Here is a 56,676-nt window from a genome sequence, read left to right on the forward strand (position 1 = left end):
GTCTGGTTGATGATATTCGCGCCGGTTCCGGACGCCTCGACCGGGTCGAGATCCTGGAACTTGCCAAAATAGAGCTGGTTCACAATGTAAGTCGGCATTCCTGATCCGGGCTGAGACACTCTCTGCACAGGACCACATCCGTCTTAATTCCCGGTAAAACCGGGGCCGAAAATGAAAAACGCGCCCCGGAGGGCGCGTTTTGTCGTTCGTATCGAAACGAATCAGCGCTTCGAGAACTGGAACGAACGGCGAGCTTTGGCTTTGCCGTATTTCTTCCGCTCGACGACGCGGCTGTCGCGGGTCAGGAAGCCAGCGGCTTTCAGAGCGGCGCGCAGGGTCGGCTCGTGCAGTTGCAGAGCTTTTGAGATGCCGTGCTTGACCGCACCGGCTTGACCCGAAAGACCGCCGCCGGTCACGGTGGCGTAAACGTCATACTGGCCGACAACGCCTGCAACCTCGAAGGGCTGACGCAGGATCATCTGCAGCACCGGACGCGCGAAATACGCGTCGATGTCTTTGCCGTTGACGACAACTTTGCCGCTGCCCGGTTTCACCCAAACGCGAGCAACAGCGTCTTTACGCTTGCCGGTGGCGTAGGAGCGGCCAAGCGAATCGCGCTGTGCTTCACGCGGAGCCGCGGAAACGGCAGCCGGAGCTGCAGCAACGGCCGATTTCAGTTCGTCGAGAGACTTGAGTTCTTCGGCCATTCTTACGCGCTCCGAGTATTCTTGGCGTTCAGGACTTTGACGTCCAGCACTTCGGGCTGCTGCGCTTCGTGCGGATGCTCGGTGCCAGCGTAAACGCGCAGATGGGTCATCTGCAGCTTGCCCAGCTTGTTGCGCGAGATCATGCGCTCAACAGCTTTGGTCACGACGCGCTCGGGGTGAGCGCCTTCAAGAACCTGACGCGCGGTGCGGAATTTGATCCCGCCCGGGTGGCCGGTGTGCCAGTAGTATTTCTTCTGGTCACGCTTGTCGCCGGTCATCTGCACCTTGTCGGCGTTGATGATGATGACATTGTCGCCCATATCCATGTGCGGCGTGAAGGTCGGCTTGTGCTTGCCGCGCAGGCGGCTGGCGACGATCGTAGCAAGGCGGCCCAGAACAACGCCCTCGGCGTCGATCAGGATCCACTTCTTCTCGATCTCCGCCGGTTTTGCGGTATAGGTTTTCATAAGACTGCCCTTTGGGGGTGTGTGAATTCGAGATGGGGGTATATCGGATATGTCCCCGCTTCGGTCAAGAGCGCAAACCCTCAATTACTCAATCAAAATCATAAGCTTACAAAATAGGTATTTAAATACCTCAGTCTAAGGCACGGTTTTACCCTGGAATCGCGCCAGAACGGCTCTCGCGATGAGGCGGAATCGCATAGGTCATCGAACAGCGCGCCACCGGATCGGGCCTGCCCTCGCTGCGGATCAGCGCATCGCCCACGGCAAGCTGCTTTCCCAGCTTAAGGAGGCGGCACGAGGCCAGCAGATCGCGGCCCGCTTCGGGCTTTCGCATGAAGTCGATCGAGGCATTCGTCGTCACGGCAAGTGCGACCGGTCCGATCCGCGACAGAATGGTCAGATAGATCGCGACATCGGCCAGCCCGAACATCGTCGGCCCCGACACCGTGCCGCCCGGGCGCAAATGCATCTCCTTGACGCGAAGCCGCAGCACCAACTCGGAGTCAGAGACGCTGTCCACATAAAGATCGGGCGCAACCTGCGGAAACTCGGCGGCCAGAAACGTATTCAGCGCCGCTTGATCCATCACGATCTGTATGTGACCTGCCATGACTTGCCCCCCGTTCTCTTTGCGCCAGACTGGGCGAGGAACGGGGCAAAGAGCAAGGCGGCACTTCCGATCTGACGCCACGACAGCTGGCCGCGTCACGCGTAGCCGATCTGATCCCGGCTCAACCGAGCGTGGCAAGCGCGGGGAAGTTTTCCAGCAGCCAATAGGCGAAGGCCGTGAAGGCCCCGGTCAAGAGCGCCAGACCGACCGCGATCAGAAGCACGCCCATGACGCGCTCGATCAGCTTCAGATGCGGCTTGATCCGGTTCATCAGCCCCATGGCGCGGTTGATGAAGATCGCCGACAGCAGGAAAGGAATCCCCAGACCCAAGGCATAGATCGCGAGCAAGGCCACACCGCGCTGCGCCTCGGCACCCGAAGCGGCAAGGGAGAGGATCATGCCAAGCTGCGGGCCGATGCAGGGCGTCCAGCCAAAGGCGAAAGCGAGCCCGAGCACATAGGCGCCAAAGGCCCCGCCCCCCTTGGCATCGACATCGAGACGCGCCTCGCTATCGAGGAACGGAATGCGGATGACATGCAGGAAATGCAGGCCAAGGATGATCACCACCAGGCCCGAGCCGCGCGAAAGCAGGTCCTGATATTGCAGCAAAGCCCGCCCGAAGGCCGAGGCCGCGATGCCCATCAGGATGAAGACCGTCGAGAGGCCCAACACGAAGAACAGCGCCGGCACCACCGCGCTGCGCTCGCCAGTCTTGAGACCGTTCACCCCGATGCCGGTCATATAGGCCAGATAGGGCGGCACGATCGGCAGCACACAAGGCGAGAGGAAAGACAAAAGCCCGGCCAGCAAAGCCACGAAGGCGGCGGGCAGGAAGGCGGCGTCGATAAGTTCAATTCCAAACATGATCAGCACCATAGCCATGAAAAAGGCGCGGGGAAGACCCGCGCCTCTCACTCTTGCGTGGGGTGATCAGTTCGCTGACCACCAACCGCGACGTTTGGGCTGCGCGGGCGTCTCTGCCGCGACAGGCTCGGGCTTGGGTGCCTCGGTTTCGACCGCAGGGGCCGGGGCCGGAGTGACCGCGACCGGAGCAGCAGGCGCGGCGGGTGCCGGAGCCTCTTCGGATGCGCTCGGCGCCGGTTCTTCGGCAGCGACAGCCGCTTCGACCTCTTGCGCGACCGGGGCCGGAGCAAGCTCAGCGGCAGCAGCCGCTGCTGCGGCGCCATCCTCTTGCGCGACCGACTCGGCCTCGCCCGCCGCAATCGCGGCATCGGCGTTCACATTGGCTGAGTCCCCTGCCTCAGCTTCCGCGGAAGCCTCTGCGGCCTCGACCGGCTCGGCCCCTTTGCGGCGGCGCGGGGCGCGGCGGCGCTTGGGTTTTTCCTCGGCAACGGGTTCGGCGGCAGGACCAGCCTCGGCCTCTGCAGTCGGCGCATCGGCAGACGTATCCGAAGCCTCACCCGCATCGGAAGCCTCATCAGCCCCGTCATCCGAGCCCTCTTCCGCGCCTTCGCCTTCATGGGCTTCGGCATGCTCGCCATTGCGGCCATTGCGGCGGCGGCGACGACGGCGGCGTTTGGACTTGCTGCCCGCCTCGCCTTCCCCGTCGCTCTCCTCGGTGCCAGCCACGGCCTGCTCGACCTCGGCTTCGACCTCAACCTCGACATCGGCCTCAAGCTCGTCAGCGGCTTCGGCCTCTTCATCGTCGATCTGCGCCATCAGGCGCGCATCGACCGAGACCACAGCCGAGGTGACTTCCGGCACGAAACGGGTCGCGGTCTTGAATTTCTCCAGCGCGAAATCGGGCGAGATCAGTGTCGGATCGGCCTCGACCCGAACCGACATGCCATAGCGGCTTTCGATCCCGGCGATATGTTCGCGCTTGGCGTTCATCAGGAAGTTCGCAACCGCGATCGGCGCTTTCACCAGAACCTCGCGGCTCCGCTTGCGCGTGCCCTCCTCCTCGATCGCGCGCAGGATGGTCAGCGCGAGGCTGTCATCCGAGCGGATCAGGCCGGTGCCGTGGCAATGCGCGCAAGGCTGGGTCGTGGATTCGAGCATCCCCGGACGCAGGCGCTGGCGCGACATTTCCAACAGGCCAAAGCCCGAAATGCGGCCAACCTGAATGCGGGCGCGGTCGGTCTTGAGACGATCCTTGAAGCGCTTCTCGACCGAGGCATTGTTCTTGCGCTCTTCCATGTCGATGAAGTCGACGACGATCAGACCGGCCAAGTCGCGCAGACGCAGCTGGCGCGCGATCTCGTCAGCGGCCTCGCAGTTGGTCTTGTAAGCGGTGTCCTCGATCGAGCCCTCTTTGGTCGCGCGACCCGAGTTCACGTCGATGGCGACCAGAGCTTCGGTCACGCCGATGACGATGTAACCGCCCGATTTCAGCTGAACCACCGGGTTGAACATGCCCGAGAGATAGCTCTCGACCTGGAAGCGCGAGAACAGCGGCATCGCATCGCCGTAATGTTTCACGTTCTTGGCGTGGGACGGCATGATCATTTTCATGAAGTCCTTGGCGGTGCGGTAGCCGCGCTCGCCCTCGACCAGAACCTCGTCGATCTCTTTCGAGTAGATGTCGCGGATCGTGCGCTTGATCAGATCGCCTTCTTCATAGACCGGCGCGGGCGCGACCGATTTGAAGGTCAGTTCGCGGATCTGTTCCCACAGGCGCATGAGATATTCATAATCGCGCTTGATCTCGGTGCGGGTGCGCTGGCTGCCTGCGGTGCGGATGATCAGACCCGCGCCCTGCGGCACTTCCAGTTCCGAGGCGATTTCTTTGAGCTTCTTGCGATCGACCGCATTGGTGATCTTGCGGCTGATACCGCCGCCGCGTGCCGTGTTCGGCATGAGCACGCAATAGCGACCCGCGAGCGAGAGATAGGTGGTCAGCGCCGCACCCTTGTTGCCGCGCTCTTCCTTGACGACCTGGACCAGCATGATCTGCCGGACCTTGATCACTTCCTGGATCTTGTAGCGGCGCTGGCGCGGCTTTTTGTGGTGATGGTGGATCTCTTCCGAGACATCTTCCTCGGCGATGGATTCGATGCCGTCCTCGGCCTCACCCGTATCCGCATCGCCATCCTCAGCCGAATCGGCCTCGTCGCTTTCCGCGCCGGTTTCGCCTGCCCCGATTTCGGTAATGGTGCCGACGGATTCGATCACTTCAACAAGGTGACCCTCGTCATCGGCGGCGGAATCCGCAACCTCCATGCCCGGGATCTCGTCCGAATGAACGGTTTCATCGGCCGCGACGCGCTCGGGCTTGGGACCACGGCGACGACGCGAGCGACGCTCGCCCTGTTCTTCGGCTTCGGCGGCGGCGGCGGCAGCGCGCTCTTCCTCGATCAGCGCCTGACGGTCGGCGACCGGGATCTGGTAATAATCGGGGTGGATTTCCGCGAAGGCGAGGAAACCATGGCGGTTTCCGCCGTAATCCACGAAAGCCGCCTGCAGCGAGGGTTCGACCCGCGTGACCTTGGCGAGATAGATATTCCCGGCAAGTTGGCGTTTGTTTACGGTCTCGAAGTCAAATTCTTCAACCCGGGTTCCGTCGACCACGACAACCCGAGTTTCCTCGGGATGCGTGGCATCGATCAGCATTTTCTTTGACATGTATCCGATTTCCGCGCAGCCGACCGGCCCCACGCCTTGGCGGGGACGGGCAGAGACTGCGGCATAGCTGGAACGCGTCCGGAGCGCAGCAAACGACAAAAGCGGCGGCCGCGTCATCGCGCGTCCTCCGGCTTGATGCTCGTTTCAATGCGCGATCCATCGCGTCTGTTTACCTTTATGGGCCCGTTCCGAAAGGCGGTCGGGGCAGCGAGAACGTGTCCAGAGGCCCCGCAGGGCATGGGCTCTGATTTTCCGCGCATGGCGCCGCCTGTCCTTTGTGGTCACAGGCCAGCGCGCGCGCTGCGAAACTGATCTGGGGTCGGCTCTCCGTTCGAGAGAGCCCCCGCAGTTTTTTAGAATAAAGGGGAATGGGCGGCTGTTACAATGGGATATTTGCAAAGCCTTGTTCGCAAGCCGCCCGAAGATGGCAATCTTTTCGCCACAGCCCCCGCAAAAGCAAGGCGGGCACGGCACTTCTGCCCTGCCCGCCCAAACCACGCTGACATCTGCGCTCAGAGATAATCTGACCGGCTCAGCCCGTATTTTGCCATTTTCTCGTTCAAGGTGCGGCGCGGCAGGCAAAGTTCGTCCATCACCGCCGCGATCGAGCCCTTGTGGCGCCGCATGGTATTGTCGATCAGCATTTTCTCGAAACTTTCGACATATTCCTTGAGCGGCTTGCCCTCGGTCGTCGTCGCCTCCTGGCTTTCATCACCATCCGCGAGCAGCAGCGAGGTGATTGAGCCGGTGCCACGGCGGTTTTGCAAAACCGCGCGCTCGGCGACGTTGATCAGCTGACGGACGTTGCCGGGCCAGGGCGCTTGCAGAAGCTGGGCGGCTTCCTGAGCGGTCACCTGAGGCGGTTCGCAACCATATTCATCAGCGAATTGCTCGGTCATGCGGGTAAAGAGCGCAAGGATATCCTCGCCGCGCGACCGCAGGGGCGGCAGCGTGATCTTCAGCGCCGAGAGGCGGTAGAACAGGTCCGGACGCAGCGAATCCTCGGCCTTACGGCCCTCGGCGCGCGCATTCGAGATTGCGATGATCCGGGTTTCTGCCGGGATACCCTGCTCGGCGATAAAGGCCAGCAGGCGCGCCTGAAGCTGTTCGGACAGCATTTCGATATCTTCAAGGCACAGCGTACCGCCGCGCGCTTCCTCGACCGCAGGCAGACCGCTTTCGACCGGCCCGAAAAGCTTCGCGGTCAGGTTCTCGTCCGTATAGGCGGCGCAGGAAATCGGCACGAATTTCTTGGTCGCGCGCGGGCCCACGGCATGAAGCGCATGGGCAACCAGCGTCTTGCCGGTGCCGGTTTCGCCGTCGATCAGAACGTGGCCATCGGCTTGGCCGAGATCAAGGATATCCTCGCGCAGCCGCTCCATCACCGGGCTTGCACCGACTAGCTTCGACATCACCTGCTGACCTTCGGACAGGTCGCGGCGCAAAGCGCGGTTGTCGAGCGTCATGCGCCGCGCCTGAGTCGCACGCTTGGCCAGCTCGGTCAGCCGGTCGGGGTTGAAGGGCTTTTCCATGAAATCCATGGCGCCCAGCCGCATTGCCTCGACCGCCATCGGCACGTCGCCATGCCCGGTAATCATAATCACCGGCAGGCCGGAATCGACGCCCATCAGCTTTTTCAGGAATTGCATCCCGTCCATACCCGGCATCCGGATATCTGAAATCACCACGCCCGGCCAATCGGCACCGATCACCTTCAGCGCCTCTTCGGCGCTGGGGTAAGCTTCAGTTTCAAAGCCCGAAAGCACCAGCCATTGACTGATCGATTCGCGCATATCCGGTTCATCATCAACGACCGCAATCTTCATCGTGCGCCTCATCGCTCTGTCACCTTTCACAATCATGACTCACTCGGCGGCCACAGGCTTACGAGCTTCGCTTCCGGGTTGGTGCAAGGGCAGCTCCATTTCGAAGACCGCGCCCGAGCCACCATCCCCCGACAGGTTATGGGCAGTCAGCCTGCCCCCAAAATCCGACACGATGCCAGAAGAAATCGCGAGCCCGAGCCCTGTGCCCTCGCCCGGTTTCTTCGTCGTGAAGAAAGGTTCAAACAGTTTCTCAAGATCGGATACACCCGGACCGTTGTCGCGAACGGACAAATAGGCGTGAGCGCCCGAGTTGACTTCGATCTCGATCATCGGCTCTTTCACCGATTTGATAGCGTCGATCGCATTGCGCAAGAGGTTGATGATCACCTGCTCAAGCCGAATGCGGTCGCAATAGACCATCACCGGATAGCGCGGCAGATTGCGCGACAGCCGAATGGTGCGCGAGCGCAGTTGCGGCTCCATCATCGCGAGCGCGCTGGACAAGGCGGCGCGCAGATCGACGGGTTCGAAAGCCTCGCCGCCCTTGCGGGCATAGGATTTGAGCTGGCGCGTGATCGATCCCATGCGCTCGATCAGATCGTCGATGCGCTGGAAACTCGACATCGCCTCTTCGCTGCGCCCGCGTTGCAGCAGGACGCGCGCGCCGGCGAGATAGGTCTTCATCGCGGCCAGAGGTTGGTTCAGCTCATGGCTGACGCCCGCCGACATTTCGCCAAGTGCCGCGAGTTTCGAGCTTTGCTGGACGGTTTGCTCGGCGACGCGCAGCTCTTTTTGCATCCTCTCGCGCTCGGCGATCTCCAGCGTCAGGCGCTGGTTCAGCGCGCGCAGGTCGGCCGATTCGCGCATATAGGCGCGGCTTTCGACGCGCGCGCGGCGCGACATCAGGAAGAAAAGCCCCGCGAGCAGGATGGCAAAGCCCATGATTTCCAGCGCCAGAACCGCATTCACGCGCTCGCGCACCGAATCGTAGGTGGTGAAGGAAATCATCTTCCAGCCGCGGAAGGGAATGCGGGTTTCCGACTGCATCACCGCCTTGCCCGCGACATAAGCATCGGGCGGCACGGCGGTCCAATCGGCGGTCACCTGAAAGGCCCGAGCAATCGCCGAGGGCGCCGAGCGGACCTCTAAAGCCTCGGGCAGCGTCAGGCCGCGCCAGCGCGGCTCGGTCGCCAGAATGATCGTGCCATTGCTGTCGGTGACCGCGACCGCATCCGAAATCCCGGCCCAGCTGCGCACGATCCGCGACAGATCCGCGCCAACCACGATCACGCCGACGGTGCGCCCTTCCGCGACCATGGCGCGCGAATAGGCGAATTCAAAACCGCCGCGTTTCGAGGGAGATACCGTGAAAACCGTATCGCGTGAGCGCAAGGGCTCGACATAAAACGGCTCTTGGACGTAATTCGCGCCAAGCAGATTGCGGTCGGTCGCCCCGACCGTGCGCCCCGAGGCATCGAGCAGCGTGATCGAAGCCGCGCCGATTTCCTTTTGCGCCGTAATCAGCCGCGCCGAGGTGGTCGAGAAGTCGCCGCTGCGCAGCGCGGAAATCAGCGCAGGATCGCGGGCCAGAAGCAGCGGCACCACGGCGGTGCGCTGCAATTCCGACAGAAGGTTGCCGCTGTAAAGCGCCGAGCGCAGCTCGGTCCGCACCTTGGTGTTTTCCGAAAAACGGGCGGTCAGCCAGGCATTGGTGAACCAGATCGTGACCGCGCCGACGATGAGCAGCAAAAGCACGGCGCCGCGAAAGCTCCACCGGCTGATCGTGGCCATTTTCTCGGATCGAGAAACCTGCTCCGGTCCGTTTGCTCCCGAGGGCCGGGGCGCCCGTTCGGTGCCCCTCCCGGGTCTGGACGTCGCGCTTTGTCCCGCCTCAGGCAGCGACAAGCCCTCCAACCAGTGCCGCGAAGAGCCGCGCGCCATCCGTATTGCCATGCTCGGCTTCCGCCGCGCGCTCGGGGTGGGGCATCATGCCCAGAACCCGGCGGTTCTCTGACAGAACCCCGGCAATATCGGCGACCGAACCGTTGATGGCCGGCGCATAGGTGAAGGCGATGCGGTCCTGGTCCTTCAGCTGGGCCAGACCCTCGGCGTCAATCTGGAAATTGCCGTCGTGATGGGCGACCGGCAGGCGGATCTCCTGCCCCTTGGCATAGCCCGAGGTGAAATCGCTGGCCGAGGTCTCGACGCGCAGCCCAACCTCGCGGCAGATAAACTTGAGCCCGGCATTGCGCATCAGCGCGCCCGGCAGAAGGTTCAGCTCGGTCAGAACCTGAAAGCCGTTACAGATGCCGATGACATAGCCGCCCCGCGCGGCGTGTTCGCGCACTGCTTTGGCGATCGGCGAATGGGCGGCAATCGCGCCGCAGCGCAGATAATCGCCGAAGCTGAAGCCACCCGGCACAGCGACCAGATCGGTCCCGGCGGGCAGGCTGTCGTCCTTGTGCCAGACCTTCGTGACCTCGGCCCCGGCGCGGGTCAGCGCCACGGCAAGGTCGCGGTCGCAGTTCGAGCCGGGAAAGGTGATGACGGCAGCTTTCATTTCGGGACTCCGCTGAATTTCACCTCCCTTTAGCGCCGTTTGCTGCTTTCTGCAAAGGTGAAAGGCGGTCACGACAGCGTCACAGCCGTTCCACAACCCGCAAGCGAGCCTGCCGGAATGCAAAATGGCCGGGACATCTCCCGGCCATTTCAGATCAAATCGCAATGCGCGGCGGATCAGCCCTGCAGAGCTTTGTTGAGATATTGGTCGACCTTTTCGAGATAGCCCATCGTGGTCAGCCATTTCTGATCCGGCCCGACCAGAAGCGCGAGGTCTTTGGTCATATGGCCGTCTTCCACCGCCTGCACGGTCACACGCTCCAGCGTCTTGGCGAAGTTCAGAAGCGCGGTGTTGTTGTCGAGTTTCGCGCGATGCTTGAGGCCGCCGGTCCAGGCAAAGATCGAGGCGATCGAGTTCGTTGAGGTCTGCTTGCCCTTCTGATGCTCGCGGTAGTGGCGCGTCACCGTGCCGTGGGCGGCCTCGGATTCGACGACCTTTCCATCGGGGGTCATCAGGACCGAGGTCATCAGGCCAAGCGAGCCGAAGCCCTGCGCCACGATATCGGACTGAACGTCGCCGTCGTAGTTCTTGCAGGCCCAGACATAGCCGCCCGACCATTTCAGCGCCGAGGCGACCATATCGTCGATCAGGCGGTGCTCGTAGAAGATACCGGCCTTCTTGAACTCTTCTTCGAATTCAGCGGCATAGATCTCGGCGAAGATGTCCTTGAAGCGGCCGTCATAGGCTTTCAGGATGGTGTTCTTGGTCGAGAGATAGACCGGATAGCCGCGCTGCAGACCATAGTTCAGCGAAGCGCGCGCAAAGTCGCGGATCGATTCGTCGAGGTTGTACATCGCCATGGCGACGCCCGAACCCGGCGCCTGATAGACTTCGTGCTCGATGGTCTCGCCGTCATCGCCGACGAATTTGATCGAGAGCGTGCCTTTGCCCGGGAAGCGGAAATCGGTGGCTTTGTATTGGTCGCCGAAGGCATGGCGGCCGACGACGATCGGCTTCGTCCAATGCGGCACCAGACGCGGCACGTTCGAGCAGATGATCGGCTCGCGGAAGATCACGCCGCCCAGAATGTTGCGGATCGTGCCGTTGGGCGATTTCCACATTTTCTTGAGGCCGAATTCCTCGACGCGGGCTTCATCCGGGGTGATGGTCGCGCATTTAACGCCAACGCCATATTGCTTGATCGCATTGGCCGCATCGACCGTGACTTGGTCATTGGTCGCGTCGCGGTGCTCGATGCCCAGATCGTAATATTTCAGATCGACGTCGAGATAGGGCAGGATCAGCTTTTGCTTGATGAAATCCCAGATGATCCGGGTCATTTCGTCGCCGTCGAGTTCGACGACAGGATTGGCTACCTTGATCTTCGACATGGTGCTCCCTCGGGAATGGAATGCGGTTGTTGGCCCTATAGCGAGAATTCGCGGGAATGGAAAGGGATGTATGCGATTGCATACCGTCTTTTAGCCTAGCCCCGGCGCTCCGCGATCTCTGCCAGGATCGGCACGGCCTTTTCGCGCAGAAAGGCCCAAAGCGCGGGCGCGCCGCGTTCGATCTTGACCGCGACCCGCTGGTAAAGCTGGTCATAGGTCACATCATATTCGACCCAGGTGCCGCCGCCGCAGGCGATGTTCAGCGCGACCGGCTGGGCGCGGTCGAGCGCCTTGCCAAAGATCGCATCCGGCGTCTCGGCCGCCTCGAACTCGTCCCAAAGCGCGCGGAATTCGGCCCCCTGCGCATCGGGCAAAAGCCCATAGATGCGATCTGCGGCGCGGCGCTCTTTGCCGACCTGCTCGTCCGAGGCATGTGCGGTCCCGCCCTGCGAATGAAGCGGCACATCGCCGGTGTCGATCTCGATGATGTCATGGAGGATCAACATTTTGATGACACGCGCGACCGACACGCCCGGGCCCGCAAGACCGCCGAGGATCAGCGCGTAAAGCGCTAAGTGCCAGCTGTGCTCAGCGGTGTTCTCGCGCCGCGAGCCGTCACAGAGGATCCCCGCGCGCAGCACGGTCTTCAGCCGGTCGGCATTGGCGAGAAAGGCCAGTCGGCGGGCGAAATCGCCCTCTGGCATGGGCTGGCCGTCCAGAAGCGCGCGGAAATGGACGGCGGCCTCGGGCCATTCCGTCGCAAACCGCGCCACGCGGCCCGTCGCCAGATTGTCGCGCACGATCTTGACATGGTCCGGGCGCGGCTCGGGCGATTGCAGCACTTGAAAGAGCGGCTGGATGTGGTCCATGCGCTTGGCAAAGCGCGCCTCGGGGGTCTCGGCCGCCTCGAATTCGCGCCAGAGCGCCAGATAATCCGCGCCATCGGGCAAAAGCCCGAAAAGCCGGACGGCTGCGGCATCCTCGGCGCAGGCCACCGCTTCAAGGTCATGGGGAAGGTGGATCGGATGATCGCCGCAATCGATCTCGACCAGATCATGGAGCAAGATCATCGCCAGCACCCGGTCGAGATCCAGACCCGGCTCGGCAAAGACCATCGCATAAAGCGCGACATGCCAGCTGTGCTCGGCCGAATTTTCGAGCCGGGAATTGTCCATCAGCACATTCGCCCGCTCGACCCCCTTGAGCCGGTCGGCTTCGGTCAGAAAGGCGAAAAGCGGGCTGATGTCGGTCATAGGTCTCGGTTTCTCGCGGCCTGACGGGAGGTGTTCAGGCGGAAGGTCAGCATGGTCGCCAGAGCGGCGGGCCAGATATAAAGCCAGAGCGGCTCAAGCCGTTGCGGCTCGACGGGGCAGCTTTGCGGGATCTGGAGGCCCAGATGGATGAGCACCGCCGCCATCCAGACAATCGCCGCCGCGACCGCGAGCCAAACCCGGCGCGCGGGCACAAACAGCGCAATCGCCATCACCGGCAGAAAGATCAGAGAGGCGAGAATATGATCGCCCGCCGACAGGCCGGGAAGCAGATGGCGCCATTCATTCAGCGTCGCGGGCAGCTCGCCGCCGCCCGATCCGCTGCAAAAATAAAGCCTGAGCCGCGCCATCTGGTAAAGCACCAGCGCGGCGAAGCCGGGAACGAGCGCGCTGGCCAGCCAGAGCGCTCGAACGGCATTCAGGATCACCGGCTCGACTCGGTCAGACGGCGACGGACGTAGCTTTGGACATTGTCGATCATCGGCTTCATATGGGCCTCGTCGTCGCGGAAGAAGTGATCTGCGCCTTCGATTTCCTCATGGGTGATCGTGATGCCCTTTTGCTCGCGCAGCTTGCTGACGAGCGAATTCGTGTCCTTGGGCGGCGCCACGCGGTCGGCGGTGCCATTGATGATCAGCCCCGAGGCCGGGCACGGCGCGAGGAAGCTGAAGTCATACATATTCGCCGGCGGCGCAACCGAGACGAAGCCCGTGATCTCGGGGCGGCGCATCAGAAGCTGCATCCCGATCCAGGCGCCGAAGGAAAAGCCCGCGACCCAGCAATGCTTGGAATTCGGGTTCATCGCTTGCAGGTAATCGAGCGCCGAGGCGGCATCCGACAGCTCGCCAATGCCCTGATCGAACTCGCCCTGGCTGCGGCCAACGCCACGGAAGTTGAAACGCAGGACGGTGAAGCCCATTTTGTGGAACGCGTAATGCAGGTTGTAGACGACACGATTGTTCATCGTGCCCCCGAACTGCGGATGGGGGTGCAGAACGATCGCGATCGGGGCATCGCGCTGGACTTGGGGGTGGTAACGCCCCTCGAGACGACCTTCGGGACCGGGGAAAATGAGTTCGGGCATGGTCTTCCTTCAAGTTTCGGGTTTCTTGACGCTCTGGCGGGCGGGCTTTAGACCAGTATGTGGAAAGCCCGCGCAGGAATGACAAGAATTAGCAAGGTCGCTTCGGCGGATTAGCCCGAAGGGGCTTGCCGCGTCAATGCGCTCAGCCATTCAGCCCAATGAGGATATGAGATGAAACTGTCAACGAAAGGGCGCTACGCAATCATCGCGCTCGTGGATCTCGCAATCGCGAAGTCGGATGATCTGACCTCGCTGGCCGAGATTTCCCAACGGCAAGACATCTCGCTGCCCTATCTCGAACAGCTTTTCGTGCGCCTGCGCCGCGCCGGTCTGGTCGAATCGGTGCGCGGTCCGGGCGGCGGCTACCGTCTGGCGAAGGCACCCGAGACGATCCGCGTGGCCGAGATCCTCGAAGCGGTCGATGAAACCGTCAGCGCCATGCATGTCGGTGCAGGCGCGACGGGCGGCGTGTCGGGCTCGCGCGCACAGACCTTGTCGAACCGGCTGTGGGAAAGCCTTTCGGCGCATGTCTATGTCTTCCTGCACAATGCCACTTTGGCCGATGTCGCGAAGAACACGCTGCTGCCCTGCCCGGCCTTGCCGAAGCTCTTCCAGGTCGTGGACGAGTAATCAGCCCATTTCCAGCGCCAGCCGCAGCGCGCCGTCCAGAGGATTGCCGCGCGCGGGGCGCTGGTCCCAACGCCCGAAAAGCCGGTCGGCAAAGATCGGGCCAAGCCCGCCGGTGAAGGTCACGGGCAGTCCCTTTTCCGTCTGAAGCCGGTCAATCGCCGCCACGACATGGGTGGTCGCGGCCTCGAGCACGGCCTCGGCAGCGGGGTCGGCGGCATGTTCGAGAAGCTGGCGCGCCTCGCGGGCGAAATCGGCGCCGGTCGCGGTGCGGGCAAAGGCCACGATGGCTTGCGCGCCGCCGAACCGCTCGAGCGTCAGATCGTTCAGCGCGGTTTTCGGCGCCAGCCCATCGACCGAGCGCAAGACCTCGGCCAGAAAGAGCTTGCCGATCCAGGCCCCGCTGGCCTCGTCGCCCAAAATCGGGCCCCAGCCGCCGATCGAGGTGACCTCGCCGCCGATCTGGCGCGAGAAGACCGAGCCCGTGCCGATCGCCACGACGATACCATCCGCCGCGCCCAAAGCGCCCGCAACCGCCGTCACCGCATCATGGACAACCCGCACCCGGCCAAAGGGCAGCATCGGCCCCAGCCAGTTGCGCGCGCCCGAGATATTCGCGCCCGCAAGCCCAAGACAGGCCGTGACCTCGGCCGGATCGCGCCCGGCCAAAGCCTGCTCCGCCGTGGCCATGATCGCGGCCAGCGCACCCTCGCGGTCGGACATGATATTGGCAGGCCCGCCCTCGCCACGGCCCAGAACCCGGCCCTCGGCATCGGCCAGCACCGCGCGACATCCCGTGCCGCCTCCGTCCAGTCCCAGAAAGAAAGCCATCTATATCACTCCCTTGCTCAGCCCGCCCTTGACGAGATCATAGGCCGACTGCAATCCTTTTCATCAGCTAACAGCGCGCCAGAAAGGCCGCAACAGGGAGAAGAGAAGATGAAGGTCCGCAGACTGACGGCCTGCCTTCTGGCAGCCAGCGCATTGACGGCCCCCGCATTCGCGGAGGATGTCACCCTCAGCATCGAATCCTGGCGCAATGACGATCTGCCGATCTGGCAGGAAAAGATCATCCCGGCTTTCGAGGCCGCGCATCCCGGCATCAAGCTGACCTTCAACCCCTCGGCTCCGGCGGAATATAACGCGGTGCTGAACTCGAAACTCGACGGCGGCTCGGCGGGCGATCTCATCACCTGCCGCCCCTTCGACGCCTCGCTGCAACTGTTCCAGAAAGGCCAGCTCGCCGATCTGTCCGAGCTCAAGGGCATGGCGAATTTCTCGGATGTGGCGAAATCGGGCTGGTCCACCGATGACGGCAAGCAGACCTTCTGCGTGCCGATGGCGTCGGTGATCCATGGCTTCATTTACAACAAACAAGCCTTCGAGGAGCTCGGGCTGACGCCGCCGAAAACCGTCGATGAGTTCTTCGCGGTTCTCGATAAGGTCAAGGAAAGCGGCAAATATATCCCGATGGCGATGGGCACCTCGGACCAGTGGGAAGCCGCGACGATGGGCTATCAGAACATCGGCCCGAACTATTGGCATGGCGAGGACGGCCGCAAGGCGCTGATTGCGGGCAAGGCGAAGCTGACCGATCCGGAATTCGTCGCGCCGCTTGAACAGCTCGCGAAATGGAAGCCCTATCTCGGCGACGGCTTCGAGGCCCAGACCTATCCCGACAGCCAGAACCTCTTCACCCTTGGCCGCGCCGCGATCTATCCGGCGGGCTCGTGGGAGATCGGCCCCTTCACGCCCCAGATCGGCGGCGCGTTCGAAATGGGAGCCTTCCCGCCGCCGGTCCCGAAAGAGGGCGACAAATGCTATATCTCGGATCACACCGATATCGGCATCGGCTTGAATGCCGCGAGCAAACATGCCGAGCAGGCCAAGGTCTTCCTCGATTGGGTCGCCTCGCCTGAATTCGCCGAGCTTTACGCCAATGCGCTGCCGGGCTTCTTCCCGCTGTCGAATGGCGAGGTGAAGCTTGAAAACCCGCTGGCGCAGGACTTCATCGGCTGGCGCAAGAACTGTGAATCGACGATCCGGTCGTCCTATCAGATCCTGTCGCGCGGCACGCCGAACCTTGAAAACGACATGTGGGCGGTTTCGGCAGGGGTGATCAACGGCACGATCACACCGGCAGATGGGGCCAAGAAGCTGCAAGACGGCCTCGACAGCTGGTATAAGCCCGCGAATTAAGGACAAGGCCCCCGGTTCACGCCGGGGGCCGTTTCAGATGTTCAAGCGCCCCCATATCCTCGTCTTTCTGGCACCGGCGGTCATCGTCTATACTTTGGTGATGATCCTGCCCCTGTTCGGCACGCTGCAACTCTCGCTTTTCCGCGGCGAGGCTTTTGCGGGGCTGGATAACTTCCGCACGCTGTTCGGCGATCCCCGCTGGAGCGCGTCCTTCTGGAACGCGCTTGGCAACAACCTGTGGTTCTTCGTGGTCCATATGATCGTGCAGAACCCGATCGGCATTGCTCTGGCCGCGCTTTTGTCCTCGAACCGGCTGCGCGGCGCGGCCTTTTACCGGACCGCGATCTTCGTGCCGACGGTGCTGTCTTTCGTCATCGTGGGCTTTGTCTGGAAGCTGATCCTCTCGCCGATCTGGGGGATTGCGCCGGGAATGCTCGATGCGGTCGGGCTGAAATCGCTCTTCCAGCCCTGGCTCGGCAAAGAGGCCTATGCGCTGACCACGCTGGCGCTGATCTCGGTCTGGCAATTCGTCGGCATCCCGATGATGCTGATCTATGCCGCGATGATCTCGATCCCCGAGGAGGTCATAGAGGCCGCCGAGATGGACGGCGTCACCGGCTGGTCGCAGTTCTGGAAGGTGAAACTGCCGCTGATCCTGCCCGCGATCGGGATTATCTCGATCCTGACATTCGTCGGCAATTTCAATGCCTTTGACCTGATCTACGTCAGTCAAGGCGCGCTGGCCGGACCGAATTCCGCGACCGATATTCTGGGCACCTTCATGTTCCGCACCTTCTTCGGCTTCCAGCTGCAACTGGGCGATCCGAATATGGGCGCGACGATTGCCAGCGTGATGTTTGCGATCATTCTGGTGGGCGTGAGCCTTTATCTCTTCCTCGTCCACCGCCGGTTGCGGAGGTATCAGTTCTGATGCGCGCGAGAACCTTTGGCGCGCATGTCGCGCTGATCATCTACACGCTGATTGCCCTCTTCCCGGTCTGGGTCATCGTCATCAACAGCTTCAAGAACCGGCAGGCGATCTTTCGCGAGCCGCTCGCTTTGCCCGACAAGGAGAGCTTCAGCCTGATCGGTTATCAGACGGTGATGCAGCAGGGCGATTTCCTGCTCTATTTCCAGAACTCGCTGATCGTGACCGTGGCCTCGCTGACCTGCGTGCTGCTGTTCGGGGCCATGGCGGCCTTCGCGCTCTCGGAATACCGCTTTCGCGGCAATACGCTGATGGGGCTTTATCTGGCGCTTGGGATCATGATCCCAATCCGGCTCGGCACAGTCGCGATCTTGCAAGGCATGGTCGCGGCGGGGCTGAACAATACGCTGCTGGCGCTGATCCTTGTCTATACCGCGCAGGGCCTGCCGCTCGCGATCTTCATCCTGTCGGAATTCATGTCCGGGATTTCGAGCGACCTGAAATCGGCGGGACGAATGGACGGGCTCTCGGAATATTCGATCTTCTTCCGGCTGGTCCTGCCGCTGATCCGCCCGGCTTTGGCCACCGTCGCCGTCTTTACCATGATTCCGATCTGGAACGATCTGTGGTTCCCGCTGATCTTGTCGCCGGCGGAATCGGTCAAGACGATCACCCTTGGCACGCAGGTTTTCCTCGGCCAATTCGTCACCAACTGGAATGCGGTTCTGGCGGCGCTGACCCTCGCGATCCTGCCGGTTCTGGTGCTTTACCTCATCTTCTCGCGGCAATTGATCCGCGGCATCACCTCGGGAGCAGTGAAATGAAGGTTCTGGTCGCAGGCCTTGGCAATATGGGCAAAAGCCATGCCCTCGCCTGGCTGAAAATCCCCGGCGCCGAGATCGTCGGGCTGGTGAACCGCTCGGAGGTCGATCTGCCCGCAGAGCTGCGCGGCATTCCCCTGTTCGCCGATTTCCACGAGGCCTTGGAGGTGACCGCCCCCGATGTCGCGGTCATCGCCACCTATTCCGACAGCCATGCGGAATATGCGATTGCCGCTTTGCAATCGGGCGCCGATGTCTTTGTCGAAAAGCCCCTGGCAACCACGGTCGCGGATGCCGAGCGTGTGGTGCGCGTGGCCGAGGAAACCGGGCGCAAGCTGGTTGTGGGCTATATCCTGCGCCACCATCCAAGCTGGCAGCGCCTGATCGCGGAATCGCGTGCGCTTGGCGGGCCCTATGTCTTCCGGCTGAACCTCAACCAGCAGTCGAAAGGCCCGACCTGGGAGGTCCATAAGCAGTTGATGAAAACGACGCCGCCAATCGTCGATTGCGGCGTCCATTACGTCGATGTCATGTGCCAGATCACCGATGCCGCCCCGGTCGAGGTGCGCGGCATGGGCGTGCGGCTTTCCGATGAAATCGCGCCTGAGATGTATAATTACGGCCATTTTCAGGTGCTGTTCGAGGACGGCTCGGTCGGCTGGTATGAGGCGGGCTGGGGGCCGATGATGTCGGATACCGCCTTTTTCGTCAAAGACGTGGTCAGCCCGAAAGGCGCGGTCTCGATCCGCATGTCGGAAGAGGCGCGCTCGGACGATATCGACACCCATACCCAGACCTCAAAGATCCGGCTTCATCGCGTTGGCGAGGCGGATCAGGATCTCTCCATGCAAGGCGAGCCCGGCCATCAGGAGCTGTGCGATGCCGAGGCCGCTTTCATGGCCGAGGCCATCGCCACCGACCGCGATCTCAGCCGCCATGCCGCGGATGCGGTCGCCTCGCTGGCGGTCTGCCTTGCCGCGGATCACTCCATTCGCACGGGCCAGCCGGTCCGACTGAAAGGCCAAGATGCACACGCTTGAACTGAGAAATCTGCGCAAGACCTTCGGCTCGGTCGAGGTCATCCCCGGCGCCTCGCTCTCGGTGGAGCCGGGCGAATTCTGCGTCTTTGTCGGCCCCTCGGGCTGCGGGAAATCGACGCTTCTGCGGATGATTGCGGGGCTGGAGCCTTCGGATTCGGGCGATATCCTGATCGGCGGGGCGCGGGTCAACGATCTCGAGCCCTCGAAGCGCGAGATCGCCATGGTTTTCCAAAGCTACGCGCTCTACCCGCATCTGAGCGTCGCCGGGAATATGGGGCTCGCGCTGAAACAGGCCGGGAAATCCAAGGCCGAGGTGACGGCGGCGGTAAACCGCGCGGCCGAGATGCTGGCGCTGGGGCCTTTGCTTGAGCGTCGTCCGGCAGAGCTTTCGGGCGGGCAGCGTCAGCGCGTCGCCATTGGCCGCGCGATCGTGCGCACGCCGAAGCTCTTTCTCTTTGACGAGCCGCTCTCGAACCTCGATGCGGCGCTCCGCGGCCAGACCCGGCTTGAACTGGCGAAACTGCACCGCGAGCTTGGCGCGACCATGGTTTACGTCACCCATGATCAGGTCGAGGCCATGACTTTGGCCGACCGCATCGTTGTCTTGAACGCGGGCCGGATCGAGCAGGTCGGCGCGCCGATGGAGCTTTATAACCGCCCCGCAAATCGCTTCGTCGCGGGCTTCATCGGCTCGCCCAAGATGAACTTCCTGCCAGTCGCGACGCTTGGCGGTTCAGCCCCCGCAACCGCCAGCGAGCTGGGCATCCGCCCCGAACATCTGGCGATTACCGAAAGCGGCATCCCGGCGCGCGTCACCCATGTCGAGCGGCTGGGTCACGAAACCATCGTCTATGCCGAGACCTCGGGCGGGCTGGTTTCTGTTCGGCTGATCGGCGAGCATGACCTGCCGGTCGAACAAGGGATCCATCTGACGCCCGATCCGGCGCACAGCCATTGGTTCGATTCTGCGGGCAAACGCCTGTAGTCGGCGTCGCGACGTGGATATTTATCCATGAAAGACAGCGAAAGCGCGGGCGCGGCGTCATAGCCGCGTCACAGTTTCTTGCGATTTCCCCCTTTGGGCCCTATATGCGGCTTTTCCGTTCAGTTTCCAAAGGGTTCGCCAATGACCGATCTGCAGACGCCCTATTATCTCATTGATCTGGCCAAGCTGCGCCGGAACATGGAGAAGATTGCGCATCTGCGGGAGGCCTCGGGGGCGAAATGCCTGCTGGCGCTAAAATGCTTTGCGACCTGGTCGGCCTTTGACTTCATGCGCCCTTTCATGGACGGCACGACCTCGTCGAGCCTTTACGAGCTGCGGCTCGGGCGCGAGGAATTCGGCAAGGAAACCCATGCCTATTCCGTGGGTTGGGCCGATCACGAGATCGACGAAGCGATTTCCTATGCCGACAAGATCATCTTCAACTCGCTGGGTCAGCTTGATCGGTTTGGCGAGAAAGCGGCGGGGATTGCGACCGGCCTGCGGCTGAACCCGCGCTTTTCGACCAGCGGTTTCGATCTCGCCGATCCGGCGCGGCCCTTCTCGCGTCTGGGCGAATGGGATCTGGCGCGGCTGAATTCGGCGCTCGACCGGATTTCCGGCGTGATGATCCATTACAACTGCGAGAACCGCGATTTCGCGCTTTTCGATGAGCAACTGAGCCGGATCGAGACGGAATTCGGAAGCTTCCTGGAAAAGCTCGACTGGGTCTCGCTTGGCGGTGGCATCCATTTCACCGGTGACGACTATCCGATCGAGGCTTTGGCCAAGCGGTTGCGCGCCTTCCAGGACCGGTTCGGGGTCCAGCTTTTCCTCGAACCGGGCGAGGCCAGCATCACCCAATCGACCTCGCTGGAGGTTTCGGTTTTGGATGTCATCCACAACGGCAAGGATGTCGCCATCGTCGACAGCTCGATCGAGGCGCATATGCTTGATCTGCTGATCTATCGCGAGACGGCGAAACTGCCGCAAGCTGGCGATCATCCCTATCAGATCGCGGGCAAGACCTGCCTTGCAGGCGATATTTTCGGCGAGGGCCGTTTTCCCAAGCCGCTCGAGATCGGCGACCGCATCAGCATTGCCGATGCCGCCGGTTACACGATGGTGAAGAAGAACTGGTTCAATGGCGTTGCCATGCCGTCGATCGCCATCAAGGAAGAGGACGGATCGGTCCGCCTCGTCCGCGCGTTCACCTATGCCGACTATAAGTCGAGCCTCTCCTGACCTCTCCTTGAAAGGAAACTGAATTGGCCAAAAACGTTCTCATCATCGGCGCCGGTGGCGTCGCACAGGTGACAGCGCATAAACTCGCTCAGAACGCCTCCGAATTCGGAGCCCTGCATATCGCCAGCCGGACTCAGTCCAAGGCGGACGACATCATCGCCAGCGTGAAGGCGAAAGGCCATCAGGTCGAATTTACCTCTCATTCGGTCGATGCCATGGACAGCGCCGCCGTGGCCGACCTTATCCGCAAGATTGATGCGCAGATCGTCATCAACGTCGGCTCGGCCTTCGTGAACATGACCGTGCTGCAGGGCTGCATCGACAGCGGTGCCGCCTATCTGGACACCGCGATCCATGAAGATCCGGCCAAGGTCTGCGAAACCCCGCCGTGGTACGGCAATTACGAATGGAAGCGCCGCGAGGATGTCGCGAAAGCCGGGATCACCGCGATCCTTGGCGTCGGCTTCGATCCGGGCGTGGTCAATGCCTATGCGCGTTTGGCTGAGGATGAGTATTTCGACAAAATCGAGTCGATCGATATCGTCGATATCAATGCGGGCTCGCATGGTCGCTGGTTCGCCACGAACTTCGACCCCGAGATCAATTTCCGCGAATTCACCGGCACGGTTTACGCCTGGCAGGGTGGCAAATGGACCGAGAACAAGATGTTCGAGGTTGGTCGCGAATGGGATCTCCCGGTTGTCGGCAAGCGCACGGCCTATCTCTCGGGCCATGACGAGGTTCACAGCCTGTCGGCGCGTTACCCGGACTCGGATGTCCGCTTCTGGATGGGCTTTGGCGAGCATTACATCAATGTGTTCACCGTCTTGCAGAACCTTGGCCTCTTGAGCGAACAGCCGGTCAAAACCGCCGAAGGGCTGGAGGTCGTGCCGCTGAAACTGGTCAAGGCCGTGCTGCCCGATCCGTCGAGCCTTGCGCCCGATTATGAGGGCAAGACCTGTATTGGCGATCTGGTCAAGGGCACCAAAGACGGCAAGCCGGGCGAGGTCTTTATCTATAACGTCGCCGATCACAAGGAAGCCTATGAGGAAGTGGGCAGCCAAGGGATCAGCTATACCGCTGGTGTGCCGCCGGTTGCAGCCGCGATTCTGGTCGCGCGTGGCACTTGGGACGTGAAGAAGATGGCCAATGTCGAAGAGCTGCCCGCGCGGCCCTTCCTCGAGCTTCTGGGCGAGCTCGGTCTGCCGACCCGCGTCATCGACGCAAACGGCGATCACGCGCTCTAAGCAAAGGCTCCGGGTCGGGGAACCTCGACCCGGAACCTCGCGTTGGCTCACCAGATTGCGAGCGTGAGGCCGGCGCATGGATCCCTCCCCCAATGAGCGTGACGAGATCGCGCGCGCTGTGGCCCACCCGGTCAAGGCCACCCGTCCGGTCTCGGGCTGGGCGGCGGTCGGGATCTTCCTGATCTTGCTGTTCTTCTTTATCGAGCAGGCGCGCAGCATCCTGATGCCGATCACGCTCGCGCTTCTTTTGTTCTTTGTTTTCGTGCCCTTGCGTCGGTTTCTGGCGCGGTTCGGTATCGGGGCCAGCCTGTCGGCTGCCTTGATCTCGCTGGGACTTGTGGTGGTGATCGGGTTGATTGGCGCGCTGATCTCTGGCCCGATCCAAGAGATGATCCGCAATGCGCCCGAGGTTTCGGGTAAGCTGGAACAGCGCTTTACCCAGCTCAAAACCCAGTTCTCGGGGATCGAGAAATTCGCGGCCAAGATCGAGGAAATCTCGCATGGCGGCGCGGCGAGCCCATCAGGCACGGGGCCCTCTTCGGCACCTGCGAATGCCGCCGCGCCGGGCGCGGATCAGGGCCCCGGAAGCGCCTTGCAGCCGGGAGCAACGGGCAGCACATCGACCGGCGGCGCAGTGGTGCAAACGGGCCGGGCGGATGGCGCGATCAAGGTCGAGGTCACCCAGCCAAGCGCGATCTCCTGGACGACTCTGGCCGGGCTTTTGTCGCTCGGCCCCGAGATCGTCGGGCAGGTCGCCTTCACGCTTCTCATGCTGTTCTTCCTGCTGTCCTCGGGCGAGATGCTATATCTCAAGATCGTGCAAAGCTTTGATACAACGGCGGAAAAGCGGGACGCCTACAGAACCTTGCGCGAAATCGAGGACAGTCTCGGCACCTATCTCGGCACGATCACTTTGATCAATGCCTGCCTTGGCGTCGTCGTCGGCACGGTGATGTGGCTTTGGGGAATGCCGAGCCCGATCCTCTTCGGCGTCGGCGTTTTCGTCCTGAATTACATCCCCTATCTCGGACCGATCACCGGCGTCATCATCACCTTCATCGTCGCCATTTTCGGCCATGACGACCTGTGGACGCCGTTCCTGATCGCGCTGTCGCATGGGGCGATCTGCGCCATCGAGGGCCAGATCGTCACGCCGATGTTCGTGTCGCGCAAGCTTGAGCTGAACACCGTCGTCGTCTTTACCGCGGTCGCGCTTTGGGGCTGGCTCTGGTCGGTTCTTGGCATGATCGTGGCGGTGCCGATCCTCGTCGTGATCCATGTTCTGGCCAGCCATATCCCGGGGCTGCAAACCTTCGGCAATTTCCTCGCCGGCGCGGATGGGCCGAAAATCGACGAGCTGCGCGAAGGTCCCGAGCCCGCCGCTACACCGGCGCCGCGATGAGGATCGACCGCGCTCAGGCAGGGACTGGCGCCTTTGCCAGAACATGCCATGATTGCGTCACTTGACACATATGATTCGCGACATGAACCAGATCACTGCCCCCCGCCTGCGCATCGGCTTTCTGCTTGCGCCCCGGTTCACGCTCTCGGCCTTTTCGACCTTTGTCGATGTGCTGCGGCTCTCGGCGGATGACGGAGACGGCTCGCGCCCGATCCGCTGCCAGTGGACGGTGCTGTCCAATGACCTGTCGCCGATCCAATCCTCCTCGGGCACCAAGATCCAAGCCGAAGAGCGGTTCGGCGACCCGTCGCGCTTTGACTATATCGTGGTCGTCGGCGGGCTGATTGATCCGGGCACGACGCTCGGCCCCGAGGCCGCGGCCTTTCTCAAACAGGCAGCGGCGGCGAAAGTCGCGCTGGCGGGGCTGTGCACCGGGGTCTTTGCTCTGGCGCGCTGCGGGCTGATGGATGGCTACCGCTGCTGCGTCAGCTGGTTTCACCATCAGGATTTCCTTGCGGAATTCGAAAAGATGCGTCCGGTCTCGGATCAGATCTTCGTCGTTGACCGCGACCGGCTGTCTTGCTCGGGCGGGGTCAGCGCGGCTCATCTTGCGGCCTTTCTGGTCGACCGCCATCTTGGCCGCGCCGCCGCGCGCAAGGCGCTGTCGATCCTGATGATCGACGAGGCCCTGACCGGAGACCGCCCCCAGCCCGGCCTGCCGCTTGAACTGACCGCGCGCGATCCTTTGGTCCGCCGCGCGCTGCTGGCGATGCAGCAAAACCTGAATGCGCCGCTGTCGATTGCGCGGATCGCGCGCGATCTCGGCGTCGGGCGGCGCAAGCTCGAGCGGCATTTCAGCGCAGATCTGGGCATCCCGCCCGCCGATGCCTCGATCCGGATCAGGCTGTCGCAGACGCGGATGCTGCTGCGACAAACCAATCACACCATCACCCGCATCGCCGAAGAGACCGGCTTTTGCGATGCCTCGCATCTGATCCGGGTCTTCCGCGAGGCCGAGGGCCTGACGCCCGATCAATGGCGCCAGATGGATATCGCCCGACGCGAGGAGGCCTGACCCCGCTCGCCTTGCCGGTTTACAGCCTCTTATCAAAAGCGCAGACTTCGCCTCTTAGTGGAGATCATCAATGACAGACGACACCGCGACCCTTCTGACCCAGAACCGGGATCGAGCTTTCCCGGGCATTGCCGACCTGACGATCGACATCACTCAGGACAAGAATGGCGTGTTCCAATCCGCTGAAAGCGGCCAGACGGTCAGCTATACCAAGGCCGATATTCCGCGCAGCTTCGGCTGCCTGAACCCGAAATGTCAGGATGGCGGACTTGATCTGCAACGCGTGGTGATTGCGGCGCTGTCGCCCGAAAACGCCGACCGCGATTTGCCCTGCCCGGGCCATGAAGGTCTGACCGACGACGAGGCACCCTGCCCCAACCTGTTTCACGTGAAGGTCACGATTGTGGCCGAAGACGCCGAAGGCTGACAACGTCCGCGCAGCCGATCCGGGAATGGCAAAGCGGCGGGAAAGACCCGCCGCTCTCATCTTCCAAACTCTGTCCCCGCGGGTCTTCAGGCCCGTCTCAGTAGTAGCAGCGTTTCGCCTTCGGGTTGCTTCTCAGATCGGGATCAACCTCGTCATAGGGTCCGAAGCGCTTCGCTTGTGCGCGACGGTAGGCAAGGCGTTCGGCTGGGCTGCTCATCGCAGCGCCGGGAGCTCTTGTGCCCCCCGGGCCAAATGACGCCCTCTTAGCCTTGCCCACGGGCTTCATGGAATCGGTGGTCATCGCACGTCTCCTCAGCTCGCTCGGGACAGTCCAAGCCCGAACAGGATAGCGCGAATCGCGGTCAGAAAGCACGACAAAACTAGTTGATTTTTGGCAACCGCCCGCCGAGGCTGATGTGGCGCTTAGCCCGCGGGACGCACGCGGTAGCTGCATCGCCTTGCCCCGGACAGCAAATGCTCCTCGCGCTCGACCGAGCAATCCGCGCCCAAAACCGCGCGAAACACCCGCAGTTCGGCGGAACAAAAGCCCTGACATTCGGCCGCTGCGACGCAAATCGGGCAATGGTTTTCGCTGAGCACATAGCCGTCACCATCGGGTGCCTCGGCCCATTCGGCCATATAGCCCTCGCGCGTGCGTTGTGCCGCCAAGCGCCCCAGCCGCTCGGCCAAATCTCCGGCGCCCGCCAGCGCCGCGCGGTAGCCCGCTTCGGTTTCATCGCTGCGCGCCGCGATCAGACGGTCGAGCGCCTCTTGCCCAAAGACGCTGCGCAGGCTGGAAATCAGGCTGCGGGTCAGCTCGGGATGCGTGTCGGGAAAGCGCGCCTGTGCGGCTTCGGTCAGATGCCAGATCTGGCGCGGTCGCCCCCGCCCCTGCGACACCGATTGCGCCTGCACCAGCGCCTCGTCGCTCAGCTTTTGAAGCAATTGCCGCACGTTTTCCGAGCTGGTTCCCATCTGCACGGCAAGCTCTGCCGCGCTTTGTGGCCCCTGCATCTTGAGGGCCAGCAGCAGGCGGTCGCTGGTGCGGTCAGGCGACTTTTCCAAGCTCGGGCTTGACATACTTTCGGGGCCTTAATATTGCAAGAAATATCTTGTTTTAATAAAGGCACCGCGCAGGAGAAGTCAAGTCCGGCGCGGTGGCAGGAGAGAATCATGTCAGATCAGCAAATCGGCTGGGGCGCGCTGCTGTCGGGCGGCAATGCCGTGCGCTCGGTCGCGCTGGCGGGCGGGGTCGCGCTGCATGCGATCAACGTCTATGTCGCCACCACGATCCTGCCCTCGGTCGTGCGCGACATCGGCGGGTTGGATTATTACGCTTGGAACACGACGCTTTTCGTAATCGCCTCGATCATCGGCGCGGCTTTGGCGACGCGGCTGCTGATCTCGGCGGGGCCTCGGTTGGCCTATGTCGTCGCGGCGCTGATCTTTGCCCTCGGCACCCTGCTTTGCGCCATTGCCCCGTCGATGCCTTTCATGCTTGCGGGCCGGATCGTGCAGGGCGGCGGCGGCGGTGTGCTGCTGGCTTTGTCTTATGCCATGATCCGGCTGGTCTTTCCCGAGCATCTCTGGCCGCGCGCGATGGCGCTGGTTTCGGGGATGTGGGGGATCGCGACGCTGGTTGGCCCGGCCATCGGCGGCATTTTCGCCGAGCTCGACGCCTGGCGCGCCGCCTTCTGGTCGGTCGTGCCCGCGGCACTGCTCTTTGCCGCCATGGCTTGGCAGGCCCTGCCCGCTCAAAGTCCCGAGACCAGCCAGCCGACCCGCCTGCCTTTGGCCCAGCTTGGGCTTTTGACGCTGGCCGTACTCATCATCTCTTTCGCCAGCACGCAGACCACGCTTGTGTGGAACCTCGGGGGCGTTGCCGTCGCATTCGTGCTGATCGCGGTCATCGGCGATATCGACGGCAGCGCCAAGACGCGGCTGCTGCCACGCGGCGGCATGTCGCTGGCCTCGCCCTTGGGTCAGGTCTTTGCCGCGATGTCGGCCTTGGCGATCACCGTCACCTCGAGCGAGATCTTCGTGCCGCTGTTCCTGCAGGTCCTGCATGGCCAGCAACCGCTGATCGCGGGCTATCTTGCGGCAGCGATGGCGGCGGGTTGGACGGCAGGCTCGATCACCGGTTCGGGCGTGGCTTTGTCGCGAGTGCCTCGGCTGATCACGTTGGCTCCGGTGCTGGCACTGGCCGGGATGATCGCGCTGACCCTGCTGATCCCGCCCGGCAGTGGCGGCGAGATCGTCCTGCTTGGTCCGATCACCGTGGCGCTTTTCCTCGTCGGTTTCGGCGTCGGTCTGGGCTGGCCGCATCTTCTGACCCGCGTGCTGCAACTCGCGCCAAAGGATGAGGAGGACCTGGCCTCGGCCTCGATCACCACGGTCCAGCTCTCGGCCGCTGCGATCGGCGCGGCGCTGGCGGGCGTGGTCGTGAACCTTGCCGGCCTGACCGAGCCCGGCGGCGTCGAGGGCACCGCGCGCGCCGCGCTCTGGCTCTTTGGCATCTTCGCGGCGGTGCCGGTGCTGGGCCTCGTCCTCGCGCAGCGCGTCGCCCAGAATATGCGCAGATGACGCGGCTTAATCGGCGGGGGCGTCCAGACGCAGATAGACGCTGTCGCTCCAGCTCTCGCCGATCTGCCAGGTCTTTTCGGCCCGCCCGGTTTCGTGAAAGCCAAGGCGGGTCAGCAGACCGAGGCAGGCGGCATTCCTTGGGTCGACATCGGCGATGATGTGATCCTGACCCAAGGGCCCAAAGGCGCGCGCGATCAGAGCGCCAAGCGCCTCGCGTGCATAGCCCTGCCCCCAGACATCGGGGGCGAAGATGAAGCCGATCTCGGGGAAGCGATAGAGCCCGGCTTTGCCGATCACCCGGCCATGCAGCTCGACCACATAATCCTCGCCCTGATCGGCGGGGATATGCAGCATCCCCTCCAGCCAATCGCGTGACTGATCGAGGCTTTCATGCGGCAGCGTCGACCAATAGGCCATGGCGCGCGGGTCCGACAGTATCGCATGGATCGCCGCCAGATCGCCTTTGCGCGCCGGTCGCAGGACCAGACGGTCCGTCCGAATCTCAGTATCGATCTCAAGCATGGCGCTCTCCTTTTGTCTTGGACGTTGTGTCGTCCGGTGACCCCAGCCCGCCCGGCGCGCAGGCTTGCCGCGCAGCCCTTAGGGCTCGTCGACCTCCAGCACGAAGGCACCGGGCTGGACGGTATTGGTGACCAAAGCCGCGATCTCGGCGGGGATGGATTTCGAATCAGGCACGAAGAGCCCGGTCCCCGCCAAAGCTTTGCGCAAATCAATGTCGCGGCCCAGAAAATCCAGCGCAACTTTTGATGCGCCGGGCTTGCGCCCCCGCCGCGTCGGGCCGCCGGTCTGGATGCCCATCAGGCGAAACAGCCGGTGCTGATGGCTGGGATAGAGCGTCATCTGGGTGATCGAGGTGAAATCCAGCGTCTCATATTCGACGATATGGATGCGGTCCGCGAGATAGAGCAGCGTGCCCGCATATTTGCTCATCCCCAGCGTCTTGCCGGTTTCAGGATGGCGCAGGATCTCGATATTCTTCCAGTAATACTGATCGCCCTGCCGATAGATCGCGGCCAGAGATTTAGTGATCAGCCCCTTGTTTCCAAACGAGTAAAAGTAGCGGTAGTAATAGCCCAGATACTTTTCCAGCGACTGGCTGCGACGATAGAGCGCCTCGACATGCAATAGCGGGCGACGCATCTGCGGCAGCGGGTCGGGCTTGCGGCGCAAGGCCACGATCTGCTCAAGCTGCGCCGGTTCCATCAGCATCTCGGCCTCGGTCACGCCGAAGAAATCGCACATCCGGCGCATATTGCGCCGCGAGGGCCGACTTTGCCCGCTGAGATATTTGTTGAATTGCTGGCGATTGATCCCCAGCCGCCGACATGCATCGGCGATTGACGCGTGGTAACTGCACAAAAGTGCAAGATTGCGCTGAAAGTCCTCATCCATGGCACATCGCAACCCGAAGTGTCTTTCGCGTCAAGTCGCGAATGATAAGATTGTAGCGAAAAATGAATCTATGTGCTCAATTTTCACAAAACGAACACCAATAGGGATGACCGATATGACACAGCCCACCCTGTCGCGCCGCGGCTTTCTGGCCTCGGGCACCGCGCTGACCGTTTTGGCGCTTGGGGGGATTCGCCCGGATGCCGCCTTCGCTCAGGCAGAGAAGGTTCTGCGCCTGCGCCTTGATGGCGACATCAAGATCCTCGACCCCGGCTATATGGTCGGCGGTATCGAGATCGAGGCCCAGAAGGCCTGCCTGCCCTTCCTTGCGCAATACAAGCGCGACGGCGACACGATCAGCTGGGAGCCGACCTATTACGTCACCAAGCTCGAACAGCGCGACCCGACCCATATCGACTTCGAGCTGGCCGATGGGCTGAACTGGTCGGGCGGTCACGGCCCGCTGCGCGCCTCGGATGTGAAATTCTCCTATGAGCGCATGAAGGACAGCGACTGGGGCGGCTATTTCGAGGTGCTCGACCATGTCGAAGTCACCGGCGATCTGACCGGCACGATTGTGCTGAGCAAGCCCTTCGCGCCCTTCTTCCTCGTCACGCTCTGCCACGGCCCGGGCGCGATTGTCAGCGAGAAGGCGGTTACGGCTGCGGGCGGGCGCTTCACCACGCAATTCCCCGCCGTCTGCGGCCCCTATACCTATTCGAACGTGCCGGGCCAGACCGCGACCTTCAAGCTCAACCCGGAATGGACCGGGCCGAAGCCGGAATACACCCGCGTCGACGCCAAGATCATCAGCCAGGTCAAGGCGACCGAACTCGCCTATGAGGCGGGCGAGCTCGATTGCACCCAGATCGATTCCGATGCGGTGGCGCGCTACCGTCAGGGTATGCCCGCAGGCAGCGAGATGACCAAGGCGGGCGAGCTGAACTTCATGTGGCTCGGCATGAACACCCAGCATCCGAAGCTGCAGGATGTGCGCATCCGCCGCGCGCTTCAACATGCTGTCGATGTCGATTCGATCATCGCCGCCGCCTATGCCAATGTCGCGACCAAATCGAACGGCATCGTCTGCCCCGGCCTGATCGGCCACCGCACCGAGACGAAGTTCTACAGCTACGATCCCGCCAAGGCGCGCGAACTGCTGGCCGAGGCCGGTGCGACCGGGCTGAAGCTCAGCTTGCGCACGCTCAACACCCAGCAGCCGATGCTGACCGCGCAGATCATTCAGGCAAACTTTGCCGCGATCGGCGTGACGCTCGACGTGATCCCGATGGATGTCGGTCCCTATTGGGAAATGGGCATGGAATCGGCCGGTGACGCGTGGAAGGATCTGGAACTCTGGACCATGCGCTTTGGCAGCGTCCCCGATCCCTATGAAGCCTCGCAGTGGTTCGTCTCGTCGCAGGTCGGCAACTGGAACTGGGAGCGCTGGACCAACCCGGAATATGACGCGCTGGTCGAGCAAGGCATTGCCGAAAGCGATCCCGAAAAGCGCAACGAGATCTATCTGCGCCTGCAAGACATCATGGAAGAGACCGGCGCTTACGTCTGGCTTTGCCACGAGCCGCGCTATTACGTCCATCGCTCGGATGTCGCGATCAATGTCTCGCCTTCGGGTCAGCAGGACTATCGCCTGTTCACCTCGATCTGATTATCCCCGCCTGCCCCGCCGTTTTGCTGACGCAGCGGCGGGGCTTTTTTACCTACCGACTGGATTCGCATGTCGAGCTATATTCTGAAGCGGTTGGGGCTGTCTGCTGCCGTCATCCTGACCGTGCTCATCGTCCTCTTTTCGCTGTTGCGGCTGATCCCGGGGAACCCCGTGACCATCGCCCTTGGCCCGCAGGCCACGCCCGAGGCGATTGCCCGCTACACCGATAAGATGAACCTCGATCAGCCCGTGCTGACGCAATTCGCCACCTATGCCGGCAATGTCGTGACCGGCGATCTCGGCGAGGATATTTTCACCGGCCGCAAGGTCTCGACCATCGTGGGCGAGCAGATCGGCTACAGCCTGACCCTGATGATCGCGGCCATGGGCTGGGCGATGATCTTGGGTATTCCGCTTGGCTGTCTGGCGGCCGTGCGCCCCAACACCTGGCTTGACCGCATCACCGGCGTTCTTTCGGTCGGAACGATTGCGATCCCGTCCTTCCTGATGGCGATCTGGGCCTTGCTGATCTTTTCCGTGCAGCTCCGGCTTTTGCCGGCGATGGGCGCGGGCGAGACCGGCAACCGCGCCGATCAGGCGCTGCATCTCATCCTGCCCGCCTTTGCCGTCGGTCTGGGCTGGGTCGGCTATCTTGCGCGGATGGTGCGCGCCTCGATGCTGGAAGTCCTCGGCGAGCCCTTCGTGCGCTCGGCCCGCGCCTTTGGCCTGTCGCCGCGCCGCGTCGTCTTTGGCTATGCGCTTCCCGTCGCCATCCTGCCCACGATCACGCTGATCGGCATGGGCTTTGGCGGGCTGATTTCATCGGCGGTCTTTGCCGAGGTGATCTTTGCCCGTCCCGGCGTCGGCAAGCTGATTTTCGATTCCGTGCAAGCGCGGAACTTCCCGATTGTGCAGGGGGCCGTCGTCGTCACCACCGCACTTTATATTCTGGTCGTGCTGATGTCCGACCTTCTGGTTAGCTGGATTGATCCCCGTGTCCGCAGCACCCTCTGAAACCGCCCAGCCCATCCGATCGACGGCGCGCAGCGAACGCCACGCCCAGATCCGGAGCTTCCTGTCGAATTGGCAGGCGATGCTAGGTTTGGTTCTCGTGATCCTGTTTTTCGCAAGCGCGATCTTTGCGCCGCAGCTTGCGCCCTATGACCCCAATGCGATGGATATTCCGGCGCGGCTTTCGGGTCCGACCTGGACCCATCTGGCCGGAACCGACCAGCTTGGCCGCGATACGCTGTCGCGCATCCTTTACGGCGGCCGCATCGCGCTGCTGATTGCCGCCGTGGGCGTCTCGATCTCGCTGGTGGTCGGGCTGATGCTCGGGATGATGGCCGCTTTCGGGCCGCGCTGGCTCGATTCGCTTTTGCTGCTGATCTTCGATTCGGTGCGCTCTTTCCCGACGATCATCCTTGGCCTTGCCACGGTCGCGCTGACCGGGCCGAGCCTTGGCCTTGTCATGGTCATCGTCGTCATCACCTCGATCCCGCAATATGCCCGTGTCACCCGCACGGCGGCACTGGTCTTGCGCAATACCGATTTCGTGCTGGCCGAACGCTCGCTTGGCGCCTCGACCTTGCGCATCCTGTGGCACCACATCCTGCCGAACGTCGTCGGCCCGCTCTTGATCCTCGCGGCGATGGACGTGCCCGTCGTCGTCTCGCTCGAGGCCGGTCTGAGCTTCCTTGGCCTTGGCGTCACGCCGCCCACCGCAAGCTGGGGCACGCTGTTGAACGAGGGCTATCTCGTCATCCGCAACTCGCCGTGGATGGTGATCATGTCCGGCCTGCCGCTGGTTCTGACCACGATCGGCTTCACCTTTCTGGCCGAGGGTCTGCGCGACACCTTCGATCCGCGCATGAACCGGGGGCGCTGAGCATGGAACATCTTCTCGACATCAAAGACCTCTCGGTCGATTTCCGCACCTCACATGGCCGGATGAAGGCCCTGAGAAACGTCTCTTTCGGCATCAAAAAGGGTCGCATCCTTGGCATCGTCGGCGAAAGCGGCTCTGGCAAGAGCACGGTTTTGTGGTCGATCATGGGGCTTTTGGCGCAAAACGCCGAAGTGCGCGGCGGCCGCATCGACTTTCAGGGCAAGGACATCCTGAAGCTTTCCGAAAGCGGCAAACGCGCGATCCGGGGCGAGGAAATCTCGGTCGTCTTCCAAGACCCGATGACCTCGCAGGCACCGCTTCTCAGCTATGGCCGCCAGATGGGCGACATCCTCTATCGCCGCAAGGACTCGAAATCCGAGAAACGCGCGGCGGCGGTCAAGATGCTGGGCAAGGTTGGCATTCCCGATCCGCAGTTCCGCGTCGATCAGCACCCGCATGAGTTCTCGGGGGGCATGCGTCAGCGCGCGGGCATCGCCATGGCGCTGCTGACCGGGCCGAACCTTCTGCTGGCCGACGAGCCGACCACCGCGCTCGACGTGACGATGGAGGCCCAGATCATCCACCTTTTGCAGGAAATGCAGAAGGAGACCGGGGCGACGGTCGCGGTCGTCTCGCATAACCTCGGGCTGATTGCCGAGCTCTGCGACGATGTCGTGGTCATGTATGCGGGCGAGGTCGTCGAGACCGGCACCGTCCACGAGATTTTCCACAATCCGCGCCATCCCTATACGCAGGCGCTGATGGATTGCGACCCGGCCCGGATTGCCGAGCGCTCGCCGCGTCTGCCGGTGATCGCGGGCGATCTGCCCGATCTGACCGTCCCGCGTCAGGGCTGCATCTTTGCCGAGCGCTGCCTTCATGCCGCTGCGATCTGCCGCAGTGAGGCACCGCCCGCCGTGGCCAGCGCCTCGGGGGGCGTGGCGCATTGCCACATCCTGACCGGCAAGGTCAAAAGCCATGGCCGCAGCATTATGGCACCGTCTTTGCCCAAGGTTGCAGCGCGTCCGGCGGGCGAGGCGCCGCTTTTGGAAACCCGCGATCTCAATGTGCGTTTCGCGACCGAGGGCAAGCTGATCCCCAAGCTGACCGGTCGCGCACGACGCGGGCTCGATGCGGTTCTGGACGTCAGCCTGACCTTGCGCCCCGGCGAGACCCTGGGTCTGGTCGGCGAAAGCGGCTCGGGCAAATCGACGCTTGGCCGCGCGATCTTGAACCTCGCGCCGGTGTCCGGCGGCAAGGTTCTGTTCGAGGGCGCCGAGGTTCAGGATTACTCGGAAGGCCAGTTCAAGCCGTTGCGCCGCAATATGGCGATGATGTTCCAAGACCCGAACGGCTCGCTCTCGCCGCGCAAGACGGTGCGCGCGCTGATCACCGAGCCCTTGCAGATCCACGGCATCACCGGGCGCGATCTCGATCACGAGGCCGAGCGTCTCGCCGATATGGTCCGCCTGCCCCGCCCGCTTCTGTCGCGCTTCCCCCAGCAGCTCTCGGGCGGTCAGGCGCGGCGCGTTGGCGTGGCGCGGGCCTTGGCGCTGAGCCCCAAGCTCATCATCGCCGATGAGCCGACGGCGGGGCTTGATGTCTCGGTGCAGGGCGAGATCTTGAACCTGATGGCCGATCTTCAGGCCGAACATGGTCTGGGCTATCTCATCATCACCCATAACCTGCCGGTGATCCGCCATATCAGTGACCGCATCGCGATCATGTATCTGGGCCGGATCGTCGAGGAAGGCCCGGCGGAAGAGATCTTCCAGCGCCAGCGCCATCCCTACACCGCCTCGCTGGTGCAAGGCGTGCCGCAGCCCGATCCCGACCGCAAACGCACCCATGTCGGGCTGAAGGGTGAGGTGCCAAGCCTGCTCAACCGTCCGAAAGGCTGCGATTTCGTCTCGCGCTGCCCGGTCGCCCAGCCTCTGTGCCATCAGGTCAAACCTGCGCATCAGCACGATGCAGGCGCGCGCGTTTTCGCCTGCCACTACCCGTTGCCGTAAGCGGTCGCCCCAGTTTCATAAGGAATATCTCTTGAGTTACGGAATTTATATCGGCCGCGCACATACGGCAGACGGCCTGCCCTATCTCGCAGGCTATGGCGACGAGCCTTCGAGCCATTGGCTGGAGATCGCGCCGCGCCAAAGCCATGCGGCGGATGCGACGATCACCGTGGGCGTGACGCCCGCCGCCGAAATGCCGGGGGTTTTGTCGCAGATCCCGCAGGTCGCCGAAACCGCGCGCCATCTGCGCGTCAGCTACACCCATTACCTCGGCGTGCCCGCGCCGCTGACGAATGGCGGGCTGAACGAGCATGGCGTTGCCGTGCGCGACATCTGGTCGACCTCCTCGGCGGCGCTGATCGAGGCGACTTCGACCGAGCAGACCGGGCCGAATTACTCGGATCTGGCGCGCATCGTTTTGGAACGCGCCCGCACCGCCCGCGAAGGCGTCGAGATCGTCGCCGATCTGATCGCGCGTTACGGCTATTCGACCTATGGCGGAAATTCGCATATCTTCGCCGATGCCAATGAGGCCTGGGTGGTGATCGAATTCGCCGGCGGCAAGGGGCTCTGGTGCGCCGAGCGTCTGGGCGAGACCTCAATCCGCGCCTCGCGGCCGGGCTATATCGGCGTCATCCCGGCCGAGCCCGACGAGACCTTCCTCTTCCCGCCCCATTTCATTTCGACCGCCGTCGATCTCGGTTGGTATGACCCGGCCACCGGCCCCTTTGACGTCAATGCCATCTATGGCGACGGCAAGGGCCGCTGGGAGGGCGTGCAGTGGATCGAAGCGGAAATGACCCGCCGCGCCGCGCGTCCCGAAAAAATCGGGATCGAGGATATCGTCTGGTCGATCGCCACCGAAAAGCTGACCGGCGATACGGCGGGTTACGGCCAGATCGTGCCCTTGGTCGAGCCCGCCCATCCCGATCTGCGCGTGATGTGGCATGCGGCGATTGGCGCGGTCACCTCGCCGCTCACCCCGGTTTTCATGGGGATGGAGGCGATCCCGGATGCCTATGGCCAGCACCGCTATCTCTCGGAAGAGGAAAGCGCGCGCTTCCTTGATCGCCGCAAAGAGCTGAAAAACCCGCAGGTCGTCTGCCGCATTCCGCAGGGGATCGAATCGGGCGAAGGTGCGGTCTACAGCTTCAAGCAGCTGATGCATCTGGCGTTTCAGGGGCAGTCCTCGATCCTGCCCGAGGTCTATGACCACTGGCGTCTGGTCGAGGGCCAGATCCGCGCCGAATTGCCCGATGTTCTGCGCAGCGCCGAGATCCTGCTCGCGGCGGGCGAGGTCGAATTGGCCCGCAAAGCCTATACCGCCTTCAGCCATCGCTGCATGTCCGACAGCCTCGCCGATTGCGCCGCGCTGGCGGCGGCGGCCTATGTGCGGCTGCGCGCGAAGGGCGAGCTCAATATGACAAGCGTGCCGGTCTCGCCTTTGCAGATCTGGTAAACCGCCCCGAAAATGGCTCACCGCGTCGCGCGCGGTGAGCCTTCGCGCCTCAGGCGGCGAGGATCTTGGTGTCGGTCTGCTTGTAGCGGAACTGCACATCGGTCAGATCCGCCGCATCCGACAGCTCTGCCGCGAGAAGCTGGGCCGCGAAAATATCCAAAATCCCGCGCAGGATCAGGTTCTCGGCCTCGGGCACATGGATCACCGTGCGCTTGCCCGCATCCCCGATGTCCTGACGGCTGGTGACCAGCAAAACCGGCACGCCGATCTCTTCCAGATTATGGGCAAGCTCGATCTCACGTGTATCGCCGAAGAGCACGACGCCCGTGGTCTCATCCATCGATTCCATCGGCCCATGCAGGTAATGGCGCGTCTCATAGCCCGAGGCCGGAATGCGCGCGGCCTCGCGGATCAGCAGCGAGGCGCCATCCGCCGTCCCGATCGAGGCCCCCGCCCCCACGCAATCAATCGCGCGACGGTCAGCGAAAAGCTGGGCCAGACGCGGCATCTTCTCGGCGGCCCCGGCCAGAAGGGCCGCCGCTTGCGCGGGCAGGCCCGCCCAATCCGCGCCGCTTGCGCCTTGGATCCCGTCCACCGCCAGACCCGCGACCAGAAGCGTCGCGGTATAGCCGGTGCTCGAGGGCGTCGCATCGCCGCCATTGGCCAACCGGACATGGAAGCTTGCCGCCTCAGCGAGCGGGCTTTCGCTGTCATTGGTGATCGCAAGGCTTTTCGCGCGCGGCAGTTTGCGCAAGGCCTCGACCGTCTCGACGCTGCGGCCGCGATGGGACAGCGCCAGCACGATATCGGCCAGATCATGGCCCGCCATCATCTCGCCCGAGCGGACCGCAAAAGCGCGACGGCCCCGGCGCTGCAATTCAGCGGCCACCACGACGGCGGCGGCAGAGCTCGCCCCGACCCCGGTGACAGCGACAAGCCCCGTGCCGAGGGGGGCGAGATCCAGCCCGGCAAGCTCGGCTTGCGCGGCGGCAAGACTGTCGGCCAAAGCCTCGGGCTGGCGGGAAACGGTAGAGCGATAGCTCATGGAAGTGACCTTTCTGATCTCGATTAACGGGAAGACTGTGCGGCCAGCCGGTCGGCCAGCACGATGGCCCCGGCAACGGGCGGGCCGCGGTGAAGATGAAGGGCAAGGCCGGGCGCGAGCCGGGCGATGTTGTCGGAAAACGCCTGCCAGAGACGCGGTTGCGACGCGATGACGCTGCCCCCCGCGACGACCGCATCGGCCCGTGCACCGCGCATTTGCAGGCGCTGGACCAGAGCCGCCAAAGCCGCGCCGCCCTCGGCGATAACCTGACGCGCGAGGGCGGAGCCTTCATCCGCCGCGTCAAAAACCAGCGCCGCGTGGCGCCCGACCCCCATCGCATTGCCCTGCGCGACCAGCCGCGAGCCGATCCGCGCGGGGCTCGGAATCCCCAAAGCCGCGAAAAGCTGCCGCGCCAAGGGCTCGGTCGGATCGCCACCGCAATCGAGATGCAGCGCGACGGTGCGGGCGGCCTCGCGCACAAGGCTCGGGGCGCTGCCCTCATCGCCGATGACCCAGCCCCAGCCGCCTGCAACCAGCATCGCGCCCGCGCTGTCGCGACATACCGCGATCGAGCCGGTTCCGGCCACGACCCCAATCTGACCGTCCAGCCCGAAGGCCGCGGGCATCAGCTCGGCATCATTGACGACACGGACCGGGCCAGCGCCGGCAGCGCGAAAGGCATCCTCGAAAGCCTGACATTCGGATTGATCGTCGCAGCCATTCGCGCCGACCGCCAAGGCATCAACCGCCTGCCCGCCGACGAAGTCGTGCGCCATCGCCAGCAATTTGCTCGCATCCGCCTGCCACTCGCGCCGCCGCCAATCCGCGGTCGGCACGATCAGATCGCGCTCGTGCGCGCCGTGCCGCAGGCGCAGATGGGTCTTGGTCCCGCCGATATCGACGCCGAGGATCAGCGCCTCGGGCGCAAGCGGCGCCCGCCCGTCCGTGCCGGTCATCACGCGCCGCCGCCAAGCGAACGCAGCCGTTGTCCGCCCGCATCGAAGAGCAAAACCTTGGCCGGATCGGGGGTCACGAAGGCGTGGCGCGCACCGTCGTGGCGCGAGCCCGCACCACGCGCGACCAGCGCCTCGCCGCTTGGCAACCGGCCATGAAGATAGGTGACATCGCCCAATTCCTCGGCCAATGCGACCTCAAGCGCCAGATCGCCCGGCGCACCGGGGCGCAGATGCTCGGGACGGATGCCAAGCGTGACCTCCTTGTGGCGCGCATCAAAGCCGCGAAACGGCAGGCGCAAGGCAAGCTCCGCGCCGCCGATCTGACCGAGCCGGATGTGATCCGCGCCGACCTCGGTCACCGCGGCCGAGAGGAAGTTCATCTTGGGCGAGCCGATGAAGCCCGCGACGAAGCGGTTGTCGGGATCGTCGTAAAGATCAAGCGGGCGCCCGAATTGCTGGACCGCGCCGCCGCTCATCACCACGATCCGGTCGGCCAAAGTCATCGCCTCGACCTGATCATGGGTGACATAGATCATCGTCGCGCCAAGGCGGCGGTGCAGCTCGATCAGCTCGGCGCGCATCTGGACGCGCAGCTCGGCATCAAGGTTCGAGAGCGGCTCGTCGAAGAGAAAGACCTTGGGCTCGCGCACGATTGCCCGACCGATCGCGACCCGCTGCTTCTGCCCGCCTGAAAGCTGCGCCGGACGGCGATCAAGCAGCTTATCGAGCCGCAAAATCGCGGCGGCCTTCTCGACCCGCGCGCGGATCTCGGCCTTGGGCGTTCCGGCCATTTTCAGCCCGAAACCCATGTTTTCGCCAACCGTCATATGCGGATAAAGCGCATAGGATTGAAAGACCATCGCCGTGCCGCGCTTGGCCGGATCGACCTCGTTCATGCGCGTGCCATCAATGCAGATCTCGCCCGAACTCGGCGTTTCAAGCCCCGTGATCATCCGCAAAAGCGTCGATTTTCCACAGCCCGAGGGGCCGACGAAGACGACGAATTCGCCCGATCGGATCGAAAGGTTGATCCCCTCGAGCACCGAGAGCGAACCAAAGGTCTTGCCGACCGAAGAAATCTCTACTTTAGCCATTTTTTCCTCTACTCCCGCTCAGCCTTTAGAGCCGGACATGGCAATGCCTTCGACGATTTTGCGCTGGAAGATCAGGAAGAAGATCAGCGGCGGCAAAGCGGCGAGCAGGTTCGCCGTCATCACGACATCAACGGTCTGATGCGAGAAAGGCGCGTTGAAAAGTCCGACCACCTGCCCGACGGTGAAAACATCGGGTTTGGGTGCGACAATCAACGGCCAGGTGAAATTCCCCCATGTTTTCATGAAGGTCAGAATTGCGAGCGTCACCATCGCGTTTTTCGACAGCGGTAAAGCGATATGCCAGTAAATCCGGAAATGGCTGGCCCCATCAAGACGCGCGGCCTCGATCATCTCCATCGGCAGGCTGCGCATGAATTGGATCAGCATGAAAAGCCCGAAAGCCGAGGCGATTCCGGGCACCACGAGCCCTTGCATCGTATTGAGCCAACCCATTTCGGCAACGAGTAGGTAGGTCGGAATAATGGTGACGACGCTCGGCACCATCAAAGACAACATCACCAGCCCGAAAATCAACCGTTTCCCCGGGAAATCGAACAGCGCGAACTCAAAGGCAGCCATTGACCCAATGAATAGGACGCCGAGGATTGTCAGCAGCGCATAAGCGATCGTGATCCAATAGGCGCGCAGATAATCGGTCTCGGTCAGGATCATATGGATCTTTGAGAGCCCCGATGACAGCGAGGTCGGATAAAGCCGCGGGTTGATCGAAACCGGCACACCCGGCTCGGAAAAGACCACATTGATCATCCACCAGATCGGAAAGACCGCGACCACGGCAATGCAAAGCGCCAGCACCCATTTCAGCACGCGCCAGATGATCTGATCGGCATTGTGGGCAGTATGTTCTGTGACCATGCTCATTTCCGGGCCCTCAAAGCGCGCAGGCCGAACATTGCGGCGGTAAAGAGAATAATGATCAGCGTCAGGATAAAGCCATAAGCCGCCGCCTCGCCAAAGCGCACCGCACCAAAGGCCCGTCCCATCATATCCATGACCGGGAAAAGAAGCGCACCGCGTCGTCCGCCATAAGCGGTAAAGGATGATCCCGTCAGAAGCCAAGGCACGTCAAACACCTGAAGTGCCGAGATAAATCCGTAAGTCACCACGAAGAACAGCACCGGCGCCAACATCGGAATGGTGATATAGCGGATCTGTTGCAGCTTGCTTGCGCCATCAAGACGCGCCGCCTCGTATAGATCGCGCGGAATGCCTTTCAACCCAGCCAGCAGGATCACCATATTGAACCCTGCCGAGACCCAGATATCGACCGCGATCAGCGCATAAAGCATCGTTCCGGTATCATTGAGAAAATTGACCGAAGGCAAGTCGAACCAGCCAAGGATCATATTCACCAGACCGAAATTCGGCGCATACATCCAACGCCAGATCGTCGCCGCCAGAAAGGCGGGCAGGATCACCGGCAGAAAGAACGCGCTACGAAAGAAATTCGACCAGAAGCCGCGAAAGCTATCGACCAGAAGTGCCAGACCGAATGCAACAGAAATCCCGAGTGGCACGGTGATCGCGATATAGAGCATCAGATTGCTCATCGCGCGGGTAAAATCGCGCGAACTCACCACCGATTGGTAATTGGCCAGCCCAACATAGACGGCGGGATTGGCGCCGTTCCAGCTGTGGAAACTGTAATAAAAACCGCTCGCGATCGGATAGAGAAAGAAAGTCGCGAAAAGCGCGGCAAAGGGCAGCACCATCGCGTAATGCGGCAGGTGTTTACGGGCGTTCATGCGCGTTCCATCGGGGCCGAGAAAAAGGGGGCGGCAGGGCCTTGCCGCCCGCGATCAGATCAGGTTTCGCTTATTGCGCGAGGCAGTCATTAAGCTGCGAGATCAGCTCTTTTGCGCCTTCCTCAGCGGTATATTCCTTATCCGCCGCGCCCGAGCTCACATCTGTCATGATAGAGCGATAGCAATTCGGATAGGCTCCGACGAAGTAGGGCGGCATCACGTCAGCGGCGTAATGCACTGCCTCGACCGATTTCTCGATCAGCGGTAATTTGGCAACCTCGGGATCGCTCATTGCCGCCGCATTGCCATTATAGCGCGAGAGCAGTTTGGCCCAACGCAGCATCTGCTGTTTCTCGGTGATATAGGTCGCGAATTGCCAAGCGATGTCTTGGTTCGGACCCGGCGCAACGCCGACGATTTCATAGCTCTTGATCCCGCCATGATCTCCGGCTTTGCCACCCGGCACGAGAACGAAGTCGTATTTCAGCCCCGAATCGACCGAAGCCTGTTTATAGGTCGGATCAACCCAAGGGCCAACGACATGGAAGGCCAATTGATTGGTGATGAAAAGATCCTTGGTCGCCTGATCGTTCCGGCTGGTGCCGCTGTTCAAAGGCGCCATATCGATGAATGCCTGCATCAGCTTCGTTGTGCTTTCCGGGTCCATCAGCGTCTGATGCTTGTCGAAATCGACGCCCCATTTCGCCTTGTCGCCGACCACGGCATAGGTGCTCGCGACCGAATTGAAGACCTGCGTCTGGTCCGGCATCGCGAATTTGCCCGCAGCCTTAACCTTCTTCATCTGCTCGAGCCACTCGTCCCAGGTCGCGGGCGGCGTGGTCGTGTCGATCCCGGCCTCTTCCAGCACGGTCAGGTTGCGGAACATGATCTCGCCAAAGCCGGTATAGGGCAGGCAATAGATCTTGTCGGGCGCGGGCGAGCAGCTCGCCATCGCATCCTTGTCGAACTGGTCGCGGAACTCTTGCGGCATCGCCATCCACTGATCGTGAAGATTGGCGAGCGCGCCGACCTCGACCAGCTGCGCGCCGACCGCAAGGCCATTCATAAAGACATCGGGCAGGCTGCCACTGGCCGCGCCCGCGATCTGGCCCGAGGTCAGATCGTCATCGCCCTTGCCCGAGATCACGATTTTCACGCCGGGATGCGCGGTCTCGAATTCCTTGATGAATTCCTGCTGAAGCTTCAGCGCATCACCCTGCGCGAAGTCGGAATAAACCCAGTATTGCAGCTCCTGCGCCGCCACGGGACCGGCAGCAAGCAGCGAAGCGGTGGCGGCCAGTTGGGCCAGACGGGATCTCATGGTCATGGTTGCAACCCTGTTTGATGTGCGGAAAAGCGCCAGGGTTTGCGAATCTCCCCGGCCTGTTATTATGTTTGGTAACTTAACAAACAAACTAACCGGCGCAAGATTTTTTCAATGCGCTTCACCGCGACATGAGAAAATTAGTCGTCGCCGAGCAAAATCTTCACGGTTTGATCGTTGGCGAGCTTCTCGATACCCAGCACCGTGGCATCCGCACCAAGCGTGCTGGGGCGCAGCTCGACCGGATAGGACAGAGCATTGGCGAGCCGCGAGATCGTCGGCTGCAAAAGCGCATGCCCGGCAAGCCCGCCGCCCAGAACCACCAGCCCCGGATCAATGACGCTGACGCAGCTCGCGACAATCGCACCAATTTCTTCGGCATGTCGATCGAGATGGGTCAGAGCCTGCGCCTCCCCCGCCTCGGCCAAAGCGAGCAAAGCGGCGGGGGTTTCGGGCGCCGTCCCGCCCTGCCAAGCGGCGGCCACACGCGCCATCAGCGCCGCGCTGCCCATGTAGCGCTCGATCTCGCCCGGCTCGGGACGCGCGCCCTGCCCGGTCGGATAGGCAAGGTGGCCGATCTCTCCGGCAGCGCCATTACGCCCGCGCAAAAGCCGCCCCTCCAGCATGATCCCCATACCGATCTTAAGGCCGAATTGCAGATAGGCGAAGGTCTCGGCATCCTTGGCATTGCCATTCGAGCGCTCGGCCACAGCCGCGCAATTCACGTTGTTTTCAAGGAGAATCGGCACGCCATCGGGAGGTGTGAAGCGGCTGAAGAGCTCCTGCTCGCGGGTCTGCGCCGGATCGCCATGCGGTCCCGCGACACGAGAGGGCACCGCGATCCCGATCATCCGCAACGGGCCCCAATCCTCCTCGGTCGCCGCCAGAGTCGCGGCAATCTCATCGGCGACGGCCTGACTGATTTCTTCGCCGAGAAGCAACTGGCTGGATGGCAGCCGATAGATCCGGCTTTGCAGCAGGCGCCGATCCAGCGACGAGACGCGCAGCCGCACATGGGTCGAGCCCGCATCAATCGCGATGACATGCCCCGCCGCCACGCTGGGACGAAAGATCGCCGCTCGCCGTCCGATCGCCCCCTTGATCTCACCGATCTTGCTGACCAGCCCCAGACTTTCCAGCTCAGCAATCGCCGCCGACAGCGTCGGGCGCGAGAGGTTCAGCGCCGCGCCAAGCTGAGGCCGGGTCGCCACCCCCTCCGCCGCGATCAGCCGAAACATCGCCTTGGCGCTACTCGTCAGATTGGCGCCCGGACTGATCTCGGATTTCACGTCACGGCTGGCCATCACTCAAGCACTCTTTGTTCGTCAAACTTACAAGGGTGCTACAGGATGTTTATGTCTTCGATAACCCCTCTTCGCACGGCACCTCGACCATCGGCAGCCAGGCGCCGCACCAGGACGGCAAACCCATTTCTTCATCAGACAAATACCCACCGCGACCGCGACACCCGCGATCACGGCGGCATAGGGGCCGAACAGGCAAAGCCCCGCCATATCCGGACGCCGCGACCGGCGGCGTCCGAAGCAGCAAGCCTCAGCCCAGATCGGTGCGATCTGCGTTCATCACCTTGTTCCAGGCCGCAACGAAATCCTTCAGGAACTTCGCCTTGCTGTCGGCCTGAGCATAGACCTCGGCGACCGCGCGCAGGATCGAGTTCGAGCCGAAGACCAGATCGACCCGCGTCGCGGTCCAGCTCTCGGCACCGGTCTTGCGATCGCGGCCGGTGAAGGTCACGGCCTCGGCTGAATCCGGCGTCCAGACGGTGCCCATATCCAGCAGATTGGTGAAGAAATCCGGGGTGAGCTGCCCCGGCCGGGTCGTCAGAACGCCCTGACGGCTGCCGCCATGATTGGCGTCCAGCGCGCGCAGGCCGCCGACCAGAACCGTCAGCTCGGGCGCGGTCAGCCCCAAAAGCTGGGCGCGGTCGATCAGCATTTCTTCGGCCGGAACCGCATATTGCTGACGCTGCCAGTTGCGGAAGCCATCTGCTTCGGGCTCAAGCGGCTCGAAGCTTTCGGCATCGGTCTGCTCTTGCGTGGCATCGGTGCGACCCGGCACGAAAGGCACGCGCAGGTCTTCGCCCGCTGCCTTCGCGCCTGCCTCGATCCCGGCAGCGCCGCCAAGCACGATCAGATCGGCCAGTGAGACCTTTTTGCCGCCCGCAGCGCCCGCATTAAAGCCGGATTGGATGCCCTCGAGGACGCCCAGAACCTTGGCCAGCACCTCGGGCTGATTGACCGCCCAATCCTTCTGCGGCGCCAAGCGCAGACGCGCGCCATTGGCACCGCCGCGCAGATCCGAGCTGCGGAAGGTCGAGGCCGAAGCCCAGGCGGTCGAGACCAGTTCGCCAATGCTCAACCCCGAAGCCAGAATCTCGGCCTTGAGACGCGCAATATCGGCCTCATCGATCAGCGCATGATCGACAGAGGGAACCGGATCTTGCCAGATCAGATCCTCGGCCGGCACGTCCTTGCCAAGATAGCGCCCCTTCGGCCCCATGTCGCGATGGGTCAGCTTGAACCAGGCACGGCCAAAGGCATCGGCAAATTCGTCCGGATTTTCAAAGAAATGTCGGGCGATCGGCTCATAGATCGGATCGGCCCGCAGCGCGAGATCCGAGGTCAGCATCGAGGGCGCCACCCGCTTGCCCAGGATATGTGCATCCGGCACGGAATTCGCGCCCATGCCATGTTTCGGCGTCCATTGCTTGGCGCCCGCCGGGCTCGTGGTCAGCTCCCATTCATAGCCGAAGAGGTTCCACAGGAAGTTGTTCGACCATTTCGTCGGTGTCGAGGTCCAGATCACCTCAAGCCCCGAGCCGATCGTGTCGGCCGCATTGCCGGTGCCCTGGCTGTTCTTCCAACCGAGCCCCATCTGCTCGATCGGCGAGGCCTCGGGATCGGGCCCGACCTGCGCCGCATCGCCCGCGCCATGGGTCTTGCCAAACGTATGGCCGCCCGCGATCAGCGCGACGGTCTCGTAATCATTCATCGCCATGCGCGCGAATGTCTCGCGGATGTCACGCGCCGAGGCCAGCGGATCGGGATTGCCGTCCGGCCCCTCGGGGTTCACATAGATCAGCCCCATCTGCACCGCTGCCAGCGGATTATCGAGATCGCGCTCGCCCGAATAGCGGTTGTGCCGGTTGGTCGGATCATTGCTCGGCGCCAGCCAGCGATCCTCGGCGCCCCAATAAATGTCCTCCTCCGGCGCCCAGACATCTTCACGCCCGCCGCCGAAGCCGAAGGTTTTGAACCCCATCGAATCCAGCGCGACATTGCCCGCGAGAATGATCAGATCGGCCCAGCTCAGCGCATTGCCGTATTTCTGCTTCACCGGCCACAGCAAGCGGCGCGCCTTGTCGAGGTTGACGTTGTCGGGCCAGCTGTTGAGCGGCGCGAAACGCTGCGTCCCGCTGCGCGCGCCACCGCGCCCGTCGGCGGTGCGATAGGTCCCGGCGCTGTGCCAGGCCATGCGGATGAAGAAGGGCCCGTAATGACCCCAATCGGCCGGCCACCACTCCTGGCTGTCGGTCATCAGCGCGGTCAGATCCGCCTTGACCGCATCGAGATCCAACGCCTTGAAGGCGGCAGCATAATCGAAATCCGGATCCATCGGATTTCCCTTGCGATCATTCTGATGAAGGATCGAGATGTTCAGCGCATTCGGCCACCAATCCTTGTTGGCGCGGCCCTGACCGCTGACAATCGGATTGCTGCCATGCATCACCGGGCATTTACCCTTCGGCGCGTCATTTCCGTCCATGTCGTTCTCCTCTTGGCTCCGGGCAAGCCGCCCTTAGCGAATACATCTGGGCCGAAAACCGGGACGAAGCCGGTCAGCCGTCGCGCGACTCAAGTAGTAGCATCGCATTTTCATCAGAAGAATTTGTATTTTCTGATTGCTTCGATAATATTACCTGATGACAAATCTCACCCTCAAACAACTCCGCTACTTCGAGGCCCTCGCGCGCCACGGCCATTTCGGTCGCGCTGCCGATGATTGCGCGATTACCCAACCGGCGTTGTCGATGCAGATCAAGGAACTCGAGGAAAGTCTTGGCAACCCGCTCTTCGAACGCGCGCCCCGGGCGATTCGCCTGACCCGCTTCGGCACGCTTTTCGCCGAACGCGCCCGCAAGATCCTGCGCGAGGTCGAAGAGCTCGAAGATCTCGCCCGCATGGCCGGAGACCGGCTCTCTGGCGCGCTGCGCCTCGGGGTCATCCCAACGGTCGCCCCCTATCTGCTGCCGCGCATCATCGCCAAACTTGGCGTCAGCCACCCCGAGATCGACCTCCACCTGCGCGAAACCACCACCCCGAAACTCCTGCAAGAACTCGGTGAGGGCAAACTCGACGCCGCCATTATCGCTTTGCCGGTCTCAGAGCCCACCCTGACCGAGACCCCGCTCTTTCGCGAAAACTTCGTCCTCGTCCGCCCCGAGGCAGATCGCGGCCGTCCGGTGCCAACTCCCGACAACTTGCGCAAAATGCGCCTCCTGCTGCTCGAAGAAGGCCATTGCTTCCGCGATCAGGCGCTGTCCTTTTGCGATATGTCCGATCACCACCCGCGCGAAATGCTGGACGGAAGCTCGCTCGCGACCCTGGTCCAGATGGTCGGCGCAGGCATCGGCGTCACCCTCATCCCAGAGATGGCGGTGCCGGTCGAAACCCGCTCCGCCGCCGTCGCCGTCAGCCAGTTCAGCGAACCCCGCCCCTCACGCCTCATCGGCATGGTCTGGCGCAAGACCACTCCGCTCGCACCCCAACTCGCCAGCATCTGCGAAACCGTGCGCCAGGCCACGACGCCACTCCCGAACACCGCAGCTTGACCAGGCCGTACGGACAGACCCGCGCCTTCTTCATCACAAAAATACCCAAAAAGCCGTGCCAAAGGCGTGCCCGAGGCCCGGTTTCTCCGACACCCAGCCACGGCATTTTCGCGCTTCCGGGCAGGCCCGATCAACCGCTCCGTCACTCCGAAGCGACTAAGATCGCGAACAAAATCGCTCAGCGCCCGTTGCATCCGGTCGAAAGGATCGCGCTCCGGCCGCCAGTCGAGAAACTCCCCATCGATGAACACCCGGCCAGCCCATAGATCAACGCGCGGCGCGACAGCACCGCCCCCCACGCGGGGCTTGATCACGGCGCAGGCATTGCCCATCTCGGGCAGGCCTCGTCTTATGCCGTCAGGGATTGCACCATGAGCTATGAATTCGCCCAAACCTCAGGTCAGGACGGCGCGCCGCTGATTTTCACCTTCCACGGCACCGGCGGCGACGAGCATCAGTTTCATGGGCTCGCCCAAAAGCTCTGGCCGGGCGCGCATGTGATCTCGCCCCGCGGAGACGTGTCCGAATATGGCGCGGCGCGCTATTTCCGCCGCAAGGCCGAGGGCGTCTATGATATGGAGGATCTCGCGCGCCGCACCGAGACCATGGCCAAGTTCATGGCGGAAGAGACCCAGCGCAGCGGTGCCCCGCGCGTGATCGCTCTGGGCTATTCGAACGGCGCGAATATCCTCGCCTCGGTCCTCTTGACCCATCCCGAGATCGTCACTGACGCCATATTGCTGCATCCGCTGATCCCCTGGCAGCCTGCGCCGCAACCGGGGCTGCAGGGGCGCCGAGTTCTGGTAACCGCCGGGCGTCACGATCCGATCTGCCCCCCTGCCGAGACCGAGCGTCTGAACCGCTATCTCGGCGAGCAGGGAGTCGCCTTGACCGAGTTCTGGACCAATGGCGGCCACGGGATCGAGCGAGAGGAAATCGCGGCGGTTGCGGATTTCCTGAAATAATAAGGCCGTCACATCGGGGCGCCTTCATTCGCCCCGATGCTGGGCGCGACAATGCCCGTCATCCATAAAGCGAGCGGCCGCAGATCCATTAATCCTTTACGGGATCATCGGCACAAACAGGCCGATCCGGACCGAAAGTTCGGCAAGAAAAGGCTGCTTGATGATCGCAAATCTTTGTTACCGCAGTTCTGGTTGCGCGGCGATCGAAGATCGTATTTCTCCCTCGAAAACATATTTCCTCCGCTCATCTGATTTCGGCGGGTGTCCGTTAGATTGCGCCCGATAGGTTAAAATGACAGCCAGAACCCAAGCAAGACTGATTCCAAACCCTGTCGGTGACTACAACCCAATCCCCCAATACGGCCCCGTCAAAACATATCGAAGCCTCGTGATCGGCGGCACGAAGATGTCCGCCCTTCTTTGGCCAAAGAACACGCTCACCCAAGGGACATCGAGCCAGCGCGGCGGGACGACAGCAACCAATCTGAAAGCTGCAATCTCGGCGCTGAAAGCGACAGATGACAACAAATACTGGATTGCCGGCCATCTGCTCAATGCGGAAATGGGCGGTCGCGGAGAAGAGCAAAGAAACCTCACGCCCTTGACCGGCGTCACCAATCAATCCCATGCCAGATTTGAAGGAGTGATCAAGAATGCTTTGGTCACACTCGATCGAACCTATTCAGAATCTCTGCGAGACAATGAGATCGATTCATTCTGGAGCGCACAATATTCTGTCTCTGTTCACGGGAATTACCATGACACCAATTCCCAGTATCAAGAGTACAATATGGCTCCAGAATATATCTCGCTTGAATTCAAATATTTTCGATTGAAGAAAACCGGACCAAGGATCTTGCTTTATGGCGGTTGGAGTTCGCTTTTCCCCCATCGGCACCTGTCTCATTTTGACCTCCGTTCGAATAATTATCGAGAGCTTTCGAAGACCGCCGGTGTCAGCGATTTTCAAATTCTCGACGGCACCAACTCTGGCTTCCGGGCGAAGATCTATAATATCTGAGATCTTCGCCCGCCATGCTGTCGCGAACCCGGGTGCAGATATAGGGAGCCATCGCGACCCGCGCGCTGCCTCAGCCCGGAATGATCTCGAATTTCTCGACATCGACCATGCCGCGGTCGGTGATCTTCAGCGCGGGGATCACCGGCAGCGCGAGGAAGGCGAGTTGCAGGAAAGGCTCTTCCAGCGTCACGCCAAGGCTATGGGCCGCCTCACGCAGCTTGACCAGCCGCGCGCGCACTGCCTCGAACGGATCAAGGCTCATCAGCCCGGCGACAGGAAGCGGCAGTTCAGCCAGAATCTTGCCGGCTTCGGTGACGACGAAACCGCCCTCGATCTCGCTCAGCCGGTTCGCGGCTAGGGCCATATCGTCGTAATCCGCGCCGATCACCGCGATATTGTGATGGTCATGGCAAACGGTCGAGGCAATCGCGCCGCGTTTGATCCCGAAACCCTTGACGAAACCCGTGGCGATATTGCCGTTCTTGCCGTGCCGCTCGATCACTGCGATGCGCATCAGATCGCGGGCGGGATCGGGGCGTTTGTCGCCATCCTCGATCGCGATATCTTCATAAAGATGCTGGGTGATGATCTTGCCTTCCATGATGCCGATGACATCGGTGGTGGCGTGATTGGCGCTGTTGCGGAAATCGCGGGCCGTGACTTTCGGCGCCTTGACCGAGTGGCGCCCGATCTCGGGCAGGGTCTCGCGCGCAGCCAAAGCCGCCTCATCGACGACGCGGCCCGCCGCAAGGACGAGCTGCGCGTGGCAACCTTCAAGGCTATCAATCGCCACGATATCGGCGCGCAACCCCGGCGCAATCAGCCCGCGATCCTTCAGGCCAAACGCCTCGGCGGCCGAAAGCGATGCCGCGCGATAGGCGGCGAGCACCGGCGTGCCCAGCGCGATCAGGCGGCGGATCATGTAATCGAGGTGACCATGTTCCGCGATATCAAGCGGATTGCGGTCATCAGTGCACAGGCACAGATAGGCGCTGGTGCGCTCGGTCAGAAGCGGTTGCAGCGCATCGAGATCTTTCGAGACCGAGCCCTCGCGGATCAGGACGCGCATGCCCTTTTGCAGCTTCTCGCGCGCTTCTTCGGCGGTGGTCGCCTCGTGTTCGGTGCGGATGCCCGCCGCGATATAGGCGTTGAGATCGCGGCCCGAGAGCTGCGGGCAATGGCCGTCGATATGGCCGCCCCGAAACAGCTCAAGCTTGGCCATCGCGCCCGGATCGCGGTGGATGACGCCGGGATAGTTCATGAATTCAGCTAGCCCGATCCCCGAGGGATGGCCGCGCAGGGGCGCGAGATCTTCGGCCTCGATCCGCGCGCCGGTCGTCTCCATCTCGGTCGAGGGCACGCAGGAGGAAAGCTGGACGCGTAGATCCATCAGCAGGTGCTCAGAGGCTTTCTGGAACCAGCGAATGCCCTCGGTGCCGATGACATTGGCGATCTCATGCGGATCGCAGATCGCCGTGGTGATGCCGCGCGGCGTGACGCAGCGGTCGAATTCATGCGGCGTGATCAGGCTGCTTTCGACATGGAGATGCGTGTCGATGAAACCCGGCACGAGGATCAGCCCCGAGACGTCAATGACCCTTTTGCCCTCATAGGCCCCACAGGTCCCCACGATCCGGTCGCCGGTGATCGCGACATCGCCCTCGAGGAGATCTCCGGTGACAAGATCGAAAACCCGCCCGCCGCGCAGGACAAGATCGGCTGGCGCTTCGCCGCGTGCGGTTGAAATAAGGGCGGAAAGCGGGGTGGTCATGGTCTTATCCTTTGCGCTTTCGCCCCTTCATAGCGCGGGAATGCGGAAAGGAGAACTGATCCTGTGCGGGGGCTCTGCCCCCGGCCCTGACGGGCCTCCCCCGGGGTATTTTCGTGACGAAGAAAGCGGAAGCCCGGGCGGCTACGACTTAAGGCCGGGCTGATTGGGGGGGAGGCGGCGGCTAGGCTTGGGAAGGGAATTTTACCTACAGGAATGTTTGTGACGCGCGGCATGCGCTCAGAGGAGGAACGCAGATGGCGATCAAGAAATTCGGGACCTACAAGGCTCCTAACGTCGCACCGATCACCGAGGATCTGGACTGGTGGACCCCGGTCGAGGGCAAGCCGACGATGAAGACCTGGATCGAGAATGCGACGGCGGACGGGCAGTATCTGACCGGCTATTGGGAGGCCACGCCGGGCAGCTACCGCGTCACCTACGGCGTCGATGAATTCATCCATATGTTCGAAGGCAAGGTCACGCTGACCGCCGATGGCGAAGCGCCCCAGCATTTCCAGGCGGGCGACACGTTCCAGATCGAAAAGGGCTGGACCGGCATCTGGAAGACCGAAGAGACCGTGCGCAAGTGCTTTGCGATTCGCGTGAGCTGAGCGGTTTCATCTGACGACGATTTTTGGGCGGGTGGCTTGCGGGTCGCCCGCCCTTTTCATTGGGCCCTCATGCAACTTCTGCGAGGGCGCGGGTGTTTTCTTTGGCTGTCGGACGGGGTGGCTGTCACAACTGGCGCGGCTGGCTCGTCTTATGGGGGTAGCGATCTTTCAAGGACGACGATGATGAGCACCCGTTTGAATTATTACCGCGCCTCTCCTGCCGCGATGAAGGCGATGATGGCGATTGAAGAGGCCACCAAAGGGCTGAGCATTCCGCTGGCGTTGCGCGAATTGGTGAAGATGCGCGTCTCGCAGATCAATGGCTGCGCCTATTGCCTGAACATGCATGCCCCGGATGCGCGGGCGGCTGGGGTCTCGCAGCAAAAGCTGGACGTGCTGGCGGCCTGGCGTGAGAGCCCGGCCTTTGATGCGCGCGAGCGGGCGGCTTTGGCTTGGGCCGATGCGCTGACCCGGCTGGAGGCGAGCGGGGCGCCCGACAGCGATTATGCCGCAGTGGTCGAGGTATTCAGCGAGACCGAGGTGGTTGATCTGACGCTGGTCATCAATGTCATCAACGCCTGGAACCGCTTTGCCGTGGGCTTCCGCTCGCAGCATCCGGTGGCGCAGGACCATGCCGCCTGATCCGCAGGCAGCGATTTTCGAAGGTGAGCGGCGTCGGTTGATGGCGCTCGCCTATCGCATGACCGGCTCGGTCGCGGAGAGCGAGGATCTCGTCCAGCAGGCTTGGCTGCGCTTTGCACAGGCGGAGGGTGTTGAGGATTCGGCGCGCTGGATGAGCACGGTGGTGACGCGGCTCGCGTTGGATCATCTCAAATCGGCGCGGGTGCGGCGCGAGGCCTATGTCGGGGCTTGGCTGCCCGAGCCCATTCTGAGCGACGCCGCGCCCGATGCCGAGGCGGGCTGGATCGTCACCGAAGAGGTCGGGATCGCGTTGGTGTTGATGCTTGAGCGGCTGACGCCCGAGATGCGCGCGGCGTTTTTGCTGCGCGATGCCTTCGACTATGGCTTTGACGAGATCGGCGCGGTTTTGTGGCGCAGCGAAGCGGCATGCCGCCAGCTGGTCTCACGCGCCCGCAAACGGCTGATCGGGGTCGAGCCGGTCGCCGCGCGCCCCATAGCCGAGGCCGCCCCGATCGTCACCGCCTTTTGGCGTGCGAGCCGCGAGGGCGACATGCAGGCTTTGCTCGATCTTTTCGCCGAGGAGATCGAGGTTCATACCGATGGCGGCGGCAAGGTCACGGCGGCGATCAATGTGCTGCAAGGCCGCAGGCGGGCGGCGCAGCTCTTCGCCGGGATCGCGCGGAAATGGCCGATGCCGGAGCGCCCCTGCCCGCCCTTGTGCCGCATCAACGGCTCGCCGGGTTTTGTCTCGACCGAGCGCGGCGGCATCCGCCAAACCACCGCCCTGGAGATCCGCGAGGGCCGGATCACCGCGATCTGGATCATGCGCAACCCCGACAAGCTGCGCCATCTGCCCGAGGCACCCGCAGGTTAGAGAGTTTTGCTATAGCGCCGCAGCCGCCGGTTCGTGCGCGCAAGAAGATGCGAGATCTGGGCCGAGACCAGCGCCGCGAGCCAGCCCACGAGTCCCGCCAGCACCTGAAAGGCCTCATGGGTGACGCGCAAAGTCAGGCGCAGGAATTTGCTTTTGCCCGCCAGTTTCAGATAACCCGCCGTCTGCTCGCCCAGCGCGTCACTCGCGCGCGCCATCTTGCGCAGATCATTGAGATCATCGGTCTTGCCGAGCAGATAGAGCCCCTGACGCGGGCCGGTGCGGGCGACCATCTCTCCGGTCGCGCTGGCCAGATCGACCGCCGGGCGCAAGGCGTCCATCCGCACCACGCCGCGCAGATCGCTGATGCCGCGCACGGCGGGCAAGGCGGCCCAGTCGATGCCCTCTGCCGCCGCGCGGCGCAGGATGCGGGTCAGCCCCACCGGAATCTTTCCGGCGAGATGGGCGAATTTCAAAAACCCCGCCCCCGCTTTCACGGTCAGCGAAGAGCCACCGCTGGCGAGCGCGAGCCCAGTTGCGCCCAGACCCACGACCGACAGCGTGGCGTCGATCTGATCGACCTCTTCGCCGCTGGCATAGGCGATCCCCGCCCGCGAGATCCCGGCAATATCGCCGATGGGCGTCAGATTGACGGCGATTCCGCAGATCATCGCGGTATTGAGCTCGCAACTCGCGCTATTCCAAGCGCAGCGCGCGCAAGAGCCCGCCGTGTGCAGGATCGAGTGATCCGCGTCATAAGTCTCGGTGATGCGGGTCTGAAGCTCGGGGGAAAGCGTGATCCCCTGCGCGGTGGCGATCTCGGTCAGGCTATTGATGACGATCCAGTCGCGCGGATCATTGGCCAGCTCTTCTGACAGCGCGGCCTCGAGGCGCGGCTGAGGGGCATCGCCAAGCGTCGCCCGCGTCATGGCGGCGCTGAGTTCCGACCCCGTGCGCTCGATCAGCCAGCGCCCACCGAGCGAGGTCGAAATCTGCCACAGCCCATGCGCGGAAAAGGCGAGAAACCCCAGTGCGACGACGGCAAGGATGAAGCGCAGCACCCGCCCGAAAAGGCGTCTGCCGCGCGACGAGTCGCTGGAGGGGTATCTGGGCGGAGCGACCAATGGGCGCTCTGCCCGCAACTCACGCATTTGGCTCAGAAGCTGTTCGGCAAGACCTGATCCGGCGGGCGATGGCCATCGGCAAAGGTCTTGATGTTGATGATGACCTTCTCGCCCATCTCGGCGCGGCCCTCGACGGTCGCCGAGCCCATATGCGGCAGCAGGACGACATTCGGGAGTTCGCGCAGGCGCGGGTTGATCTCGTGGCCATGCTCGAAGACATCGAGGCCCGCGCCCGCGATCTCTCCGGCGCGCAGCATCCGGGTCAGCGCGTTTTCGTCGATGACCTCGCCGCGCGAAGTGTTCACGATCACTGCCGAGGGCTTCATCAGCTTCAGGCGGCGCGCATTCATCAGATGGAAGGTCGAGGGCGTATGCGGCGCGTTGATCGAGAGGATGTCCATCCGGCTCACCATCTGATCGAGGCTTTCCCAATAGGTCGGCTGAAGCTCGGCCTCAATCTCGGGGCGCAGGCGACGGCGGTTGTGGTAATGGATCTGCATCCCGAAAGCATTGGCGCGGCGCGCGACCGCCTGACCGATGCGGCCCATGCCCAAAATGCCAAGGCGACGCCCGCCGACGCGCCCGCCCAGATGCGAGGTCGGCGACCAGCCGCTCCAGCGGCCCGCCTGCATCTCAGCCATGCCTTCGGGCAGGCGGCGGGTAACCGCGAGAATCAGCGCAAGCGCCATATCCGCCGTATCTTCGGTGACAACGCCGGGCGTGTTGGTGACCAAAATGCCACGCTGCCGCGCCGAGTGAACGTCAATGTGATCGACCCCCGCGCCATAATTCGCGATCAGCTTCAGCCGCTCTCCGGCCTGCGCCAGCATATTCGCGTCGATCATATCCGTCACCGTCGGCACCAGAACGTCGCAATCCCGCATGGCTACAGAGATTTCTTCACGCGACATGCGCCGATCATCCTCGCGCAGCACGACATCAAAGAGCTCTGACATCCGGGTCTCGACCGTCTCGGGCAGCTTGCGCGTGACGGCCACCTTCAGGCGAGTGCGGGACGGATTGGTCGCATATGGTGCAGTCATGGCGGCTCCTCTCTTCCAATGCCGGGCGGCTTTTGGCAAACTGCCCATGATGCGGGGCAGAGACAAGACCCCGAACAAGGCAGGACGGGCAAATGATTCTATTTAAGGCACGGCTGGCTCTGGCTTTGCTGATGCTGACGGCGGTTCCGCTTTCGCTTCCGGGTGCCGCGAGCGCCCAAAGCGATTCCTCGGAGGCGACGGTCGAGGCCATCGAGAATCAGAACATCGCTCCCAGCGCGGGAACCGAGCAGATGCAACGCGATCCCGATCGGGGACCGGTGACCAATCTGCCGTTGCCGCGCTATGTCAGCCTCAAGGGCAGCGAGGGCAATGCCCGGCGCGGTCCTTCGCTGTCGCATCGCATCGACTGGGTCTTCCGTCACCCCGGGATGCCGCTGCGCGTTGTCGCCGAATTCGGCCATTGGCGCCGGGTCGAGGATCAGGATGGCGCGGGCGGCTGGGTCCATTACGCGCTCTTGTCGGGCGTGCGCACGGCGATCGTGCAAAAGGATATGCTCGAACTTCTGGCGCGCCCGGATGAAAACGCCTCTGTCGTGGCGCGGGCCGAGGCCGGCGCAATCGTCCGCCTGCATGAATGCAACAAAAGCTGGTGCCGAATTTCAGGCGGCGGCGAAAAGGGCTGGGTGCGCAAATCCGATATCTGGGGCGTCGATGCCAATGAGCTGCGCGACTAAGCCGCGCCTCCCAAATCGAGATAAAAAAACAGCCGGAGAGCAATCTCCGGCTGTTTTGTTTTGCGCAGAGCCCTGTCTCAGAGCTGGTTGCGCGGCTGGCTGAGGACCGGCTGGGTGTTGCTGGACGCTTCAGCGCGCGAGCACTGGTAATAGGTCGCGGTTTTGCGATCCTCGGTCACGCGCAGAACGCCCGGACGCGATTGCAGGTCGATGATGCGGTTGGTCGGACCATGACCACCGTTACACGACAGCGTCACCTGCGTGCGGTTCACCTGCTGCTGGGAATTGGCAACGGTGCAGCTTGCACCAACACCCGGGAAGTTGAAGTTGTTGCCGTCGATGATCAATGCGGTCTTGCTGGCCGGATTGCCGCAATC

53 protein-coding genes (2 of these 53 cut by a window edge) are annotated in these 56,676 nt (G+C 62.7%); 24 read left to right on the forward strand and 29 right to left on the reverse strand.

Annotated elements, in window-relative coordinates; all coding sequences use genetic code 11:
• From JCM7686_RS23560 to JCM7686_RS14295, 13 genes are all read right to left on the reverse strand, one after another.
• Positions 1-98, reverse strand: partial view of a Hint domain-containing protein gene (locus JCM7686_RS23560; RefSeq protein ID WP_020951511.1) — the 5' end (the start) only. The gene continues 1,051 nt to the left of window position 1, outside the view; only the first 98 of its 1,149 coding nucleotides appear in the window; the start codon lies at positions 96-98; its stop codon lies beyond the left edge, outside the window.
• Positions 99-221: 123 nt separating this feature from the next.
• Complete coding sequence (rpsI, locus tag JCM7686_RS14240; protein WP_020951512.1) at positions 222-707, reverse strand: 30S ribosomal protein S9; 486 nt, start codon at positions 705-707, stop codon at positions 222-224.
• 2 nt (positions 708-709) lie between these two features.
• Positions 710-1,174 carry a 50S ribosomal protein L13 gene (gene rplM, locus JCM7686_RS14245; protein ID WP_020951513.1) on the reverse strand — a complete coding sequence of 155 codons (465 nt, stop codon included), beginning with the start codon at positions 1,172-1,174 and terminating at the stop codon, positions 710-712.
• Positions 1,175-1,322: 148 nt separating this feature from the next.
• A complete protein-coding gene (locus tag JCM7686_RS14250) occupies positions 1,323-1,784 on the reverse strand; it encodes a PaaI family thioesterase (protein ID WP_020951514.1) in 462 nt (153 codons plus the stop codon).
• 121 nt (positions 1,785-1,905) lie between these two features.
• A complete protein-coding gene (locus JCM7686_RS14255; RefSeq protein WP_041527957.1) occupies positions 1,906-2,649 on the reverse strand; it encodes a cytochrome c biogenesis CcdA family protein in 744 nt (247 codons plus the stop codon).
• Between the two features lie 66 nt (positions 2,650-2,715).
• On the reverse strand, positions 2,716-5,370 hold the full coding sequence (locus JCM7686_RS14260) for an Rne/Rng family ribonuclease (protein ID WP_041527958.1): 2,655 nt from the start codon (positions 5,368-5,370) through the stop codon (positions 2,716-2,718).
• 512 nt (positions 5,371-5,882) lie between these two features.
• The gene (locus JCM7686_RS14265) at positions 5,883-7,208 is read right to left on the reverse strand and encodes a sigma-54-dependent transcriptional regulator (RefSeq protein ID WP_020951517.1); all 1,326 of its coding nucleotides are present in this window, start codon (positions 7,206-7,208) and stop codon (positions 5,883-5,885) included.
• Between the two features lie 27 nt (positions 7,209-7,235).
• Positions 7,236-8,987, reverse strand: coding sequence for a sensor histidine kinase (locus tag JCM7686_RS14270; RefSeq protein ID WP_041527374.1), 1,752 nt, complete (start codon positions 8,985-8,987; stop codon positions 7,236-7,238).
• 100 nt (positions 8,988-9,087) lie between these two features.
• Entirely contained in the window at positions 9,088-9,756 is a 669-nt protein-coding gene (purQ, locus tag JCM7686_RS14275; RefSeq protein WP_020951519.1) for a phosphoribosylformylglycinamidine synthase subunit PurQ, read from the reverse strand.
• A 176-nt stretch (positions 9,757-9,932) separates the two neighbouring features.
• Positions 9,933-11,147, reverse strand: a complete 1,215-nt coding sequence (locus JCM7686_RS14280; RefSeq protein ID WP_020951520.1) for an NADP-dependent isocitrate dehydrogenase — start codon at positions 11,145-11,147, stop codon at positions 9,933-9,935.
• A 95-nt stretch (positions 11,148-11,242) separates the two neighbouring features.
• Positions 11,243-12,400, reverse strand: a complete 1,158-nt coding sequence (locus tag JCM7686_RS14285) for an HD domain-containing protein (RefSeq protein WP_020951521.1) — start codon at positions 12,398-12,400, stop codon at positions 11,243-11,245.
• On the reverse strand, positions 12,397-12,846 hold the full coding sequence (locus JCM7686_RS14290; protein WP_020951522.1) for a hypothetical protein: 450 nt from the start codon (positions 12,844-12,846) through the stop codon (positions 12,397-12,399). Before JCM7686_RS14290 ends, JCM7686_RS14285 begins: the two co-directional genes overlap by 4 nt.
• On the reverse strand, positions 12,843-13,502 hold the full coding sequence (locus JCM7686_RS14295; RefSeq protein ID WP_020951523.1) for an alpha/beta hydrolase: 660 nt from the start codon (positions 13,500-13,502) through the stop codon (positions 12,843-12,845). Before JCM7686_RS14295 ends, JCM7686_RS14290 begins: the two co-directional genes overlap by 4 nt.
• Positions 13,503-13,673: 171 nt before the next feature.
• Here JCM7686_RS14295 and iscR point away from each other — a divergent pair, with 171 nt between their 5' ends.
• Positions 13,674-14,132 carry a Fe-S cluster assembly transcriptional regulator IscR gene (gene iscR / locus JCM7686_RS14300; protein ID WP_020951524.1) on the forward strand — a complete coding sequence of 153 codons (459 nt, stop codon included), beginning with the start codon at positions 13,674-13,676 and terminating at the stop codon, positions 14,130-14,132.
• On the opposite strand, the gene JCM7686_RS14305 is transcribed toward iscR, so the two are convergent.
• Positions 14,133-14,960 (reverse strand): BadF/BadG/BcrA/BcrD ATPase family protein, encoded by an 828-nt coding sequence (locus JCM7686_RS14305; RefSeq protein WP_020951525.1) that lies wholly within the window; start codon positions 14,958-14,960, stop codon positions 14,133-14,135.
• 108 nt (positions 14,961-15,068) lie between these two features.
• Here JCM7686_RS14305 and JCM7686_RS14310 point away from each other — a divergent pair, with 108 nt between their 5' ends.
• The 10 genes from JCM7686_RS14310 (at position 15,069) to JCM7686_RS14355 (ending at position 25,495) form a co-directional block, all read left to right on the forward strand.
• The gene (locus tag JCM7686_RS14310) at positions 15,069-16,328 is read left to right on the forward strand and encodes an ABC transporter substrate-binding protein (protein ID WP_020951526.1); all 1,260 of its coding nucleotides are present in this window, start codon (positions 15,069-15,071) and stop codon (positions 16,326-16,328) included.
• A gap of 37 nt (positions 16,329-16,365) precedes the next feature.
• Positions 16,366-17,259, forward strand: coding sequence for a carbohydrate ABC transporter permease (locus JCM7686_RS14315; RefSeq protein ID WP_020951527.1), 894 nt, complete (start codon positions 16,366-16,368; stop codon positions 17,257-17,259).
• Positions 17,259-18,080, forward strand: coding sequence for a carbohydrate ABC transporter permease (locus tag JCM7686_RS14320; protein WP_020951528.1), 822 nt, complete (start codon positions 17,259-17,261; stop codon positions 18,078-18,080). The genes JCM7686_RS14315 and JCM7686_RS14320 overlap by 1 nt, the downstream gene beginning before the upstream one ends.
• On the forward strand, positions 18,077-19,117 hold the full coding sequence (locus tag JCM7686_RS14325; protein ID WP_020951529.1) for a Gfo/Idh/MocA family protein: 1,041 nt from the start codon (positions 18,077-18,079) through the stop codon (positions 19,115-19,117). The genes JCM7686_RS14320 and JCM7686_RS14325 overlap by 4 nt, the downstream gene beginning before the upstream one ends.
• On the forward strand, positions 19,104-20,102 hold the full coding sequence (locus JCM7686_RS14330) for an ABC transporter ATP-binding protein (RefSeq protein WP_020951530.1): 999 nt from the start codon (positions 19,104-19,106) through the stop codon (positions 20,100-20,102). The genes JCM7686_RS14325 and JCM7686_RS14330 overlap by 14 nt, the downstream gene beginning before the upstream one ends.
• 141 nt (positions 20,103-20,243) lie before the next feature.
• Positions 20,244-21,344 (forward strand): carboxynorspermidine decarboxylase, encoded by a 1,101-nt coding sequence (nspC, locus tag JCM7686_RS14335; RefSeq protein WP_020951531.1) that lies wholly within the window; start codon positions 20,244-20,246, stop codon positions 21,342-21,344.
• 23 nt (positions 21,345-21,367) lie between these two features.
• Positions 21,368-22,591, forward strand: coding sequence for a saccharopine dehydrogenase family protein (locus JCM7686_RS14340; RefSeq protein WP_020951532.1), 1,224 nt, complete (start codon positions 21,368-21,370; stop codon positions 22,589-22,591).
• Between the two features lie 76 nt (positions 22,592-22,667).
• Positions 22,668-23,993: an AI-2E family transporter gene (locus tag JCM7686_RS14345; protein WP_020951533.1), complete on the forward strand. Its 1,326-nt coding sequence runs from the start codon at positions 22,668-22,670 to the stop codon at positions 23,991-23,993.
• Positions 23,994-24,075: 82 nt separating this feature from the next.
• Positions 24,076-25,068, forward strand: coding sequence for a GlxA family transcriptional regulator (locus JCM7686_RS14350; RefSeq protein WP_020951534.1), 993 nt, complete (start codon positions 24,076-24,078; stop codon positions 25,066-25,068).
• A 70-nt stretch (positions 25,069-25,138) separates the two neighbouring features.
• Entirely contained in the window at positions 25,139-25,495 is a 357-nt protein-coding gene (locus tag JCM7686_RS14355) for a hypothetical protein (protein WP_020951535.1), read from the forward strand.
• 423 nt (positions 25,496-25,918) lie between these two features.
• Here JCM7686_RS14355 and JCM7686_RS14360 read toward each other — a convergent pair whose 3' ends face one another.
• On the reverse strand, positions 25,919-26,560 hold the full coding sequence (locus tag JCM7686_RS14360) for a helix-turn-helix transcriptional regulator (protein ID WP_041527375.1): 642 nt from the start codon (positions 26,558-26,560) through the stop codon (positions 25,919-25,921).
• A gap of 108 nt (positions 26,561-26,668) precedes the next feature.
• On the opposite strand from JCM7686_RS14360, the gene JCM7686_RS14365 reads away from it, so the two are divergent.
• Positions 26,669-28,078, forward strand: a complete 1,410-nt coding sequence (locus JCM7686_RS14365; RefSeq protein ID WP_020951537.1) for an MFS transporter — start codon at positions 26,669-26,671, stop codon at positions 28,076-28,078.
• Positions 28,079-28,084: 6 nt separating this feature from the next.
• Here the strand turns inward: JCM7686_RS14365 and JCM7686_RS14370 are convergent, their stop codons facing one another.
• Positions 28,085-28,600, reverse strand: coding sequence for a GNAT family N-acetyltransferase (locus JCM7686_RS14370; RefSeq protein ID WP_020951538.1), 516 nt, complete (start codon positions 28,598-28,600; stop codon positions 28,085-28,087).
• 78 nt (positions 28,601-28,678) lie between these two features.
• Entirely contained in the window at positions 28,679-29,491 is an 813-nt protein-coding gene (locus JCM7686_RS14375; RefSeq protein ID WP_020951539.1) for a helix-turn-helix domain-containing protein, read from the reverse strand.
• Positions 29,492-29,606: 115 nt separating this feature from the next.
• On the opposite strand from JCM7686_RS14375, the gene JCM7686_RS14380 reads away from it, so the two are divergent.
• The 5 genes from JCM7686_RS14380 to JCM7686_RS14400 all read left to right on the forward strand — a co-directional run bounded on the left by JCM7686_RS14380 (position 29,607) and on the right by JCM7686_RS14400 (position 36,519).
• Complete coding sequence (locus tag JCM7686_RS14380; protein WP_020951540.1) at positions 29,607-31,160, forward strand: ABC transporter substrate-binding protein; 1,554 nt, start codon at positions 29,607-29,609, stop codon at positions 31,158-31,160.
• 69 nt (positions 31,161-31,229) lie between these two features.
• Positions 31,230-32,174, forward strand: coding sequence for an ABC transporter permease (locus JCM7686_RS14385; RefSeq protein ID WP_020951541.1), 945 nt, complete (start codon positions 31,230-31,232; stop codon positions 32,172-32,174).
• Positions 32,155-33,048 carry an ABC transporter permease gene (locus tag JCM7686_RS14390; protein WP_020951542.1) on the forward strand — a complete coding sequence of 298 codons (894 nt, stop codon included), beginning with the start codon at positions 32,155-32,157 and terminating at the stop codon, positions 33,046-33,048. Before JCM7686_RS14385 ends, JCM7686_RS14390 begins: the two co-directional genes overlap by 20 nt.
• 2 nt (positions 33,049-33,050) lie before the next feature.
• Positions 33,051-35,060 (forward strand): dipeptide ABC transporter ATP-binding protein, encoded by a 2,010-nt coding sequence (locus JCM7686_RS14395; protein WP_020951543.1) that lies wholly within the window; start codon positions 33,051-33,053, stop codon positions 35,058-35,060.
• A 31-nt stretch (positions 35,061-35,091) separates the two neighbouring features.
• A complete protein-coding gene (locus tag JCM7686_RS14400; protein ID WP_041527377.1) occupies positions 35,092-36,519 on the forward strand; it encodes a C69 family dipeptidase in 1,428 nt (475 codons plus the stop codon).
• 49 nt (positions 36,520-36,568) lie between these two features.
• On the opposite strand, the gene JCM7686_RS14405 is transcribed toward JCM7686_RS14400, so the two are convergent.
• The 8 genes from JCM7686_RS14405 to katG all read right to left on the reverse strand — a co-directional run bounded on the left by JCM7686_RS14405 (position 36,569) and on the right by katG (position 46,490).
• Positions 36,569-37,564, reverse strand: coding sequence for an SIS domain-containing protein (locus JCM7686_RS14405; RefSeq protein ID WP_020951545.1), 996 nt, complete (start codon positions 37,562-37,564; stop codon positions 36,569-36,571).
• Between the two features lie 23 nt (positions 37,565-37,587).
• Positions 37,588-38,520, reverse strand: a complete 933-nt coding sequence (locus tag JCM7686_RS14410; RefSeq protein ID WP_020951546.1) for an N-acetylglucosamine kinase — start codon at positions 38,518-38,520, stop codon at positions 37,588-37,590.
• Positions 38,520-39,614 carry an ABC transporter ATP-binding protein gene (locus JCM7686_RS14415; RefSeq protein ID WP_020951547.1) on the reverse strand — a complete coding sequence of 365 codons (1,095 nt, stop codon included), beginning with the start codon at positions 39,612-39,614 and terminating at the stop codon, positions 38,520-38,522. Before JCM7686_RS14415 ends, JCM7686_RS14410 begins: the two co-directional genes overlap by 1 nt.
• Positions 39,615-39,632: 18 nt before the next feature.
• A complete protein-coding gene (locus JCM7686_RS14420; RefSeq protein WP_041527378.1) occupies positions 39,633-40,490 on the reverse strand; it encodes a carbohydrate ABC transporter permease in 858 nt (285 codons plus the stop codon).
• 2 nt (positions 40,491-40,492) lie between these two features.
• The gene (locus tag JCM7686_RS14425) at positions 40,493-41,380 is read right to left on the reverse strand and encodes a carbohydrate ABC transporter permease (protein WP_020951549.1); all 888 of its coding nucleotides are present in this window, start codon (positions 41,378-41,380) and stop codon (positions 40,493-40,495) included.
• Between the two features lie 70 nt (positions 41,381-41,450).
• Positions 41,451-42,707 carry an extracellular solute-binding protein gene (locus JCM7686_RS14430; RefSeq protein ID WP_020951550.1) on the reverse strand — a complete coding sequence of 419 codons (1,257 nt, stop codon included), beginning with the start codon at positions 42,705-42,707 and terminating at the stop codon, positions 41,451-41,453.
• Between the two features lie 137 nt (positions 42,708-42,844).
• Positions 42,845-44,008 carry an ROK family transcriptional regulator gene (locus JCM7686_RS14435; protein ID WP_020951551.1) on the reverse strand — a complete coding sequence of 388 codons (1,164 nt, stop codon included), beginning with the start codon at positions 44,006-44,008 and terminating at the stop codon, positions 42,845-42,847.
• 250 nt (positions 44,009-44,258) lie between these two features.
• Positions 44,259-46,490, reverse strand: a complete 2,232-nt coding sequence (katG, locus tag JCM7686_RS14440; RefSeq protein WP_020951552.1) for a catalase/peroxidase HPI — start codon at positions 46,488-46,490, stop codon at positions 44,259-44,261.
• A 157-nt stretch (positions 46,491-46,647) separates the two neighbouring features.
• Here katG and JCM7686_RS14445 point away from each other — a divergent pair, with 157 nt between their 5' ends.
• The 3 genes from JCM7686_RS14445 (at position 46,648) to JCM7686_RS14455 (ending at position 49,542) form a co-directional block, all read left to right on the forward strand.
• Positions 46,648-47,556 (forward strand): hydrogen peroxide-inducible genes activator, encoded by a 909-nt coding sequence (locus JCM7686_RS14445; protein ID WP_020951553.1) that lies wholly within the window; start codon positions 46,648-46,650, stop codon positions 47,554-47,556.
• Positions 47,557-47,927: 371 nt separating this feature from the next.
• Entirely contained in the window at positions 47,928-48,521 is a 594-nt protein-coding gene (locus JCM7686_RS14450; RefSeq protein WP_020951554.1) for an alpha/beta hydrolase, read from the forward strand.
• Positions 48,522-48,813: 292 nt separating this feature from the next.
• Positions 48,814-49,542: a hypothetical protein gene (locus tag JCM7686_RS14455; protein ID WP_020951555.1), complete on the forward strand. Its 729-nt coding sequence runs from the start codon at positions 48,814-48,816 to the stop codon at positions 49,540-49,542.
• Between the two features lie 70 nt (positions 49,543-49,612).
• Here JCM7686_RS14455 and ade read toward each other — a convergent pair whose 3' ends face one another.
• Complete coding sequence (gene ade / locus JCM7686_RS14460; RefSeq protein ID WP_020951556.1) at positions 49,613-51,313, reverse strand: adenine deaminase; 1,701 nt, start codon at positions 51,311-51,313, stop codon at positions 49,613-49,615.
• Between the two features lie 254 nt (positions 51,314-51,567).
• Here ade and JCM7686_RS14465 point away from each other — a divergent pair, with 254 nt between their 5' ends.
• From JCM7686_RS14465 to sigJ, 3 genes are all read left to right on the forward strand, one after another.
• On the forward strand, positions 51,568-51,924 hold the full coding sequence (locus JCM7686_RS14465; RefSeq protein WP_020951557.1) for a cupin domain-containing protein: 357 nt from the start codon (positions 51,568-51,570) through the stop codon (positions 51,922-51,924).
• Between the two features lie 183 nt (positions 51,925-52,107).
• Positions 52,108-52,566: a carboxymuconolactone decarboxylase family protein gene (locus JCM7686_RS14470; protein ID WP_041527963.1), complete on the forward strand. Its 459-nt coding sequence runs from the start codon at positions 52,108-52,110 to the stop codon at positions 52,564-52,566.
• Complete coding sequence (gene sigJ / locus JCM7686_RS14475; RefSeq protein ID WP_020951559.1) at positions 52,556-53,440, forward strand: RNA polymerase sigma factor SigJ; 885 nt, start codon at positions 52,556-52,558, stop codon at positions 53,438-53,440. The genes JCM7686_RS14470 and sigJ overlap by 11 nt, the downstream gene beginning before the upstream one ends.
• On the opposite strand, the gene JCM7686_RS14480 is transcribed toward sigJ, so the two are convergent.
• Positions 53,437-54,498 carry a hypothetical protein gene (locus JCM7686_RS14480; protein ID WP_051201579.1) on the reverse strand — a complete coding sequence of 354 codons (1,062 nt, stop codon included), beginning with the start codon at positions 54,496-54,498 and terminating at the stop codon, positions 53,437-53,439. The genes sigJ and JCM7686_RS14480 overlap by 4 nt on opposite strands.
• Positions 54,499-54,593: 95 nt before the next feature.
• Positions 54,594-55,604 (reverse strand): 2-hydroxyacid dehydrogenase, encoded by a 1,011-nt coding sequence (locus JCM7686_RS14485; RefSeq protein WP_020951561.1) that lies wholly within the window; start codon positions 55,602-55,604, stop codon positions 54,594-54,596.
• 92 nt (positions 55,605-55,696) lie between these two features.
• On the opposite strand from JCM7686_RS14485, the gene JCM7686_RS14490 reads away from it, so the two are divergent.
• A complete protein-coding gene (locus tag JCM7686_RS14490; RefSeq protein WP_020951562.1) occupies positions 55,697-56,299 on the forward strand; it encodes an SH3 domain-containing protein in 603 nt (200 codons plus the stop codon).
• Positions 56,300-56,376: 77 nt separating this feature from the next.
• On the opposite strand, the gene JCM7686_RS14495 is transcribed toward JCM7686_RS14490, so the two are convergent.
• Positions 56,377-56,676, reverse strand: partial view of a hypothetical protein gene (locus tag JCM7686_RS14495; RefSeq protein ID WP_041527380.1) — the 3' portion only. The gene runs 159 nt beyond the window's last position; only the last 300 of its 459 coding nucleotides appear in the window; the start codon falls outside the window, past its right edge; its stop codon occupies positions 56,377-56,379.

It is taken from the genome of Paracoccus aminophilus JCM 7686 (genome assembly GCF_000444995.1).
GTDB classification, from domain to species: domain Bacteria; phylum Pseudomonadota; class Alphaproteobacteria; order Rhodobacterales; family Rhodobacteraceae; genus Paracoccus; species Paracoccus aminophilus.

What these genes read in the sequence shown, in the direction of transcription:
- JCM7686_RS14405 (WP_020951545.1), bottom strand. Translation starts at nt 37,564, where the DNA reads ATGAGCTATCGCTCTACCGTTTCCCGCCAGCCCGAGGCTTTGGCCGAC.
- JCM7686_RS14470 (WP_041527963.1), top strand. Translation starts at nt 52,108, where the DNA reads ATGAGCACCCGTTTGAATTATTACCGCGCCTCTCCTGCCGCGATGAAG.
- JCM7686_RS14370 (WP_020951538.1), bottom strand. Translation starts at nt 28,600, where the DNA reads ATGCTTGAGATCGATACTGAGATTCGGACGGACCGTCTGGTCCTGCGA.
- JCM7686_RS14270 (WP_041527374.1), bottom strand. Translation starts at nt 8,987, where the DNA reads ATGGCCACGATCAGCCGGTGGAGCTTTCGCGGCGCCGTGCTTTTGCTG.
- JCM7686_RS14310 (WP_020951526.1), top strand. Translation starts at nt 15,069, where the DNA reads ATGAAGGTCCGCAGACTGACGGCCTGCCTTCTGGCAGCCAGCGCATTG.
- JCM7686_RS14445 (WP_020951553.1), top strand. Translation starts at nt 46,648, where the DNA reads ATGACAAATCTCACCCTCAAACAACTCCGCTACTTCGAGGCCCTCGCG.
- JCM7686_RS14260 (WP_041527958.1), bottom strand. Translation starts at nt 5,370, where the DNA reads ATGTCAAAGAAAATGCTGATCGATGCCACGCATCCCGAGGAAACTCGG.
- JCM7686_RS14365 (WP_020951537.1), top strand. Translation starts at nt 26,669, where the DNA reads ATGTCAGATCAGCAAATCGGCTGGGGCGCGCTGCTGTCGGGCGGCAAT.
- JCM7686_RS14265 (WP_020951517.1), bottom strand. Translation starts at nt 7,208, where the DNA reads ATGAGGCGCACGATGAAGATTGCGGTCGTTGATGATGAACCGGATATG.
- JCM7686_RS14250 (WP_020951514.1), bottom strand. Translation starts at nt 1,784, where the DNA reads ATGGCAGGTCACATACAGATCGTGATGGATCAAGCGGCGCTGAATACG.
- rplM (WP_020951513.1), bottom strand. Translation starts at nt 1,174, where the DNA reads ATGAAAACCTATACCGCAAAACCGGCGGAGATCGAGAAGAAGTGGATC.
- katG (WP_020951552.1), bottom strand. Translation starts at nt 46,490, where the DNA reads ATGGACGGAAATGACGCGCCGAAGGGTAAATGCCCGGTGATGCATGGC.
- JCM7686_RS14380 (WP_020951540.1), top strand. Translation starts at nt 29,607, where the DNA reads ATGACACAGCCCACCCTGTCGCGCCGCGGCTTTCTGGCCTCGGGCACC.
- JCM7686_RS14395 (WP_020951543.1), top strand. Translation starts at nt 33,051, where the DNA reads ATGGAACATCTTCTCGACATCAAAGACCTCTCGGTCGATTTCCGCACC.
- JCM7686_RS14420 (WP_041527378.1), bottom strand. Translation starts at nt 40,490, where the DNA reads ATGGTCACAGAACATACTGCCCACAATGCCGATCAGATCATCTGGCGC.
- JCM7686_RS14375 (WP_020951539.1), bottom strand. Translation starts at nt 29,491, where the DNA reads ATGGATGAGGACTTTCAGCGCAATCTTGCACTTTTGTGCAGTTACCAC.
- JCM7686_RS14285 (WP_020951521.1), bottom strand. Translation starts at nt 12,400, where the DNA reads ATGACCGACATCAGCCCGCTTTTCGCCTTTCTGACCGAAGCCGACCGG.
- JCM7686_RS14425 (WP_020951549.1), bottom strand. Translation starts at nt 41,380, where the DNA reads ATGAACGCCCGTAAACACCTGCCGCATTACGCGATGGTGCTGCCCTTT.
- JCM7686_RS14450 (WP_020951554.1), top strand. Translation starts at nt 47,928, where the DNA reads ATGAGCTATGAATTCGCCCAAACCTCAGGTCAGGACGGCGCGCCGCTG.
- JCM7686_RS14385 (WP_020951541.1), top strand. Translation starts at nt 31,230, where the DNA reads ATGTCGAGCTATATTCTGAAGCGGTTGGGGCTGTCTGCTGCCGTCATC.
- JCM7686_RS14430 (WP_020951550.1), bottom strand. Translation starts at nt 42,707, where the DNA reads ATGACCATGAGATCCCGTCTGGCCCAACTGGCCGCCACCGCTTCGCTG.
- JCM7686_RS14435 (WP_020951551.1), bottom strand. Translation starts at nt 44,008, where the DNA reads ATGGCCAGCCGTGACGTGAAATCCGAGATCAGTCCGGGCGCCAATCTG.
- JCM7686_RS14355 (WP_020951535.1), top strand. Translation starts at nt 25,139, where the DNA reads ATGACAGACGACACCGCGACCCTTCTGACCCAGAACCGGGATCGAGCT.
- JCM7686_RS14455 (WP_020951555.1), top strand. Translation starts at nt 48,814, where the DNA reads ATGACAGCCAGAACCCAAGCAAGACTGATTCCAAACCCTGTCGGTGAC.
- JCM7686_RS14465 (WP_020951557.1), top strand. Translation starts at nt 51,568, where the DNA reads ATGGCGATCAAGAAATTCGGGACCTACAAGGCTCCTAACGTCGCACCG.
- JCM7686_RS14325 (WP_020951529.1), top strand. Translation starts at nt 18,077, where the DNA reads ATGAAGGTTCTGGTCGCAGGCCTTGGCAATATGGGCAAAAGCCATGCC.
- JCM7686_RS14280 (WP_020951520.1), bottom strand. Translation starts at nt 11,147, where the DNA reads ATGTCGAAGATCAAGGTAGCCAATCCTGTCGTCGAACTCGACGGCGAC.
- JCM7686_RS14415 (WP_020951547.1), bottom strand. Translation starts at nt 39,614, where the DNA reads ATGGCTAAAGTAGAGATTTCTTCGGTCGGCAAGACCTTTGGTTCGCTC.
- JCM7686_RS14305 (WP_020951525.1), bottom strand. Translation starts at nt 14,960, where the DNA reads ATGGCTTTCTTTCTGGGACTGGACGGAGGCGGCACGGGATGTCGCGCG.
- nspC (WP_020951531.1), top strand. Translation starts at nt 20,244, where the DNA reads ATGACCGATCTGCAGACGCCCTATTATCTCATTGATCTGGCCAAGCTG.
- JCM7686_RS14295 (WP_020951523.1), bottom strand. Translation starts at nt 13,502, where the DNA reads ATGCCCGAACTCATTTTCCCCGGTCCCGAAGGTCGTCTCGAGGGGCGT.
- JCM7686_RS14315 (WP_020951527.1), top strand. Translation starts at nt 16,366, where the DNA reads ATGTTCAAGCGCCCCCATATCCTCGTCTTTCTGGCACCGGCGGTCATC.
- rpsI (WP_020951512.1), bottom strand. Translation starts at nt 707, where the DNA reads ATGGCCGAAGAACTCAAGTCTCTCGACGAACTGAAATCGGCCGTTGCT.
- JCM7686_RS14350 (WP_020951534.1), top strand. Translation starts at nt 24,076, where the DNA reads ATGAACCAGATCACTGCCCCCCGCCTGCGCATCGGCTTTCTGCTTGCG.
- JCM7686_RS14485 (WP_020951561.1), bottom strand. Translation starts at nt 55,604, where the DNA reads ATGACTGCACCATATGCGACCAATCCGTCCCGCACTCGCCTGAAGGTG.
- ade (WP_020951556.1), bottom strand. Translation starts at nt 51,313, where the DNA reads ATGACCACCCCGCTTTCCGCCCTTATTTCAACCGCACGCGGCGAAGCG.
- JCM7686_RS14320 (WP_020951528.1), top strand. Translation starts at nt 17,259, where the DNA reads ATGCGCGCGAGAACCTTTGGCGCGCATGTCGCGCTGATCATCTACACG.
- JCM7686_RS14490 (WP_020951562.1), top strand. Translation starts at nt 55,697, where the DNA reads ATGATTCTATTTAAGGCACGGCTGGCTCTGGCTTTGCTGATGCTGACG.
- JCM7686_RS14255 (WP_041527957.1), bottom strand. Translation starts at nt 2,649, where the DNA reads ATGTTTGGAATTGAACTTATCGACGCCGCCTTCCTGCCCGCCGCCTTC.
- JCM7686_RS14330 (WP_020951530.1), top strand. Translation starts at nt 19,104, where the DNA reads ATGCACACGCTTGAACTGAGAAATCTGCGCAAGACCTTCGGCTCGGTC.
- iscR (WP_020951524.1), top strand. Translation starts at nt 13,674, where the DNA reads ATGAAACTGTCAACGAAAGGGCGCTACGCAATCATCGCGCTCGTGGAT.
- purQ (WP_020951519.1), bottom strand. Translation starts at nt 9,756, where the DNA reads ATGAAAGCTGCCGTCATCACCTTTCCCGGCTCGAACTGCGACCGCGAC.
- JCM7686_RS14410 (WP_020951546.1), bottom strand. Translation starts at nt 38,520, where the DNA reads ATGACCGGCACGGACGGGCGGGCGCCGCTTGCGCCCGAGGCGCTGATC.
- JCM7686_RS14345 (WP_020951533.1), top strand. Translation starts at nt 22,668, where the DNA reads ATGGATCCCTCCCCCAATGAGCGTGACGAGATCGCGCGCGCTGTGGCC.
- sigJ (WP_020951559.1), top strand. Translation starts at nt 52,556, where the DNA reads ATGCCGCCTGATCCGCAGGCAGCGATTTTCGAAGGTGAGCGGCGTCGG.